Annotated in this window: 55 protein-coding genes and 2 pseudogenes (1 of these 57 running past the window's edge); 35 read left to right on the top strand and 22 right to left on the bottom strand. The window is 69.1% G+C overall.

Features of this window, described 5'->3' with window-relative positions; genetic code table 11:
• From E4V01_RS21765 to purB, 4 genes are all read right to left on the bottom strand, one after another.
• Positions 1-1,038 carry the 5' portion of an adenylosuccinate synthase gene (locus E4V01_RS21765; protein ID WP_060768716.1) on the bottom strand. The gene continues 255 nt to the left of window position 1, outside the view, so only the first 1,038 of its 1,293 coding nucleotides appear in the window; the start codon lies at positions 1,036-1,038; the stop codon falls past the left edge of the window.
• A 187-nt stretch (positions 1,039-1,225) separates the two neighbouring features.
• Positions 1,226-1,543 carry a hypothetical protein gene (locus E4V01_RS21760; RefSeq protein ID WP_135299790.1) on the bottom strand — a complete coding sequence of 106 codons (318 nt, stop codon included), beginning with the start codon at positions 1,541-1,543 and terminating at the stop codon, positions 1,226-1,228.
• Positions 1,544-1,614: 71 nt separating this feature from the next.
• Positions 1,615-2,472 (bottom strand): D-amino-acid transaminase, encoded by an 858-nt coding sequence (locus E4V01_RS21755; RefSeq protein ID WP_135299789.1) that lies wholly within the window; start codon positions 2,470-2,472, stop codon positions 1,615-1,617.
• 57 nt (positions 2,473-2,529) lie between these two features.
• Positions 2,530-3,837, bottom strand: a complete 1,308-nt coding sequence (gene purB / locus E4V01_RS21750; RefSeq protein WP_135299788.1) for an adenylosuccinate lyase — start codon at positions 3,835-3,837, stop codon at positions 2,530-2,532.
• Between the two features lie 162 nt (positions 3,838-3,999).
• Between purB and moaB the strand changes: the two genes are divergently transcribed.
• The 10 genes from moaB to E4V01_RS21700 all read left to right on the top strand — a co-directional run bounded on the left by moaB (position 4,000) and on the right by E4V01_RS21700 (position 14,722).
• Complete coding sequence (gene moaB / locus E4V01_RS21745; RefSeq protein ID WP_135299787.1) at positions 4,000-4,557, top strand: molybdenum cofactor biosynthesis protein B; 558 nt, start codon at positions 4,000-4,002, stop codon at positions 4,555-4,557.
• A 256-nt stretch (positions 4,558-4,813) separates the two neighbouring features.
• On the top strand, positions 4,814-5,176 hold the full coding sequence (locus E4V01_RS21740; protein ID WP_135299786.1) for a TonB family protein: 363 nt from the start codon (positions 4,814-4,816) through the stop codon (positions 5,174-5,176).
• An 84-nt stretch (positions 5,177-5,260) separates the two neighbouring features.
• Positions 5,261-7,606, top strand: a complete 2,346-nt coding sequence (locus E4V01_RS21735; RefSeq protein WP_135299785.1) for an Orn/Lys/Arg decarboxylase N-terminal domain-containing protein — start codon at positions 5,261-5,263, stop codon at positions 7,604-7,606.
• On the top strand, positions 7,606-8,220 hold the full coding sequence (locus tag E4V01_RS21730; RefSeq protein ID WP_060768710.1) for a GNAT family N-acetyltransferase: 615 nt from the start codon (positions 7,606-7,608) through the stop codon (positions 8,218-8,220). Before E4V01_RS21735 ends, E4V01_RS21730 begins: the two co-directional genes overlap by 1 nt.
• Positions 8,221-8,411: 191 nt before the next feature.
• The gene (rpe, locus tag E4V01_RS21725) at positions 8,412-9,095 is read left to right on the top strand and encodes a ribulose-phosphate 3-epimerase (protein WP_135299784.1); all 684 of its coding nucleotides are present in this window, start codon (positions 8,412-8,414) and stop codon (positions 9,093-9,095) included.
• Positions 9,089-9,850, top strand: a complete 762-nt coding sequence (locus E4V01_RS21720) for an HAD-IA family hydrolase (protein WP_135299783.1) — start codon at positions 9,089-9,091, stop codon at positions 9,848-9,850. Before rpe ends, E4V01_RS21720 begins: the two co-directional genes overlap by 7 nt.
• Positions 9,851-10,039: 189 nt before the next feature.
• Positions 10,040-11,179, top strand: coding sequence for an OpgC family protein (locus tag E4V01_RS21715; protein WP_135299782.1), 1,140 nt, complete (start codon positions 10,040-10,042; stop codon positions 11,177-11,179).
• A complete protein-coding gene (locus tag E4V01_RS21710; protein ID WP_060768706.1) occupies positions 11,098-12,084 on the top strand; it encodes a GDSL-type esterase/lipase family protein in 987 nt (328 codons plus the stop codon). The genes E4V01_RS21715 and E4V01_RS21710 overlap by 82 nt, the downstream gene beginning before the upstream one ends.
• Before the next feature lie 119 nt (positions 12,085-12,203).
• The gene (locus tag E4V01_RS21705) at positions 12,204-13,580 is read left to right on the top strand and encodes a lipopolysaccharide biosynthesis protein (protein WP_135299781.1); all 1,377 of its coding nucleotides are present in this window, start codon (positions 12,204-12,206) and stop codon (positions 13,578-13,580) included.
• Positions 13,580-14,722, top strand: coding sequence for a GNAT family N-acetyltransferase (locus E4V01_RS21700; RefSeq protein ID WP_135299780.1), 1,143 nt, complete (start codon positions 13,580-13,582; stop codon positions 14,720-14,722). Before E4V01_RS21705 ends, E4V01_RS21700 begins: the two co-directional genes overlap by 1 nt.
• Before the next feature lie 23 nt (positions 14,723-14,745).
• Here E4V01_RS21700 and E4V01_RS21695 read toward each other — a convergent pair whose 3' ends face one another.
• Entirely contained in the window at positions 14,746-15,060 is a 315-nt protein-coding gene (locus E4V01_RS21695; protein WP_060768703.1) for a hypothetical protein, read from the bottom strand.
• 114 nt (positions 15,061-15,174) lie between these two features.
• Here E4V01_RS21695 and E4V01_RS26730 point away from each other — a divergent pair.
• The 3 genes and pseudogenes from E4V01_RS26730 to E4V01_RS21680 all read left to right on the top strand — a co-directional run.
• Positions 15,175-15,542: pseudogene (locus tag E4V01_RS26730) on the top strand (MBL fold metallo-hydrolase); the annotation flags it as partial.
• Positions 15,543-15,978: 436 nt separating this feature from the next.
• Positions 15,979-16,725, top strand: a complete 747-nt coding sequence (locus tag E4V01_RS21685) for a YebC/PmpR family DNA-binding transcriptional regulator (protein WP_060768702.1) — start codon at positions 15,979-15,981, stop codon at positions 16,723-16,725.
• A 178-nt stretch (positions 16,726-16,903) separates the two neighbouring features.
• Positions 16,904-17,800 carry a hypothetical protein gene (locus E4V01_RS21680; protein ID WP_135299779.1) on the top strand — a complete coding sequence of 299 codons (897 nt, stop codon included), beginning with the start codon at positions 16,904-16,906 and terminating at the stop codon, positions 17,798-17,800.
• Between the two features lie 71 nt (positions 17,801-17,871).
• Here the strand turns inward: E4V01_RS21680 and E4V01_RS21675 are convergent, their stop codons facing one another.
• Together E4V01_RS21675 and E4V01_RS21670 are read right to left on the bottom strand one after the other, a co-directional pair.
• Positions 17,872-18,732 carry a phosphoribulokinase gene (locus E4V01_RS21675; RefSeq protein ID WP_060768701.1) on the bottom strand — a complete coding sequence of 287 codons (861 nt, stop codon included), beginning with the start codon at positions 18,730-18,732 and terminating at the stop codon, positions 17,872-17,874.
• A gap of 29 nt (positions 18,733-18,761) precedes the next feature.
• Positions 18,762-19,808 carry a class 1 fructose-bisphosphatase gene (locus tag E4V01_RS21670; RefSeq protein WP_060768700.1) on the bottom strand — a complete coding sequence of 349 codons (1,047 nt, stop codon included), beginning with the start codon at positions 19,806-19,808 and terminating at the stop codon, positions 18,762-18,764.
• 206 nt (positions 19,809-20,014) lie between these two features.
• On the opposite strand from E4V01_RS21670, the gene E4V01_RS21665 reads away from it, so the two are divergent.
• Both E4V01_RS21665 and E4V01_RS21660 read left to right on the top strand, forming a co-directional pair.
• The gene (locus E4V01_RS21665; protein ID WP_060768699.1) at positions 20,015-21,004 is read left to right on the top strand and encodes a LysR family transcriptional regulator; all 990 of its coding nucleotides are present in this window, start codon (positions 20,015-20,017) and stop codon (positions 21,002-21,004) included.
• Positions 21,001-22,242, top strand: coding sequence for an NAD(P)/FAD-dependent oxidoreductase (locus tag E4V01_RS21660; protein ID WP_135299778.1), 1,242 nt, complete (start codon positions 21,001-21,003; stop codon positions 22,240-22,242). The genes E4V01_RS21665 and E4V01_RS21660 overlap by 4 nt, the downstream gene beginning before the upstream one ends.
• 9 nt (positions 22,243-22,251) lie before the next feature.
• Here the strand turns inward: E4V01_RS21660 and E4V01_RS21655 are convergent, their stop codons facing one another.
• Positions 22,252-22,530 carry a transcriptional regulator gene (locus tag E4V01_RS21655; RefSeq protein WP_060768697.1) on the bottom strand — a complete coding sequence of 93 codons (279 nt, stop codon included), beginning with the start codon at positions 22,528-22,530 and terminating at the stop codon, positions 22,252-22,254.
• 444 nt (positions 22,531-22,974) lie between these two features.
• Here E4V01_RS21655 and E4V01_RS21650 point away from each other — a divergent pair, with 444 nt between their 5' ends.
• The 6 genes from E4V01_RS21650 (at position 22,975) to E4V01_RS25810 (ending at position 26,273) form a co-directional block, all read left to right on the top strand.
• Positions 22,975-23,478: an META domain-containing protein gene (locus E4V01_RS21650; RefSeq protein ID WP_060768696.1), complete on the top strand. Its 504-nt coding sequence runs from the start codon at positions 22,975-22,977 to the stop codon at positions 23,476-23,478.
• 178 nt (positions 23,479-23,656) lie between these two features.
• Positions 23,657-23,833, top strand: a complete 177-nt coding sequence (locus E4V01_RS25815) for a hypothetical protein (protein ID WP_012252670.1) — start codon at positions 23,657-23,659, stop codon at positions 23,831-23,833.
• Between the two features lie 356 nt (positions 23,834-24,189).
• On the top strand, positions 24,190-25,170 hold the full coding sequence (cysK, locus tag E4V01_RS21645) for a cysteine synthase A (RefSeq protein ID WP_082290288.1): 981 nt from the start codon (positions 24,190-24,192) through the stop codon (positions 25,168-25,170).
• A gap of 91 nt (positions 25,171-25,261) precedes the next feature.
• Entirely contained in the window at positions 25,262-25,654 is a 393-nt protein-coding gene (locus E4V01_RS21640) for a hypothetical protein (RefSeq protein WP_135299777.1), read from the top strand.
• Entirely contained in the window at positions 25,644-25,970 is a 327-nt protein-coding gene (locus tag E4V01_RS21635; protein WP_135299797.1) for a hypothetical protein, read from the top strand. The genes E4V01_RS21640 and E4V01_RS21635 overlap by 11 nt, the downstream gene beginning before the upstream one ends.
• 138 nt (positions 25,971-26,108) lie before the next feature.
• Positions 26,109-26,273, top strand: coding sequence for a hypothetical protein (locus E4V01_RS25810; protein ID WP_193763268.1), 165 nt, complete (start codon positions 26,109-26,111; stop codon positions 26,271-26,273).
• Positions 26,274-26,300: 27 nt separating this feature from the next.
• On the opposite strand, the pseudogene hmpA reads toward E4V01_RS25810, so the two are convergent.
• Positions 26,301-27,545, bottom strand: a pseudogene (gene hmpA, locus E4V01_RS21630) (NO-inducible flavohemoprotein).
• Between the two features lie 94 nt (positions 27,546-27,639).
• Between hmpA and E4V01_RS21625 the strand changes: the two are divergent.
• Positions 27,640-28,113: an Rrf2 family transcriptional regulator gene (locus tag E4V01_RS21625; protein ID WP_135299776.1), complete on the top strand. Its 474-nt coding sequence runs from the start codon at positions 27,640-27,642 to the stop codon at positions 28,111-28,113.
• A gap of 16 nt (positions 28,114-28,129) precedes the next feature.
• Here the strand turns inward: E4V01_RS21625 and E4V01_RS21620 are convergent, their stop codons facing one another.
• Together E4V01_RS21620 and E4V01_RS21615 are read right to left on the bottom strand one after the other, a co-directional pair.
• Positions 28,130-29,503, bottom strand: a complete 1,374-nt coding sequence (locus E4V01_RS21620; protein WP_060768691.1) for a PleD family two-component system response regulator — start codon at positions 29,501-29,503, stop codon at positions 28,130-28,132.
• Positions 29,504-29,558: 55 nt separating this feature from the next.
• The gene (locus E4V01_RS21615) at positions 29,559-29,939 is read right to left on the bottom strand and encodes a response regulator (protein WP_003599942.1); all 381 of its coding nucleotides are present in this window, start codon (positions 29,937-29,939) and stop codon (positions 29,559-29,561) included.
• 77 nt (positions 29,940-30,016) lie between these two features.
• On the opposite strand from E4V01_RS21615, the gene E4V01_RS21610 reads away from it, so the two are divergent.
• Positions 30,017-30,313, top strand: a complete 297-nt coding sequence (locus E4V01_RS21610) for a DUF3572 domain-containing protein (protein WP_135299775.1) — start codon at positions 30,017-30,019, stop codon at positions 30,311-30,313.
• A 16-nt stretch (positions 30,314-30,329) separates the two neighbouring features.
• On the opposite strand, the gene ruvA is transcribed toward E4V01_RS21610, so the two are convergent.
• On the bottom strand, positions 30,330-30,956 hold the full coding sequence (gene ruvA, locus E4V01_RS21605) for a Holliday junction branch migration protein RuvA (protein ID WP_060768689.1): 627 nt from the start codon (positions 30,954-30,956) through the stop codon (positions 30,330-30,332).
• Positions 30,957-31,042: 86 nt separating this feature from the next.
• Between ruvA and E4V01_RS21600 the strand changes: the two genes are divergently transcribed.
• Together E4V01_RS21600 and ruvC are read left to right on the top strand one after the other, a co-directional pair.
• Positions 31,043-31,684 carry a YceI family protein gene (locus E4V01_RS21600; RefSeq protein WP_060768688.1) on the top strand — a complete coding sequence of 214 codons (642 nt, stop codon included), beginning with the start codon at positions 31,043-31,045 and terminating at the stop codon, positions 31,682-31,684.
• 87 nt (positions 31,685-31,771) lie between these two features.
• Positions 31,772-32,341 carry a crossover junction endodeoxyribonuclease RuvC gene (gene ruvC / locus E4V01_RS21595; protein ID WP_060772137.1) on the top strand — a complete coding sequence of 190 codons (570 nt, stop codon included), beginning with the start codon at positions 31,772-31,774 and terminating at the stop codon, positions 32,339-32,341.
• A gap of 214 nt (positions 32,342-32,555) precedes the next feature.
• On the opposite strand, the gene E4V01_RS21590 is transcribed toward ruvC, so the two are convergent.
• From E4V01_RS21590 to ubiG, 3 genes are all read right to left on the bottom strand, one after another.
• A complete protein-coding gene (locus E4V01_RS21590; protein WP_135299774.1) occupies positions 32,556-33,536 on the bottom strand; it encodes an NADPH:quinone oxidoreductase family protein in 981 nt (326 codons plus the stop codon).
• Positions 33,537-33,651: 115 nt separating this feature from the next.
• On the bottom strand, positions 33,652-34,224 hold the full coding sequence (locus E4V01_RS21585; protein WP_135299773.1) for a YbhB/YbcL family Raf kinase inhibitor-like protein: 573 nt from the start codon (positions 34,222-34,224) through the stop codon (positions 33,652-33,654).
• Positions 34,225-34,282: 58 nt separating this feature from the next.
• Positions 34,283-35,029: a bifunctional 2-polyprenyl-6-hydroxyphenol methylase/3-demethylubiquinol 3-O-methyltransferase UbiG gene (gene ubiG, locus E4V01_RS21580; RefSeq protein WP_193763267.1), complete on the bottom strand. Its 747-nt coding sequence runs from the start codon at positions 35,027-35,029 to the stop codon at positions 34,283-34,285.
• A gap of 360 nt (positions 35,030-35,389) precedes the next feature.
• Here ubiG and E4V01_RS21575 point away from each other — a divergent pair, with 360 nt between their 5' ends.
• From E4V01_RS21575 to E4V01_RS21550, 6 genes are all read left to right on the top strand, one after another.
• Positions 35,390-36,625 carry an aspartate kinase gene (locus tag E4V01_RS21575; protein ID WP_135299771.1) on the top strand — a complete coding sequence of 412 codons (1,236 nt, stop codon included), beginning with the start codon at positions 35,390-35,392 and terminating at the stop codon, positions 36,623-36,625.
• Positions 36,626-36,696: 71 nt separating this feature from the next.
• Entirely contained in the window at positions 36,697-38,958 is a 2,262-nt protein-coding gene (gene ptsP, locus E4V01_RS21570; RefSeq protein ID WP_056463384.1) for a phosphoenolpyruvate--protein phosphotransferase, read from the top strand.
• 45 nt (positions 38,959-39,003) lie between these two features.
• Positions 39,004-39,663, top strand: coding sequence for a DUF2268 domain-containing protein (locus tag E4V01_RS21565; protein ID WP_135299770.1), 660 nt, complete (start codon positions 39,004-39,006; stop codon positions 39,661-39,663).
• 194 nt (positions 39,664-39,857) lie between these two features.
• Positions 39,858-40,943 carry a peptide chain release factor 1 gene (gene prfA / locus E4V01_RS21560; protein ID WP_060768681.1) on the top strand — a complete coding sequence of 362 codons (1,086 nt, stop codon included), beginning with the start codon at positions 39,858-39,860 and terminating at the stop codon, positions 40,941-40,943.
• A 14-nt stretch (positions 40,944-40,957) separates the two neighbouring features.
• The gene (prmC, locus tag E4V01_RS21555; RefSeq protein WP_135299769.1) at positions 40,958-41,848 is read left to right on the top strand and encodes a peptide chain release factor N(5)-glutamine methyltransferase; all 891 of its coding nucleotides are present in this window, start codon (positions 40,958-40,960) and stop codon (positions 41,846-41,848) included.
• Between the two features lie 548 nt (positions 41,849-42,396).
• The gene (locus tag E4V01_RS21550) at positions 42,397-43,623 is read left to right on the top strand and encodes a DUF4167 domain-containing protein (RefSeq protein ID WP_135299768.1); all 1,227 of its coding nucleotides are present in this window, start codon (positions 42,397-42,399) and stop codon (positions 43,621-43,623) included.
• A gap of 118 nt (positions 43,624-43,741) precedes the next feature.
• Here E4V01_RS21550 and E4V01_RS21545 read toward each other — a convergent pair whose 3' ends face one another.
• The 3 genes from E4V01_RS21545 to E4V01_RS21535 are packed head-to-tail and all read right to left on the bottom strand — an operon-like array spanning position 43,742 to position 48,857.
• Positions 43,742-45,535: a hypothetical protein gene (locus E4V01_RS21545; protein WP_135299767.1), complete on the bottom strand. Its 1,794-nt coding sequence runs from the start codon at positions 45,533-45,535 to the stop codon at positions 43,742-43,744.
• Positions 45,536-45,549: 14 nt separating this feature from the next.
• The gene (gene flgK, locus E4V01_RS21540) at positions 45,550-47,448 is read right to left on the bottom strand and encodes a flagellar hook-associated protein FlgK (RefSeq protein ID WP_135299766.1); all 1,899 of its coding nucleotides are present in this window, start codon (positions 47,446-47,448) and stop codon (positions 45,550-45,552) included.
• Positions 47,449-47,474: 26 nt separating this feature from the next.
• On the bottom strand, positions 47,475-48,857 hold the full coding sequence (locus E4V01_RS21535) for a flagellar hook protein FlgE (RefSeq protein WP_135299765.1): 1,383 nt from the start codon (positions 48,855-48,857) through the stop codon (positions 47,475-47,477).
• Between the two features lie 233 nt (positions 48,858-49,090).
• On the opposite strand from E4V01_RS21535, the gene E4V01_RS21530 reads away from it, so the two are divergent.
• From E4V01_RS21530 to E4V01_RS26720, 4 genes are all read left to right on the top strand, one after another.
• On the top strand, positions 49,091-49,558 hold the full coding sequence (locus E4V01_RS21530) for a BLUF domain-containing protein (RefSeq protein ID WP_056200705.1): 468 nt from the start codon (positions 49,091-49,093) through the stop codon (positions 49,556-49,558).
• 61 nt (positions 49,559-49,619) lie between these two features.
• Positions 49,620-50,072, top strand: a complete 453-nt coding sequence (locus E4V01_RS21525) for a response regulator (RefSeq protein ID WP_060768675.1) — start codon at positions 49,620-49,622, stop codon at positions 50,070-50,072.
• A gap of 595 nt (positions 50,073-50,667) precedes the next feature.
• Positions 50,668-50,967 carry an EAL domain-containing protein gene (locus E4V01_RS26725; RefSeq protein ID WP_371688537.1) on the top strand — a complete coding sequence of 100 codons (300 nt, stop codon included), beginning with the start codon at positions 50,668-50,670 and terminating at the stop codon, positions 50,965-50,967.
• Positions 50,964-51,128 (top strand): EAL domain-containing protein, encoded by a 165-nt coding sequence (locus E4V01_RS26720; protein WP_371688536.1) that lies wholly within the window; start codon positions 50,964-50,966, stop codon positions 51,126-51,128. Before E4V01_RS26725 ends, E4V01_RS26720 begins: the two co-directional genes overlap by 4 nt.
• A gap of 23 nt (positions 51,129-51,151) precedes the next feature.
• On the opposite strand, the gene dusA is transcribed toward E4V01_RS26720, so the two are convergent.
• The 4 genes from dusA to E4V01_RS21505 form a co-directional block, all read right to left on the bottom strand.
• Positions 51,152-52,174, bottom strand: a complete 1,023-nt coding sequence (gene dusA, locus E4V01_RS21515) for a tRNA dihydrouridine(20/20a) synthase DusA (RefSeq protein ID WP_135299764.1) — start codon at positions 52,172-52,174, stop codon at positions 51,152-51,154.
• A gap of 362 nt (positions 52,175-52,536) precedes the next feature.
• Positions 52,537-52,695 carry a hypothetical protein gene (locus tag E4V01_RS21510; RefSeq protein ID WP_245517635.1) on the bottom strand — a complete coding sequence of 53 codons (159 nt, stop codon included), beginning with the start codon at positions 52,693-52,695 and terminating at the stop codon, positions 52,537-52,539.
• A gap of 371 nt (positions 52,696-53,066) precedes the next feature.
• Positions 53,067-53,219 carry a hypothetical protein gene (locus tag E4V01_RS25805; protein WP_193763266.1) on the bottom strand — a complete coding sequence of 51 codons (153 nt, stop codon included), beginning with the start codon at positions 53,217-53,219 and terminating at the stop codon, positions 53,067-53,069.
• Positions 53,220-53,329: 110 nt separating this feature from the next.
• A complete protein-coding gene (locus tag E4V01_RS21505) occupies positions 53,330-53,962 on the bottom strand; it encodes an urease accessory protein UreE (protein ID WP_135299762.1) in 633 nt (210 codons plus the stop codon).
• Between the last annotated feature and the right edge of the window lie 382 nt (positions 53,963-54,344).

Here is a 54,344-nt window from a genome sequence, read left to right as displayed (position 1 = left end):
GGCGGTGCAGACCCGGATCTCGTCGAAGCCGTCGAGCACGTCGAGCTTGGTCAGCGCGATGCCGTCGATGCCTGAGGTCTTGACGGTCTGGCGCACGAGGCAGGCGTCGAACCAGCCGCAGCGGCGCTTGCGGCCGGTGACGGTGCCGAATTCGTGGCCGCGCTCGCCGATACGCTGGCCGATTTCGTCGTGCAGCTCGGTCGGGAACGGGCCCTCGCCGACGCGGGTGGTGTAGGCTTTGGCGATGCCGAGAACGTAGCCGATGGCGCGCGGACCGAGGCCCGAGCCGGTCGCCGCCTGTCCCGCCACCGTGTTGGAGGAGGTGACGAACGGGTAGGTGCCGTGATCGACGTCGAGGAGCGCGCCCTGCGCGCCCTCGAACAGGATGCGCTTGCCGCCCCGGCGCGCCTCGTCGAGCAGGCGCCAGACGGTGTCCTGATACGGCAGCACCCGCTCGGCGATCCCCGTCAGCTCATCGAGGATCGTCTGCTCGGAGATTTCCTCGAGGCCGAAGCCGCGGCGCAGGGCGTTGTGGTGGGCGAGCAGCCGCTCGATCTTCGGCGGCAGGGTCTCGGGCTCGGCCAGGTCCATCAAGCGGATCGCCCGGCGGCCGACCTTGTCCTCGTAGGCCGGGCCGATGCCGCGCTTGGTCGTGCCGATCTTGGTGCCGGGCGCTCCGTCCTCGCGCAGGGCGTCGAGTTCGCGGTGGAGCGAGAGGATCAGTGTGGCGTTGTCGGCCACGCGAAGGTTCTCGCGCGTCACCCTCACGCCCTGGCCGGCGAGCCGGTCGATCTCGGAAGCGAGCGCATAGGGGTCGAGCACCACGCCGTTGCCGATCACGCCGAGCGTATTCGGGCGGACCACCCCGGAGGGCAGCAGGGAGAGCTTGTAGACAGCCTCGCCGACCACGAGCGTGTGGCCGGCATTGTGACCGCCCTGGAAGCGGACGACGACGTCGGCCTGCTCCGAGAGCCAATCGACGATCTTGCCCTTGCCCTCGTCGCCCCACTGGGCGCCTACGACGACGACGTTCGCCATGCGCGTCTGACCTGTCTCGAACTCGCGGGCGCGGGCGCCAAGCGGTTGCGCCACGCGCGAAAACCCCGGCCATCAGGTCGGGGATCGGGCATACCGGGCGCGTCTTCGGCGATCTGGGCAGGCAGGTCAAGCGAAGCGGCCCGTTACCGCTGGGGACCGCTCCGCATGGCTGATGTGTCGTCGTGCGTTATTTGGCGTTGCCCGGCGGCTTGATCACGGGGGTGGAGTTCGGCGTCGGCTCGGGCGCGATCGTTTTGATCTCGGGATCGACGCCGGCGGGCGGCTTGATCACGCCGTCGGATTTCTCGAGCTTCTCGCTCAGCGTGGCGCCGGAATTGCCGCTTTCGGGTCTGACCTTTTCGGGCACCTGATCCTGGGGGGCAGGCAGCTTCGGGTCGCTGTCCTGCCCGCGCTGCGGCACCGACGGGTCCTGGGCGAAGGCCGCGCCGCTCGCGAGGGCAGCGAACAGGGCAGCAGCGCGTACCACATTCTTGGATAGGGTCATTGCGTCCTCAGTGGTCCTTTGGGAACCAACGGGTGCGCGCGCCTTCGCGTTCCTGTCAGGCTGAGCCCGGTTTAAGACTCGGATTGCTCGGCGAAGGCGAAGTACAACGCGCGCAGGCGTCGCGCCACCGGGCCGGGCCGCCCGTCGCCGAGGGGTTTGCCGTCGATTTCCACCACCGGCATCACGAAGGCCGAGGCCGAGGTGTAGAAGGCTTCCGCCGCCTCCGGCAGCTCCCGGGCGTTGATGAGTCGCTCCTCGAAGCTGAGGCCGGTCTCTTCCGCCAGCGCCAGCACCGCCTTGCGGGTGATGCCGGGCAGGACCGCATGGGAGAGCGGACGCGTCACCAGGGCGCCGCCCTTTGTGACGATGAAGACGGTGGAGGACGAGCCCTCCGTCACGACTCCGTCCTCGATCATGAAGGCCTCGGCGACGCCGGCCTCCGAGGCCTGCTGCTTGGCGAGAACCTGGGCGAGAAGCGCCACGGACTTGATGTCCCGCCGCTTCCAGCGCAGGTCCGGCACGGTGATCGCCCGCGCGCCGGTCTCGGCCATCGGGTTGTTCACGATGGATTTCTCCTGCGTGAACATCACCACGGTCGGGGCCACGTCCCCCTTCGGAAACGAGAAGTCGCGCTCGGCCGCGCCCCGCGTCACCTGGATATAGACGAGGCCCTCGCGCACGCCGTTCTTCGCGACGAGGTCCGTCTCCAGCCGCTCCCATTCCTCGGCCGTATGAGGATTGCGGATGCCGATCTCGGCGAGCGAGCGGTCGAGCCGGGCGAGATGCCCGGCATTGTCAACGAGGCGGCCGTGCAGCACGGCGGCGACCTCGTAGATCCCGTCGGCGAACAGGAAGCCGCGGTCCATCACCGGCACGCGGGCTTCGTCCAGGGGCAGGAATTCGCCGTTCAGGTAGGCGGTGCGGCTCATGGCAATACTCGATCGTTCGTCGTCGGCGAGCGCGAAGCAGGTTCCGTGCAGGATCGATCAGGCTTCCCCGAACACGCGCGAAAAAATCGTGTCGACGTGCTTGAGGTGGTAGCCGAGGTCGAAGCACTCTTCGATCTGTTCCGGCTTCAGCACGGCGGTCACCTCAGGATCGGCCTTCAGCAGGGTGAGGAAATCGCCCTCGCCGCGCCAGACCGGCATCGCGTTGCGTTGGACCAGCCGGTAGGCGTCCTCCCGCGAGACGCCGCCCTGTGTCAGCGCCAGCAGCACCCGCTGCGAGTGGACGAGGCCGCCGAGCCGGTCGAGGTTCTTCTGCATCTGCTCGGGGTAGATCAGCAGCTTGTCGATCACGCCGGTGAGCCGGGCGAGCGCGAAATCGAGGGTCACCGTCGCGTCCGGGCCGATCATGCGCTCGACCGAGGAATGCGAGATGTCCCGCTCGTGCCAGAGCGCGACGTTCTCCAGCGCCGGGGTCACGTAGCCGCGCACCATGCGGGCGAGCCCGGTGATGTTCTCGGTGAGAACCGGATTGCGCTTGTGCGGCATCGCCGAGGAGCCCTTCTGCCCCTCGGAGAAGAACTCTTCCGCCTCCAGCACTTCCGTGCGCTGCAGGTGGCGCACTTCCGTGGCCAACCGCTCCATGGAGCTGGCGATCACGCCGAGCACGGCGAAGAACATGGCGTGGCGGTCGCGCGGGATCACCTGGGTCGAGACCGGCTCCGGTGCGAGGCCCATCTGCTCGGCGACGTATTCCTCCACCCGCGGGTCGATATTGGCGAAGGTGCCGACCGCCCCCGAGATCGCGCAGGTCGCGACCTCTTTGCGTGCGGCGATAAGCCGGTCCTTCGCTCTCGCGAACTCGGCATAGGCCTGGGCGAGCTTGAGGCCGAAGGTGACGGGCTCGGCATGGATGCCGTGCGAGCGGCCGATGGTGGGGGTGAGCTTGTGCTCGAAGGCGCGCCGCTTCAGCGCGGCCAGCAGCGCGTCGAGATCCTTGATCAGGATGTCGGCCGCCTGGGTGAGCTGCACGTTGAGGCAGGTGTCGAGCACGTCGGACGAGGTCATGCCCTGGTGGACGAAGCGCGCCTCCGGCCCGACGATCTCGGCCAGATGCGTGAGGAAGGCGATGACGTCATGCTTCGTCACCGCCTCGATCGCGTCGATGCGCGCGACGTCGAAGCTTGCATCGCGGCCCTTCTCCCAGACCTTCTCGGCGGCCTCCTTCGGCACGACGCCGATCTTGGCCAGAGCCGTGGTGGCGTGGGCCTCGATCTCGAACCAGATCCGGAACCGGCGCTCCGGCGACCAGATCGCGGTCATCTCGGGACGGGAGTAGCGGGGGATCATCGTTTTCAGTGCCTCGGACGTGTCGCGATTTCGCGAAATCGCCCCGCGCGTAGCACGGAGCAGCCCAGCGCCTCAACGCGTCGCCCTGCCGAGATGTGCATGGCTCCCCCGCGACGTCAGGCGACGGTTGACCCGCCGCAGCCACGGGACAACATCGACCGTATGACCAGCGAGCCGACGCCCCGCGCCTTCATCCCCCTCGCCATCGCCGTGCTGACGGTGTCCGACACCCGTGTGCTGGCCGACGACCGGTCCGGCGACACCCTGGCCGCCCGGATCACGGGGGCGGGGCATCGGCTTGCCGAGCGGGACATCGTGCCGGACGAGATCGTGCCGATTCGCGAGAAGGTCGAGGGCTGGATTCACGATCCCAGCATCGACGTGATCCTGACGACCGGCGGCACCGGCTTCACCGGCCGCGACGTGACCCCGGAGGCGATCGAACCGCTGTTCGAGAAGCGGATGGACGGCTTCTCGGCGGTGTTCCACCGCATCTCCTACGACAAGATCGGTACCTCGACCCTTCAGTCGCGGGCGACCGCGGGCGTGGCGGGGGCGACCTACATCTTCGTGCTGCCGGGCTCGCCCGGCGCCTGCAAGGACGCCTGGGACGGCATCCTCGCGAGCCAGCTCGACTATCGTCACCGCCCCTGCAACTTCGTCGAGATCATGCCGCGTCTCGACGAGCACCTGCGCCGGGGCGCCGCCGCGACGATCTGAGCCGCCCAGCGACGCCGTCGTCGGCGTCCGCTGCCCAGGCGCGACGCGTCAGCCCCATCGGCCTTGCGGCCATGTCGAACCCATGCCGGCGTGATCCAAAATGTCGCGGCGGTACCGTCATTTGGCGGTACTTCGCGTCACGGGTGGCGTTACGGTCCGGGACGGCCGGGCTTCGCGCCACCGCATCGAGCCAGGGCGGGTATCCCCCCGAAGACGGCGCCACGCGGCGCCCTTCTTGTTCACGGAGTCGCTGTCCTTGCTCCCGCTTTCCGTTCGGCCCCTTCTCCTTGCGGCGCTGATGCTGAGCGCGCCGCTCGCGCCGGCCTCCGCCGCGCCGCGGGTCGATGCGCGGGCCAGGGCCTGGGTGGCCGGAATCGTCAACCGCATCGGGATGGCGGATCGCGCCGCGGCGCCGGGCCGGGGCGGGCAGGTCACGGTTCGGGTGCGGATCGAGGCCGATGGCGCGCTCGGCGGGATCGTGCTTGAAGACGGGCCGGCGGTGCTCGGCGAGCGCGCGGCCCGCGCCGTGGAGGCAGCCGCCCCCTTTCCGCCGCCGCCCGCCGGGCTGCTGACCCTCGAAGGTTTCACCGAACTCAGCTTTCCCCTCACGCTGCGGTGACGGCGCCCATCGCCATCATGTCATCGAATCGTCGCGGATGGGCCGGAAAGGCTGGGGTTCCGTTCGTGAGAAGAGCCGCGTTCCATGGATTTTCACCGCCGTTTCACCGTGCTGATGTGCACGCCCGCCTTCGATCCGGATGATCTGGAGGGCGCGCGCGTCGATCAGATCGTCGCGGCGGTGGAGAAGCGCGGCTTCGAGGTGGTGCGGGCGCGGCGCGTCGAGGATGCCTCGATCGCGGTGCAGACCGATTCGGCCGTCGGCTGCCTCGTGGTGGATTGGGGCAAGCGCGGACTCGAGGGCAAGGCGGCCGCGCTCATCGACATGATGCGCAAGCGCGGCCTGGAGATGCCGATCGTCATCATGGTCCGCCGCAAGCGGCTGGAGGACATCCCCGTCGAGCTGCTCGACTTCATCGACGGCTACATCTTCCTCGCCGAGGAGACGCCCGAATTCATCGCCCGCGGCCTCGTCTCCCGCGTGACGCAGTATGCCGACACGCTGAAGACGCCGTTCTTCGGCGCGCTCGTCGATTACGCCGAGGAGGGCAACCAGCTCTGGACCTGCCCCGGCCATAACGGCGGCATCTTCTACAACCGCTCGCCCATCGGCCGCATCTTCGTGGAGCATCTCGGCGAGGCGATCTTTCGCGATGACCTCGACAACTCGGTGCTCGATCTCGGTGACCTGCTGACCCACGAGGGGCCCGCGCTCAAGGCGCAGAAGGAAGCCGCGAAGATCTTCGGCGCGGAGAAGACCTATTTCGTCCTCAACGGCACCTCGGCCTCCAACAAGGTGGTGCTGGGCTCGCTGGTGGCCGAGGACGACCTCGTCCTGTTCGACCGCAACAACCACAAGGCCGCCCATCACGGCGCGCTGCTGCTGGCCGGCGGCATCCCGATCTTCCTCGAGACGGACCGCAATGCTTACGGTTTGATCGGGCCGATCTATCACGAGGCGCTCGACGAGGGGCGCATCCGCGAAAAAATCCGCGACAACCCGCTCGTGAAGGACAAGGAAGCGTGGCGCCGTGAGCGCCCGTTCCGCTGCGCCGTGATCGAGCAATGCACCTATGACGGCACGATCTACGACGCGCAGGCGATCGTCGAGCGCATCGGCCATCTGTGCGACTACATCCTGTTCGACGAGGCCTGGGCGGGCTTCATGAAGTTCCACCCGCTCTACCAGCGCCGCTTCGCCATGGGCCTGACCGGGCTCGACGAGACGTCGCCGGGCATCATCGCCACGCAATCGACCCACAAGCAGCTCGCCAGCTTCTCCCAGGCCTCCCAGATCCACACCCGCGACGGGCATATCCGCGGCCAGACCCGGCGGGTCGAGCACAAGCGCCTGAACGAGAGCTTCCTCGTCCACGCCTCGACCTCGCCGTTCTACCCGATCTTCGCCTCGCTCGATGTCGGCGCGCAGATGATGAAGGGCCGCTCCGGCGTCGTGCTGTGGGACGACACGATCCGCCTCGGCATCGAGTGGCGCAAGAAGGCCCGCGCCATCCGCAAGGAGTTCGAGGAGCGCGAGGCCGACCCGAAGCGGCGCTGGTTCTTCGACCCCTTCGTGCCCGACGTGGTGAAGGGGCCCGACGGCACGGAGATCCCGTGGGAGTCCGTGCCGACCGACGCTCTGGCCGCCGACGCTCGCTACTGGGAGCTGACGCCGGGCGCCGCGTGGCACGGCTTCACCCATGTCGCGCCGGGCTTTGCCATCACCGACCCCAACAAGCTCACCGTGCTCACCCCCGGCTTCGACCGGAAGACGGGGGCCTATACCGAGCACGGCGTGCCGGCGCCGATCGTCGCGCAATACCTGCGCGAGAACCGGATCGTGCCGGAGAAGAACGACCTCAACTCGCTGCTCTTCCTGCTGACGCCGGGCGTCGAATCGTCGAAGGCGGGCACGCTCATCTCCGGCCTCGTCGCCTTCAAGCGGCTGCACGACGACAACGTGCCGCTCGAAGAGGCGATGCCGGAATTCGTCGCACGCCGGCCCAAGCGCTACCGCGGCGTGCGCCTGCGCGACCTCTGCGCCGATTACCACGCCTTCCATCGCGAGTCGGGCACCTCGGCGCTCCAGCGCAAGCAGTTCATGCCCGAGCACCTGCCGGAGATGGTGATGGCGCCCAAGGCCGCCGCGCAGATGCTCACCCGCAACCGGGTCGATTACGTGCCGATCGCGGAGGCCGAGGGGCGCATCGCCACGACCCTGATGCTGGTCTATCCGCCCGGCATCGGCACCGTGCTGCCCGGCGAGCGCCTCGACGCGCGGGCCAAGCCGATGCTCGACTATTTCAAGATGTTCGAGGCGGCCGCCAACCTGTTCCCCGGCTTCGAGGCCGAGATCCAGGGCGTCTACCGCGAGAGCGACCCGGACGGGCGCATCCGCTTCCACACCTACGTCCTGCGCGAGGGCGCCTGATGGCGGAGGGCGCGGCGGCGATTCCAACTCACGCGGAGGTGGTGATCCGGCCCTCGTCGGATGCCGACGTGTCGGCGATGATCGCGATCTATGAGCGCCACATCCGCAAAGGCGTCGGCGATACCGGCGACTTCGAGGAGGAACGCCTGCTGCCCGACGAGCTGCGGCGGCGGCGCAAGACCATGCGCAGCAAGCGCCTGCCCCACCTCGTCGCCGAGCGGGGCGGGCAGATCGCCGGCTACGCCTACGCCGTGCCGTTCCGCAAGCGCCCGGCCTACCGCTACGCCCTCAAGCACTCGATCTACGTTCACCCGGACCACCTGCATGCGGGCATCGGGCGCCGGCTTCTGCCGGCGCTGATCGAGGCCTGCGCCGCGGGGGGCTACCGGCAGATGATCGGCTACATCGACGCGAGCAACGAGGCCTCCCTGCGCCTGCACGAGGCCTGCGGGTTCGCGCGCGTCGGCTACCTTCCGGCGATCGGCTACAAGTACGGGCGCTGGAGTGACAGCGTCATCGTGCAGTGTCCGCTGGGGACCGGGGCGGAAGACCAACCCTCCGCCTGGCACCGTCCGGAGCGGACGCGTGCCTTCCGGTTGTCGTCGACGTCCTGACGTCTTGGCCGGGCCGGCTCGGCGAAATCGGTGACGAATGCCGGCCTGCCCCCATCAGCGCCGGCATTTTTTGCGTGAAGCCAACGCGCAACTTTCCGTCCGATGCACTAGATCGGTTGCAGGCCGCTTCTCCCTCCCAGGGCCGTCCGCGGTTTTCGCGGAATGGCACCGTGTTCGCTTCGAGCCGTTCCATGACCCTTCTCGCACCCTCGATCCTCGCCGCCGACTTCTCCAGGCTCGGTGAGGAGACGCGGGCGATCGCGCAAGCCGGCGCCGACTGGATCCATCTCGACGTGATGGACGGGCATTTCGTGCCCAACATCAGCTTCGGCCCGGCGGTGGTGAAGGCGCTGCGGCCGTGGACCGACAAGCTCTTCGACGTGCACCTGATGATCGCGCCGGCCGACCCCTACCTCGCCGCCTTCGCCGAGGCCGGCGCGGACGCGATCACGGTCCATGTCGAGGCGGGTCCGCACATCCACCGCTCACTCCAGACGATCCGGTCCTTGGGCAAGCGCGCGGGCGTGGCGCTCAACCCCGGCACGCCGGCCTCCGCTATCGAGCCGCTGCTCGACATGGTCGATCTCGTGCTGGTGATGACGGTCAATCCCGGCTTCGGCGGCCAGAGCTTCCTTCATTCGTCTCTGGAGACCGTTGCGCGCGTCAAGGCGATGACGGCGGGCCGCTCCATCGACATTTCGGTCGATGGCGGCATCACCCCGGAGACCGCCGGGCCCGCCGCGCAGGCCGGTGCCAACATCCTCGTCGCCGGCTCGGCCGCCTTCAAGGGCGGACCGACCCAGTACGAAAAAAACGTCGCGGCGATTCGCGAGGCGGCCCAATCGGCCACCGGGCGGGACGGCGTGCGATGCTGAAGGCGCTGATCTTCGACGTCGACGGAACGCTCGCCGAGACCGAAGACCTCCACCGCCAAGGCTTCAACCGGGCGTTTCGCGCGCTCGGCCTGCCCTGGCACTGGTCGCCGGAATTCTACGCCGAACTGCTCAAGGTGATGGGCGGCAAGGAGCGGCTCGTCCACTACATCGAGCGATACCACCCCGAGGAGGCACACGCGCTCAAGCGCCGGATGCCGGAGATCCACGATCTCAAGACGCGCCATTACGGCGCGTTGGCCGAGAGCGGCGGACTCTCGCTTCGTCCCGGCGTGCGGCGTCTGGTGGAAGAGGCGCGCGCGGACAACGTGCGGCTGGCGGTGGCGACCACCACGAGCCGGCCGAACATCGATCTCCTGCTCCGGCTCAATTTCCCGCACGACGCGCAGCCCTTCGACGTGATCGCCGCCGGCGACGAGGCGGCGCAGAAGAAGCCCGCCCCCGACATCTTCGCCCTTGCCGTCCACCGCCTCGGCATCGATCCGTCCGAAGCGATCGCTTTCGAGGATTCGGCGGCCGGCATCCGCTCGGCGCTCGCCGCCGGCCTGCCGGTTCTCGCCACCCGCAGCCGCTACACGCAGAGCCACCGGCTCGACGGCGCCTTCTCCGCCGTCTCCGATCTCGGCGAGCCGGACGCGCCGCACCAGCATCTTCAGGGTCATGCCTGGCCGGACGGCGTCGTCACCCTCGACGCCCTGCGCCAGTGGCATGCGGGACACCTGCACGGCGCGGCCTGATCCGGCCGTTCTCGCGCCCTCGTCACCGAACCACCGCTTTCCAATCCACCACGGCGCGGTCTATCAGGACGGCCGCCTTCCGCTCCGGGTCGCGGGTCCCGGAACGGCGCCGTACCGGTCGCCTCGCGCGCCGCGCGGGAGGCCGGGACCCTGCCGCTGCGACGTCACACCGCCGGACCGTGGAGCCTGATGCGCGAGCCGAACGCGATCGATTTCTGGCGCGGCTTCGCGCTGATCACGATTTTCATCAACCACATCCCCGGCAACGTCTTCGAGCGCTACACCTTCTCGCAATACGGCATCTCGGATGCCGCCGAGCTGTTCGTGTTCCTCGCCGGCTGGTCGATCGGGCTTGCCACCCGCGGGCGCGACGGCCAGCCGGAGCCGCGCCTCACCACGGTGCTGCGGCTTCTGTCGCGCACGATCGAGGTGTACCGCGCGCAACTCACCATCATGGCGCTGGCGCTGGCGATGATCGCCGGATGCGCGCTCTATCTCGACAACCCGCTCATCCTCGAATGGCACAATGCCGGCGGCTTCTTCGCCGACCCGATCCAGACCATGGTCGGCGTCGTGCTGCTCACGCACCAACTCGGCTTCTTCAACATCCTGCCGCTCTACGTGGTGCTGATCGCCATTGCCCCGGCCGTGGTGTTGATCGGCCGGGTGAGCCGACTCCTGCTGCTGGCGCTCTCGCTGTCGCTCTACGGGGCGAGCCTCGTCTTCGAGTGGAACTTCCCCTCCTGGCCCGGCGAGGGCGATTGGTTCTTCGATCCGCTCTGCTGGCAATTGCTGCTGGTGCTCGGCTTCCTGTCGAACGAGGCGACGCGGGGATCGGAGCGGCTGCAGCGCCTCTGGCTGCGGCTGATGCCGCTCGGCGTCGTCATCGTCACCGTCGGCGTCGTGCTCGCAGTGCTCGAATTGCGGCCCGATCCGATGCTCGCGCCGGAGCCGCGCCTCGTCTTCACCTTCGACAAGACCTATCTCTCGCCCGCCCGGCTGATCCATTTCTGCGGGATGGTGCTGGCCTTCCAGGGTGTCTACGCTCTCATCGCACCGCGCGTCGGGCGCCTTGCCCGCTTTCTGTCGGGTTTGGGGCGCAACTCGCTCGCGGTCTTCTCGATGGGATCGCTGTTGAGCCTCGCCGGACAGTTCGTGCGCTTCCAAACCGGCGGCGGTATCTTCGTTGACATTTCGGTCGTAGGCTTCGGCCTGATCGCACTGGGTTTCACCGCATGGTTCGTCGAATGGCGTTCCCGCAGACCGCGGCCGACGCGCAAGGCACCCGACGCCGCCTCGCCCGCCGACTCGCCGTCCTCCTCGGCCTGAGTCTCGCCTCGCCCGCCTTCGGCGAGACCTCGGGCGCCGCACCAATGCCGGCTGCACCGTCGACCGCGACGGTCGAGGCACTCGACCTGAGCCTGTCACCCGAATGCCGGGTGCCGGGCTCGAAGCTCTACACCCTGGCGCGGCTCAAGGCGGTCAAGGCCGCGCTCAAGGAGAAGCGGCCGATCCACGTCCTCTCCATCGGCTCCTCCTCGGCGGGGCTCGGCGCCTCCGCGAGCTATCCGGTGAAGCTGGAAAACGCCCTGGAGCAGGCGCTGCCCGACGTTCAGGTCGAGGTCGAGGCCCGCGGTCTGCCCGGCGAGGTCGCGAGCGGGGCGGGCGAGCGGCTGCGCTCCATGGTCGCCGAGATGGAGCCGGACCTCGTCGTCTGGCAGGTCGGCACCAACGATGCTCTGGCCCGCGTCGATATCGAGGCCTTCGGCGAGGCGCTCGACGAATCGGTGCAATGGGTGAAATCCCACGGCATCGACATCGTGCTCATCGACCCCGTCTTCACCGAGAGTCTGGCCGACGACGCCTATTACACCCAGATGGTGCGCACCGTGCAGGACGTCGCCCGCCGCGAGGCGGTGCCGCTGGTCCACCGCTACGCCGCAATGCGCTTCCTCTCGACCCAGCGCACCACCGAGGCGCACATGCTGGGCCGCCATTTCCGGCTCAACGATCTCGGCCTGCGCTGCATGGCCGAGCATGCCACGCGGGCGATCACCCTGTCGCTGCTCCAGCCGGATGCGGCCAAGGATGCGGCCAAGGATGCGGGCAAGATCGATCCGAATAAGACGGACGCGGTGAAGGCGGACCACGCCACGTCCGAAACCACGAAGCCCGATCCGGCCCAGACCGGAACGCCGGGCTCCGGACCAAGCCCGGCACCGAAGCAGCCGTAGGGCCGGCAGCGGACGTTTTATGAGGCACTCTTAACCCGCTCGAAATGCCGCGCTTCCTAGGCTGATCGCCGAGCGTGCCGGCCACACCCGCGCCCGGCGCCCTTTCGGATGGCGCGCCCATGGCAGCGGACAAGGTGATCGCGGGCGGCCTCCCAACCTCCTTTCTCGATACCCTCCTCGTGCGGGCTCGGGCCCTGCGCGCCACGGCCGCCGTCTCGGCGCTCGGCGTGTTCGCGGTCCGCATCGGCGCGGCCGGGTTCGCCTACGGGGCGCAGGTCCTGATGGCGCGCATGATGGGCGGCGCGGAATACGGGATCTTCGCCACGATCTGGGTCTGGATCGCCATCCTCGGCCACACCGCGACCTTCGGCCTGTCCCAGGGCGCCTGCCGCTTCCTGCCCGCCGATCAGGCGACGGGCCGGCTCGACAGCGTGCGCGGCTTCCTGTTCGGCGGAGCGCTCGTGAGCCTCGGCGGGGGGCTCGCCCTGTCGCTCGGCGGCCTCGCCGTGGCCTTCCCGCAAGGCGGCCTGCTCGCCGGCACCTACGGAACGCCGATCCTCGTCGCGGCCGTCGTCGTGCCGCTCTTCGCCTTCCAGGACTATCTCGAGGGCGTGGCCCGCAGCCAGGGCTGGCCGCTGCTCGCCATCGCGCCGCCCTACCTGCTGCGCCAAGCTCTCATCATGCTCGCGATGATCGGCGCCGTGCTCGCGGGCGCGCCGGCCGAGGCCTGGGTCGCCATCGCCTGCACGCTGGCGGCGACCGGCCTCGCGGCGGCGGTTCAGGCCGGGCTCCTGCTTGCGCGTCTGCGCCGCCACCTGCCGGCCGGCCCGCGCCGCTACCGTTGGCGGCTTTGGCTGACCGCTTGCCTGCCGATCGCGGCAGGCGACCTTGCCGCGAGCGCCTTCGGCTTCGTCGATGTCGTGATCCTCGGCTTCCTCGCAGCCCCGGAGGCCGTCGGCCTCTACTTTGCCGCCACCCGCATCCAGCAATTCGTGGCCTTCGTGCATTACGCGGCCTCCGCCACGACCGCCCAGCGCCTCGCCGCCGCCCGCGCGCGCGGCGACGAGGCCGGCCTTGCGCATCTCGTGCGCATGCAGGCGCGCTGGACCTTCCTGGCGACGGCGGGCGTCGGTCTCGCCATCGTCGCGGTGTCGCCGCTGCTGCTCGGCCTGTTCGGCGAAGGGTTTCGCGCCAGCCTTCCGGTTCTGGCGATCCTCGTCGCCGGCAGCGTCGCGGCGAGCCTGTTCGGCCCGGCCGAGGACGTGCTGACCATGCTCGGCGGCGAGCGGCTCTGCGCCGGAGTCACCCTGGCGATGCTGGTCCTCGCCGCAGGACTCTGCCTTGCCCTGGTGCCCTGGCTCGGTGTCGTCGGCGCGGCCATCGCGGTGGCGCTGGCGACCACGCTGCGCGGGCTCATTCTGGCGCTCGGCGCCCGGTCCCTTCACGGTCTCTCGACGCCGGTCGTCGGATTTCCCCAGCGGAGTGCCGCCCGGTGATGCGCGCCCCTTCCCTCTCCGGATCGTCGCGGGCGGCCGCCGAGCCCGTTGCCGCGCTCGCTGCCGAGGCGTCGGCCTGGGACGCGCTGGCGGTCCGAGCCGTCCCCGCGCATCCGTTCTACGCGCGGGCGGTCGTCGCGGCCCATTGCGATCATGGCCTGTGCCATCCCCGCCTCTCGGCGGTGGTCGTCCGTGACGGGGGGGCGATCACCGCCCTGCTGCCCTTCACCCTGCGCCCCGACATCGCCGGGCTCGGCGCCGCGATCGCGCAGCCCTTCCTCTCGCCCTACGTGACGGCGAGCGCACCCCTCGTCGCCGACGGTCCCGACCTGGAGGAGCGGCTCGACGCCCTGGTGGAAGGCCTGGCACTCGCCTCCGGCGGCCGGCCCTGGCGCTGGCCGCTGCTCGCGACCGAGACCCGCCTCGGCCTCGGGCTGCTCGCCGCCATGGAGCGGGCCGGCTGGCAGACCGGCACCGTCGCGCATTTCGAGCGCCCGATCCTCGATCGGCGGACCGATTACGAGGCCTTCCTCGCCGGCCACCCGCACAAGAGCCGCCTCAAGGACCTGCGCCGCCGCCGCCGCCGCTTGGAGGAGGCCGGGACGCTCACCGTCGAGACCCCGACCGAGGGGGCGGCGCTGGAACGGGCGCTGGACGATTTCCTCACCCTCGAAGCGGCCGGCTGGAAGGGCGAGGCCGGCACGGCCCTGCGCAGCCGCCCGCGGACGGAAGCCTTCGCCCGCGCGCTGTTCCGGCCGGACGGTGGTCCCGTCACCGTCCGGGCCGACCTGCTGCGCCTCGACGGGCGCACGGTCGCGGCGAGCCTCGCCCTGGTCTCGGGTGGAACCGCCCATCTCCTCAAGACCGCCTACGACGAGACCCTGCGCGCCCAGGCCCCCGGCCTCGTGCTGGAGGACGCCATTGTGCGTGCCCTTCATGCGGAGGGCTTCGCCGCGCGGCTCGACTCGGCGACGATGCCGGGATCGGCGCTGGAAAGCCTCTACCCCGAGCGCGAGACCATCGCCGAGATCATTGCCCAGCCGCCGGGTGCCGGCCTGATCTCCCTGGAACGGCGCCTGCGCCTCGCCCGGTTCGAGCATCGTGCGAGGGCCGAAGCCAAGTGCCTGCTGCGGCGGGGCTGACGCGGCGGCGTCACCGGGCCGATTCAGCGCCCGGAGTTCTCGCCGTTGTTGCGCTGGACGCAGCGATAGCCGGCGAAGCAGTACGGATTGTCGAGGGTCGGCTCGAAGGCGGGCCGTGCCGTCACCTCGTTGCGGCAATCGCCGCTGTCGAGATGCACCGCCTCGTAGGCGTTCGGGCTTGTGGCAAGCACGACACGGCGCTGCCGCGCCACCAGGGCCTGCACCGTCCCGCAGGTGAGCGATGGGGTGAAGGGCCGCTCCTGGGCCGAGGCCGCCGTGCCGGCGAGGCCGACGACGCCGAGACAGAGGGCGTGGAGGAGAGAGAGCGTGCGCTGCATCGTCGTGGGGCCTGCCCGAGCCGGGGGGAAGAGCCTCGGGGCGATCCCGGATTCTGTACCCTGAACCGCGCTCGCGCCATACCGGTTCTCGGCGCCTGCGGCCGGCGGTGGTGATACACGACCATGCCCGATTGGGCGGCAGCCTTCGATGCGCCGGTCTACCTCCACGCCCGCGACCGCGAATGGGTGATGCGCCCCGACGACCGCGTGGTGTTCTGGGAGGAGGATGAGCGCGCGCTCGCCCCCGGTCTGACCCTGCTGCGCCTCGGCGGCCACTTCCCCGGCGGCTCCGTGCTGCACTGGCGGGACGGGGCGGAGGGGCGCGGCGCGCTGCTCGCGGGCGACATCGTGCAGGTGGGCGCGGACCTGAAGACCGTCTCCTCCTGTGGAGCGACCCGAACTGGCTGCCGCTCTCCGGCGGCACCGTCGTCAGCTGCTCGGCGGCGCGCTACCGGGATCTCTTGGCGCAGGATCAGCCCTGACGTCTTCCCCGGCGCCGCCCCTGGCGGGTCTGGGGAACAGCGTCGCGCCGGCCAGCGCACCGATGAGGGCGGCGAGGCCGAAGCGCCACCGCTTGCCCTGTGTGCCGGCCGTACCCGTTTCGGTCGTCGGCATCGGATCGCCTCATGCAAGACCGTGAGGAAGGATCGGGTCTTCGCCCACGACCTCTATCACTCCCGCGGCGAACCCGGCCACCGATGCCAGCGCGAAAGAGCGGCGTGCCGGGGGGCGGATGGCCCGCGACGGATCGGGCGCCCGGCCGCGAAGACGATCGAACCCGAGCCGTCACCGCCCCGCGTTGCCTCGGAGTGGTCGCGCAGCCTATAAGCGGAGCCCCCGACACATCCCGCGCGGCGTCGAGGATCCTTCTTGCGTGAAGGAGCCCTCCGCCCGCACGAACGAGAAGACGATCCCGCCATGGCCGGGCATTCCCAGTTCAAGAACATCATGCACCGCAAGGGCCGCGTCGATGCGGTCCGCTCGAAGGTGTTCAGCAAGCTCGCCCGCGAAATCACGGTGGCGGCCAAGCTCGGCACGCCCGATCCCTCGATGAACCCGCGCCTGCGCGCCGCTATCCTCGCGGCCCGGGCGGAAAACATGCCGAAGGACAACATCGAGCGCGCCGTCAAGAAGGCCGTGGGCGGGGACGGCGAGAACTACGAGGAGATCCGCTACGAGGGCTACGGCCCCGGCGGCGCCGCTCTGATCGTCGAGGCGCAGACCGACAACCGTAACCGCACCGCCTCCGACGTGCGCTCGGCCTTCACCAAGTCCGGCGGCAGCCTCGCCGAGACCGGCGCCGTCGCCTTCATGTTCGACCGCGTCGGCGTCATCGCCTTTGCGCCGGACGTGGCCGACGCCGACACGATGCTGGAGGCTGCCATCGAGGCCGGCGCCGACGACGTGCGCTCGGATGGCGAGGGCCACGAAGTCATCTGCGCTCAGGACGCCTACGGCGACGTGTCGAAGGCGCTGGAAGGCCGCTTTGGCGAGCCGCGCCGGACCGGCCTGATCTGGAAGGCGCAGAACACCATCGACGTCGATGACGAGACCGGTGAGAAGCTGATCCGCCTCGTCGAGGTGATCGAGGATCAGGACGACGTGCAGAACGTCTACGTCAACTTCGCCCTGTCCGACGCGCTGGTGGAGAAGATGGGCGCGTAGGCCGACGCCTGCGCGCCGTTCCGACGGCGCGTCTCTCCGGTGGCGGCGAGGCGATGCCCGGCCGCCGAACCAATCTGCCGATTTGTCGCGCGGAACGTCGAGGTCCGTGCGCTATATGCCCTGCGGGGTCGGCGTTGAGCCGGCAATCGATGATGCGCAGGGCTTCCCTTCTCGACCGATGCAGGACCGCCCGCTCATCCTCGGTATCCACGGCCTCGCCAACAAGCCGCCTAAGGAAGAGAAGCAGGCGTGGTGGGCCGAAGCGATCCGCGAGGGTCTCCGGCGCAACCTCGGCGCGGATCCCCGGAACCTCTCCTTCGATTTCGTCTACTGGGCCGACCTGCGCTACGACGTGCCGCTCTCCGAGGACAGCAACCGGGAGCCCTACTACCCTGCGCGGGGGAGGGGACCGTTTCCGAGCGCCGACGGCGTCTGCGTCCCGACCCTGACCGACCGGCTCTACCGCATCGTCGAATGGGCGCAGGAGAAGACCGGACGCCTCGTCCTCGACGATTTCATCATCGAGCACCGGCTCGACGATCTGTGGGGCTACTACGAGGACGCCGCCTTCCGCGAGGCCGCGCGCAACCGCTTGCGGGCGGCGCTGGTGGGTCATGCCGGCCGGCCGCTGCTGCTCGCCGCCCATTCCATGGGCTCGCTGATCGCCTACGACGTGCTGCGGCAGCTCGAACGCGACGGGCGCTGCCCGCGGATCGACCACTTCGTCACCCTGGGCGCGCCCCTGGGCTTGGCCGAGATCAAGCATCGCCTCGCCGCGGAGCACGGGGCCTTGCGCGTGCCCTACGCCGTGGCCCGCTGGAGCAATCTCGGCGACCGCGAGGACGTGGCGACCGTCGGCACGACGCTGGCCGAGGCCTATGCCCCGAACCTGGCGGGCGTGGGCGTGATCGATCGTCCCGTCCTCAACACCTATCGGCGCCCGCGCGGCAGCGTGAACCACCACAAATCCTACGGCTACCTGCGCACCCCGGAATTCTCTGAAGTTGTCGCGGCGTTTCTCGACAGAGAGGAGGCGGCGGCCTCCGTCGAGATGTCGGATGCCGGAAGCGCCTGAGGGGCGTGCGACGCGGCACGATCCTCGCCGTCATCGCGAGCGGTCGGCGCTCCGAGGGTGACGGACGAGGCTTACGCCAGCCGCCGCCGCCGCTCCACGAGTTGCATGATGATCGGCGTCAGGATGAGCTGCATCGCCAGATCGAGCTTGCCCCCGGGGATGACGATGGAGTTGGCCCGGCTCATGAAACTGTCGTGGATCATCGAGACGAGATACGAGAAATCGATCCCCTTCGGATCCTTGAAGCGGATGACCACCATCGATTCGTCGGCGGTTGGAATCCAGCGGGCGATGAAGGGGTTCGAGGTGTCCACCGTCGGCACCCGCTGGAAGTTGATGTCGGTCCACGAAAATTGCGGGCAGATGGTCTGCACGTAGTCCGGCATCCGGCGCAGGATCACGTCGGTGACGGCCTCGGTCGAGTAGCCGCGGGTCGAGCGGTCCCGGTGCAGCTTCTGAATCCATTCGAGGTTGATGACCGGCACCACCCCGATCTTGAGGTCGGGATAGCGGGCGAGATCGACGTTCTGATCGACCACGCAGCCGTGCAGGCCCTCATAGAACAGCAGGTCCGAGCCGGGCTGGAACGGCTCCCAGGGCGTGAAGGCGCCGATGGGCACGCCGTAGCGCGCGGAATCCGCCTCGTCGTGGGCGTAGTGCCGGGTGCGGCCGGTGCCGGATTCGCTGTAGCTCCGGAACACCTCCTCCAGCTCGGGCAGGAGGTTGGCGCGGGGCGCGAAATGGCTCAGCGTCGGCTCGCGCGCCATCATCGCCCGCATGGTGTCGCGGTCGTGCGCGTGGAAGCCGTCGCCCTCGATGTAGACGGCGCTGACATCCTCCCGACGGAAGATCTGCTCGAAGGTGTTGCGGACCGAGGTGGTCCCGGCGCCCGAGGAGCCGGTGACCGAGATGATGGGATGACGCGCCGACATGGGCTTGCTGATGTGAGGACGCTGACGCTCTAGCTGCGCATCAGGCCGCGCTGGCCGAACAGGGGGGAGCGGCCGGCACTGGGCTGGCGGCCGTCATAGTACTTGGCCACGCACTCGACCTCCTCGGTGGAGCCGAACACCAGGGGCGAGCGCTCGTGGATCTTGGTGGCCACCCGGTCGAGGATGCGGCCCTGGCCGTCGGTGGCGGCGCCGCCCGCCTGTTCGATCAGGAAGGCGATGGGGGCGGTCTCGTACAAGAGGCGCAGGCGGCCCTGCGCGTAGCCCTTCCGGTTGTCACCCGGATACAGGAACACGCCGCCACGGATCAGGACGCGCTGCGCATCCGCCACCAGGGCGGCGGTCCAGCGCATGTTGAAGTCGCGGTCGCGCGGGCCTTCCGTGCCGCGCAGGCAATCCTCGATGAACGACTTCACCGGCCCGTCCCAGTGGCGGACGTTCGAGGCGTTGATCGCGTACTCGTTGGCGGAGGGCACGATCTTCATCGCGTCGTGGGTGAGGCGGAAGACCTTGTCCGTCCGGTCGAGGGTGAAGATGCGGGTGCCGTTTCCGAGCGTGACCACGAAGGTCGTAGCCGGGCCGTAGACGACGAAGCCGGCGGCGGTCTGTGTGGTGCCGGGGGTCAGGAACGAGGCATTGGGATCCTCGCCCTGCGTCACCGGGCGGATGCCGAAGATGGTGCCGACCACCATGCCGACGCCGATATTGGACGAGCCGTCGAGCGGGTCGATCGCGACGGCCAGCGGCGCATCGGCCTTCAGCGTCACCACATCCTCGGCTTCCTCCGAGGCGACCTGCGCCACGGGAGCCTCTTCGAGGGCCTGCATGAACCGCTTGTGGGCGATCACGTCGAGCGCCTTCTGCACGTCGCCGTCGCTGTTGTGTTCGCCCTGGGCGGCGAGATCGCCGGCCAGCGACCCACGTCCCACGGTCTCGCTCACGTCGATCGCGGCGGCGGCCAGCGCCCGGATCGTGGCGGCGGTGTCGGCCAGCGAGGGATCCCGCGCGACTTCGGCGTCGAGATGATCGTCGAGGGATGACCCGTAGGGCTTCGTCATCGTTCTGAGGCTCGCTCCCGTCGAAGCCGCGCTTAACATAAGGTCCTGCGCGGCGTTCTTATCGGCCATGCGCGCGCGAAGGCGTGCAGGTCCATCTCACGCCATGATACGCTGTGGCGAGGCGGCAGCGCCAGACGGCACGAGACGGCTGTCGAAAGATTTCTAAAAAAACTTGTGGTGCCCCGCAAAAAAACTAAAACCGGGGCATGCGCAATCTCTCGCTCAAGCAGCTTCAGGCGGTCGCCGCGGTCGCACGGCTCGGCACCATGACGCGGGCCGCGCAAGAGCTCAACGTCACCTCCGCCGCGCTCTACGCACGCATCCGCCAGCTCGAGGAGGAGGCGGGCCTTCTCCTGTTCGACCGCACGCCGACCGGCCTCAAACCGACCGATGCGGGCCGCGAGATGCTGTGGGCGATCAACAGCATCAACACCGTGCTGGAAACCTGCACCGACCGCCTGCGCACCCTGAAGGGCGGCGGCGGCGGCCGGGTCGGCCTCGGGGTCGTTTCCACGGCGAAGTATTTCGCGCCGCTCGTCATCGCCGGCTTCATGGAGAGCCATCCGAAGGTCGAGATTTCGCTCACCGTCGGCAACCGCCAGGACACGATCGAGGCGCTGCGCAACTACGACATCGATTTCGCGATCATGGGCCGCCCGCCGCGGGACTTCGCCATCGAGGCGGAGACGTTCGGCCCCCATCCCCTGGTGCTGATCGCCGCGCCCGACCACCCGATGGCGGGGCGGCGCGGCCTGACGCGGGCGGATCTGGCCGAGGAATCCTTCCTCGTCCGCGAGGAGGGCTCGGGCACCCGCTCGGTCTTCGAGGAATTCATGAACGGCGTGATGATCCGCCGGGCCAAGCTCGGGATCGATTCCGGCTCGAACGAGACGCTGAAGCAGGCGGTGATGGCGGGCCTCGGCATCGCGCTCCTGTCCGGTCACTCGGTGGCGGCGGAGGTGGCGAGCGGGCGCCTCGTCCTCCTCGACGTAGAGGGCCTGCCGATCCGGCGCGACTGGTACGTCGTGCGCCGCGCCGACAAGGTGCTCGGTCCGGCCTCCGATGCGTTCTGGGACTATCTCGCGCAGGAGGGGCGCCGCTTCCTGCCGAGCATTCCCGGCGATTTCTTCCCGGAGGAGCCGGCTGCCGCGCCGCCGCTCAAGGCGGTCCGCAGCCCGGCCGAGGCGGGCGAGTGAGTGTGCCGATGGAGACGATCGTCATCGCCGGGGCGGGGCAGGCCGGCTTCCAGGCCGCCGCCTCGCTGCGGGAGGCGGGGTTTTCCGGCAGCCTGAGCCTGATCGGCGAGGAGGCCGCGCTCCCCTATCAGCGCCCGCCGCTGTCGAAGGCTTATCTCGCCGGCAAGACCGATGACCGCGGCCTGCTGCTGCGGCAGGAGAGCTTTTTCGCCGAGCACCGTATCGAGCACCGGCCCGGGATACGGGTGACGGCGATCGACCGCGCCGGGCGCAGCGTCCGGCTCTCGGACGGCGAGGATCTGTCTTACGACCATCTCATCCTGGCGACGGGCACCCGCAACCGGGCGCTGCCGGTGCCGGGGGCCGATCTCGCAGGCGTGCACCAGCTTCGCTCCCTCGACGAAGCCGATGCGCTTCGTGCGGCGATCGGGGGCATCCACCGGATCGTCGTGGTGGGTGCAGGCTTCATCGGCCTCGAATTCGCGGCGGTCTGCGCCGCCCGCGGTCTCTCCGTCACGGTGATCGAGGCGGCCGAGCGCGTCATGGCGCGGGCGGTCTCGCCCGAGACCTCAGCGGCGTTCCGCAGCTTCCACGAGGAGGCCGGCGTCACGTTCCTGTTCGGGGCGGGTGTCACTGCCATCGAGGGGGAGGGGGGACGGGTTGCGGCCGTCCGCACCGACGACGGGAAAAGCCTGCCCGCCGACCTCGTGCTTGTCGGCATCGGCGTGGTGCCGAACCAGGAACTCGCGGCGGAGGCCGGGCTCGCCGTGCGCGACGGCATCGAGATCGATGCCTTCCTGGCAACGAGCGATCCGGCGATCTCGGCGATCGGCGATTGCGTGCGCTTCCCCAGCCGTTTCGCGTCCGGAATGCCCGGTGGCGACCGGGTGCGGATCGAATCGGTGCAGAACGCGGTCGATCAGGCCCGCTGTCTCGCCGCGCGGCTCACCGGCCGGCCCGCGGCCTACGACGCGGTGCCGTGGTTCTGGAGCGATCAGGGGCCACGCAAGCTCCAGATCGCCGGTCTCGCCGCACCGACTGACGCGAGCGTCCTGCGCCGTGCCGGCGCCGGCTTCTCGGTGTTCCGCTTCCGCGATGATGCGCTCAGCGCCGTCGAATCGGTGGATCGGCCCGCCGACCATATGGCGGCCCGCCGCCTGCTGGCCGCGGGCAAGGCGCTGACGCCGGGGCAGGCTGCCGATCCGGGCTTCGACCTCAAGGCCCTGGCGACGGGTTGAGGCTCTGCCTCAGCGATCGTTCTCGGTGGTGAGCTGATCGAGCCGCGTGCCCTCGTCGCCGCCCCGCTGCTGCTCGGACAGCCGCACGCCCGGTGTCGCACCATTGGTAAAGACGACACCGCCCTGCATCAGGGCGCTGCGCAAAGCCTCGACCTGGCCCGAAGCGGGATCGCCCGTGCCGGCCTCGAACCCCTTGATGAAGCCTTCGTCCAGCCCCGAACGGCGGGCGAGATCCGCCTCGGACCAACCGAGCAGGCCGCGGGCACCCCGGCACTGGGCCGCATTCATCGTATTGGGCAAGGCTCCGCTCGACACACCTTCATCCGATCCCGTCAAACCGCTCTCCTCGATCCTTGGCAGATACCACCCCGCGCCACGGGGCACGGGATGGTTCAACGGTCCGACGGGCCGGTTCGTTTCGGCGAAGCTTGTGAGAAACGGCGTTTCGCCCACTCCGACGACTCGCCGGGCGAGGATTCCTGCCGCACAAGGTTCGCGGCGCGTCGAAACGGACGGGATCGGCGCTGAACCGGGTCTCGGGCCGGTCTTGACCATAATTGTGCTTGAATCTGTGCCGATTCCCCCTAGCGCCCAGGACCGGCTGCCGACAGGGAGCGCGGCCCGAAGGATACGGAGCAAGCGCCGGCTCGGCCCAATCATCGGGCGAAGAGCCGAGCCGCTGGCCAAGTGGGGCTCCGGGGTGAAGCAGTCGAGCAGACAGGGGGCTGAACGATGAACAGGATGCTGACCGCCGCGCTGGCCTGCGCGGTTGCCGCGGGCGCGCTCGCGGCCGTGCCGGCTGCGGCGCAAATGGGCATGGGCGGCAATCCGTCCGGTTTCGGCGCGGGCAAGCAGCCCGATAAGAAGCCGCAATACGTCCCCGGCGCGAAGCCGACGGAGAAGATGTTCCCTCTCGGCTCGATGTGGACCGCCGTCAGCATGAACGGCAAGCCGTTCACCGGTGCCGACCGCCCGAGCTTCATCATCGACGCGCAGTACCGCGCTCGCGGCTATGGCGGCTGCAACACCTTCACCGCCACCGCCTTCCCCCTGCGCGAACAGCACCTCGCCGTCGGTCCCTTGGCGCTCACCAAGAAGACCTGCGACAAGGCGCTGGCGGCCACCGAGCAGGCCTTCCTCGTCGCCCTGCGCACGGCGGGCAAGTGGGACCTCGACGGTTCGCAACTCGTGATCCGCAGCCAGAACGGCGAGCTGCGGTTTGATCGGGCCCTGTAGGCGCCCCATTCTCGAACAGCGCGCCGGTTCCTCGGACGCGCCGGCGCGCGATCGTTTTAAGTCCCCGTTGACGACGATTCGCGGACGGGCGCCCGGATTCACCCTCCGTCAGTCTCCCACGCCGCTTCCTCGCTCTCCCCGGTCGCGCTCCGCGCGGCCGCTCAGGCGGAGAGACGGAATGCGGATCGGCCGGGTTCACCAGCGCGTCGTCCCGAAGGTGCGGCCGGCGGCTTCCCACGCGGCGCGTTACGACTTCGTCCGCGCTCATCACGAGGGTGCGGCGACCCTGGCCGCCCTCGCCACCAGTTCGGGAATCGGCATCCTGATCCTCGCCACCCGCTTCCTCGTCGCCTGACCCGCGATCTCGGACCGTAACCGGTGCATCGATTCGGAGTGATCAGGATGACAATACTGTCGTCCGGCGGCGAAAAAGGAAAATAAAATTCTCCGCTAAAGCTCAGCCTTGCGCAGTCCGTGTAAAGACTGGTATCCGCCCGGCGTGAAGCTCGACGGAGCTTGCGAAATCGGCTACGCGTCGCCGCAGCGGACCACGCTTCGGCGGGAGCGCTAAGTTTCTGGTTTCGCATCGGCTTTGTCCCCCTGGCGGTCGTCTTCCTTCGGGCCGATGTGAAAGCCTTTCGTGTTGGCGCGCGCTCCTGCACCGGGCCGGTGGCCGTTGCGGCGCGGGAGCGCTCAGGGAGCGGACAGACGATGACAGACACCTCGACTCCGGACACCGTGCGCAAGCCCGGACACGGCCGCGTCTACGGCTCGATCACCGAGACCATCGGCAACACCCCGCTCGTGCGCCTCAACCGGCTCACCAAGGAGCGGGGCGTCGATGCCGAAATCCTGCTCAAGCTCGAATTCTTCAACCCGATCTCGAGCGTGAAGGACCGCATCGGCGTCAACATGATCGACGCGCTGGAAGCCTCCGGCCGGCTCAAGCCCGGCGGCACGCTGGTCGAGCCGACCTCGGGCAATACCGGCATCGCGCTGGCCTTCGTCGCCGCCGCCCGCGGCTACCGCCTGATCCTGGTCATGCCGGAGACGATGTCGGTGGAGCGGCGCAAGATGCTCGCCTTCCTCGGCGCGCAGCTCGAACTGACGCCGGGCGCGCAGGGCATGAAGGGCGCGATCGGTCGCGCCGAGGAGCTGCTGCGCGAGATCGATGGCGCGGTGATGCCGCAGCAATTCTCGAACCCGGCCAACCCGGAGATCCACCGCAAGACGACGGCGGAAGAGATCTGGAACGACACGCAGGGCCAGCTCGACGCCTTCGTGGCGGGTGTCGGCACCGGCGGCACGGTGACCGGCGTCGGCGAGGTGCTCAAGCCGCGCCTGCCCGGCCTCAAGGTGTTCGCGGTGGAGCCGGTGGACAGCCCCGTGATCTCCGGCGGCCAGCCCGGCCCGCACAAGATCCAGGGTATCGGCGCAGGCTTCATCCCCGACAACCTGCACACCGACATCCTCGACGGCGTGCTCAAGGTGTCGAACCAGCAGGCGATCGACACCGCCCGCGACCTCGCCAAGTTCGAGGGCATCCCCGGCGGCATCTCGACCGGCGGCAACGTCGCGGCGGCGTTGGAACTGGCGGGCCGCCCCGAGTTCCAGGGCAAGCGCATCGTCACCATCGCCTGCTCGTTCGCCGAGCGCTACATCTCCTCAGTGCTCTTCGAAGGCATCGGCTAACACGCGTCGCGCGGTGCGGGTCTGCGACGGACCCGCACCGCAACTCCTCCGGTCCCGGATTGTTGTCCCGGTCAGATCAGGAGGACGAAGAATGACGGAGACTTCCCCCGACCGGCCGTCGCTGAGGGCGTTCGACGCCTATGCGGATCGCAACGGCCAGGATTTCGGCACCGATTCGCCCCTCGATATGGGCGTCCCCTCGCGGACCCAGGCGGACCTGAAGAGCAATCCCGACGGGACGGCCGAGACCGCGCGCATCGCCTCCGGCACGGAGCGCCAGGGCCAGGACGCGGTGGACCAGACCGAGGCCGAGACGCCCGCGGAGAATCTGCGCCGGATCTCCGATCCGTCTTCCCGTTCCGAGCCCGACGCGACGGCGCAGGAGGCGATCGAGCGCGCCACCGCCGCCGTTGGCCAGGAAGAGCCGCCGCGTCATGGCAAGCATCTTGGCGAGCATGATGGGGGCGGCCGTGATGGGAAATGAGAACCGGCCCGACGAAGACCTGAGCAACACCGGCACCCGCAAGCCCGACGAGGCGGTCGGCTCGCCCGGCCCCCATCCGGCGGGCGGCGGCCACCAGACCTCCGAGCAGGCGGCGATCACCGGGCAGGGGGGCGGCGGGCGCTCCGATGCCGAGCGGCACGGTGAATGGGGCGAAAGCGCGGAAGGGGCCGCGGCCGGACGCACGCCGCCCGCGATCGGCGGTTCGTCCGGCGGCCATTCCGACCGCAAGGCCTCGGCCGGCCCGCGTGAGGGGGAGCCCGTCGCGGGCGAGCCCGACCGGGCCAAGAACGCCTGAGCCGCCCCGGCCCCGATTCCCAGAGCATTGTCCTGGATCTCAGATCCAGGACAATGCTCTGGGTTCCTGTCTTTGCATCATCTTTTTCCGAAAGCCGGCAACCGCCTTGCGGGACGATGCTCCAAAGGGAACGCGACGATGGACAAGCAGAACGGCGACGACCGCGAGACGGATCGGGAGCACCGGGACGGGCACAAGCCCGCCAACAGCGCCCCCGACGCGGTCAAGGATCCCAACGAGAAGACCGACGGCAAGCCCGGTGTGCCGGCACAGGGCGACGAGACCGATCCGGGGGCGGGTTGACCGCGCCTCCGGCGTGGCCTTGCCGGCTCAGGCAGCCTGCCGGGGCGCCTCGTCCAACAACTCGTCGGCGGGGCCGAAGAACTCGAACCGGACCCGCTCCGCCGGGACGCCGGCGCGGGTCAGCCCGTTGGCCAGGGCGGCCAGGAAGGGCTTGGGTCCGCACAGGTAGTAGGTCGCACGCTCCGAGGGCGTGTTCGAAACGAGCTACTCGGCGGTGATCAGCCCCTCGCGGTCGAAATCTTCGCCGGGCCGGTCCTGCGGCTCCGGCTCCGCGTAGACGATGTGGGCCGACAGGGTCGCTCGGTTCGCAACAAGGCCGCGCACATGCTCGCGCATCGCGTGGACCCGCCCGTTCAGGGCACCGTGGACGAACCAAGCCGGGCGTTCGGGCGTCTCCGCGGCGATGCTCTCCAGCATGCTGACCATCGGCGTCAGGCCGACGCCGCCGCTGACCAGAACCACCGGTTCGGCGCTCTCCCGGTCGAGGAAGAAGTCGCCGGCGGGTGCTGCGACCTTCAGCACGGTTCCGGCCTTCGCGTCCGCGTGCAGCCAGTTCGAGACGAGTCCGGCCGGATGCGCCGTTGCAGCCTCGCGCTTGACGGTGATGCGGTAGGCGCGATCGTTCGGTGCGCAGGAGATCGAGTAGTTCCGCTTCAGCACGCCTCGGCCCGGCAGGTCGACGCGGAAGCCGAGATACTGCCCCGGCTCGTGGCGCAGCACGGCGCCGCCGTCAGTCGGGACCAGCACGAACGAGCGGATCGTCTCGCTTTCCGGGGTGACGCTCTCGACCACGAAGTCGCGCCAGCCATTCCATCCACCGGCCTTGGTCGCCTGATCCCGGTAGATCGTCGCCTCCCGGCCGATGAGCAGCTCCGCCAGGAACCAGTACGCCTCGCCCCAGGCGGTGAGAATCTCAGGGGTGGCCGCCTCGCCGAGCACATCACGGATCGCCGCGAGCAGGGCGTCGGCGACGTGCGGATAATGCTCCGGCAGGATGTTGAGCGCGACATGCTTCTGGGCGATGCGCTCTACCGCGCTCGTCAACACGCCGAGGTTGTCGATGTTGCGGGCATAGGCCAGAACGGCGAGGGCGAGGGCCTTGGGTTGCGAGCCGGTTTCGCCGTGGTGCGACTGGTTGAAGAGGTCGCGGATCTCCGCGTTCTCGAACAGGCGCGCGTACATGCGCCGGGTGATGGCGAGCCCGTGCGTTTCGAGAGCCGGAACCGTGGCTTTGACGGTGGCGACGGTTTGGGGCGAGAGCGGTGCGGGCATTGTCGGATCCAAAGATTCATTCGACATGAATCTTTTGTCGCAGCTCTCTAAAAGATGCAACTGAAATGTACCTTATAGGTCGTTCGGACCCGCCATGCGCCTGACCCGCTACACCGACTACGCCCTGCGGACCCTGATCTATGTCGGCCTGCGCGAGCCGAAGCAGAGTTCGATCGCGGAGATCGCGCGCGCCTATGGGATCTCGGAAAGCCACCTCACCAAGGTGGTGCATCAACTCGGCCGGCTCGGGCTGATTCAGACGATTCGGGGGCGGGGCGGGGGCCTGCGCCTCGCCAAGCCACCGAAGGAAATCGTCATCGGTGCCGTCGTCCGCCAGACGGAGGACGATCTCGCCCTGGTCGAGTGCTTTTCCTCAGGGTCTTGCGCCATCACCGCGCCCTGCCGCCTGCGGCGGGCACTCGGTGAGGCGCTGGCAGCCTTCCTGGCGGTTCTCGACCGCTACACCCTCGCCGACCTCTTGGGCGGCGCGGAGGGCGACGAGATCGCGCGGCTGCTCGGCCTGTCCCCACCCGCCACCGTCCCGGCGGAGGTGCCGGCTCCCGAGTGAGGCTGGCCGGGATCCCCTACGCGGCCGCCGCCTCGACCCGGTTCCGGCCGAAGGACTTGGCGCGGTAAAGCGCGGTGTCGGCGCGCTTGAGCAGGTCGGCCGGCCCCGTATCGCTCGCACGTCGCACGGAGACGCCGACCGAGACGGTCACGCCGATGTCGCGCGTCCCGCCCTCGATGGCGAAGGGGGTCGCCTCGATCCGTTCGCGGATGCGCTCGGCGATGGCGCGGGCATCGGGCAGTTCGGCGCCGGGCACCACCATCACGATCTCCTCGCCGCCGTAGCGGGCGAGGATATCCATCGGCCGCACATACTGGCGGATGCGCTCGGCGAAGGCGCGCAGCACCTCGTCGCCGGCCTCGTGGCCGTAGGTGTCGTTGATCAGCTTGAAGCGGTCGATGTCGAGGAGCAGGCAGGCGAGGCCCTTCTGATGCAAGGCCGCCTCACCGAAGACCGGCCCGAGATGGCGGTCGAGGTAGCGCCGGTTGTGCAGGCCGGTCAGGTCGTCGGTGATCGCGAGTTCCATCGAGGCCTGGAGCGCCCCGCGCAGCGTCTCGGAGAAGCGCCGCCGCCGCACCTGCGTGCGCACCCGCGCGATCAGCTCGTTGCGGTCGACCGGGCGCAGCAGGTAGTCGTTGACGCCGAATTCGAGGCCGCGGGTGATGCGCGTTTTCTCGTGCATCTCGCCGACCATGATCAGCGCCATGCTGCGGGTCCGCTCCAGCGAGCGGAGCTGGCCGCACAGGCGCAGCCCGTCGAAGCCTTCGAGATCGAGGCTCACCAGGGCGAGATCGAAGCCTCCCTCGGGCGCCCGCACCAGGGCGCGGTGCGGGTCGGTCTCCACGGTGACCTGATGGTGTTCGGAGAGCGCCGTGCCGATGCGGTCGATGGCGCTCGCCCGGTCCTCCACGAGGAGAATGCGCGCACCCTCGCCGGTATCGGCCGCGGCGAGAACCAGGGGGTCGGGGCCGCCGATCTCGCGCGTCTCCAGGGCGCGCGAGCGCAGTTCGTCCGTCACCGCCTTCAGCCGTACGAGGCTGCGCACCCGCGTCATCAGCGCGGTGTCGTCGATGGGCTTGGTCAAGAAGTCGTCGGCGCCCGCATCCAGGCCCCGCAGCCGGTCGGCGGGCTGATCGAGGGCGGTGACGATCACCACCGGCAGGTGGGCGGTGGCGGGATTGGCCTTGAGCCGGCGGCAGACCTCGAAGCCGTCCATGCCCGGCATCATCACGTCGAGGAGAACGACGTCGCATTCGCCCTTCTCGCAAATGGCCAGGGCGTCTGGCCCATTCATCGCCACGACCACGTCGAAATACTCGAGAGACAGTTTCGTCTCGAGCAGCCGGACGTTGGGGTAGAGATCATCCACGATCAGGACGCGAGCGGACATCGTTCCTCCGAGGCGCGGCCTTCAGGACCGCGACGGCATTCAGTCCGAAGAGGTCTCAGGGAGCGCCGTCATCGCCAATGTACCGACGGACCGTTGCCAAAAACTTCGCAACCGAGATCGGTTTGGACAAATATGCCTCGCATCCGCCTTCACGAATGCGTTCCTCGTCGCCCTTCATTGCAAAAGCGGTGATGGCGATCACGGGAATGTTACGTAGGTCGTCATCGTCCTTGAGCCATTTTGTCACCTCCAGGCCCGAGACTTCGGGAAGCTGGATATCCATGAGGATCAAGTCTGGGTGGTGCGCGCGCGCGAGTTCAATCGCCTCGATACCGTTGGCGGTTTTGAGGGTCGCGTAGCCATGCGCCTCCAGAAGATCGTTGAAGAGCTTCATGTTCAGCTCGTTGTCTTCAACGATGAGAACGGTTTTCTTCATGACCTGCTCCGGCGCGGTCGCGATGGCGTTCCAACCCGTGGCCCGGCCCTCTTACTCTCTTAAACTGCTACTCGTTGATGAAACGCAAACTTGATCATAGTGATGGCCCGAGCGAGCGTCTCGCGGTCGAGGTGCTCGGATGGCTCGCCGCCGACGAGGACCGGCTGTTCCGGTTCATCGCCGCGAGCGGCCTGGAGCCCGGAACGCTGCGCGAGAGCCTGCACGATCCGGGCTTTCTCGGCGCCGTGCTCGACCACGTCATGAGCGACGAACCGTCGCTCCTCGCCTGCGCCGCGGCGCTGGAGGTGAAGCCGGAGCGGATCGCCTCCGCCTGGCAGCGCCTGCAGCCGCCGCCTTTCGACGAGGGCGGTTGAGGCGGTTCGGTCTATCCTATCGGGCCAGTTCCCGCAGCCCGAGCCGGATCAGGGTCTTGGCCTCCACCGTCCCGGCCTCCTCGCCGAGGCCCTTCAGGGCGGCGGCGATGGCGGCCGAGGCCTGAATCTGGGCATAGCCGAGGTTGACCAGGGCCGAGATCGCGTCCGCGACCGGTTGCGGCGCGGTCCTGTCCTCGACGGCGCCGGTCAGGGCGATGAGCGCCGGATCGATGGGACTGAAGGCGGGCGCCTTGTCCTTCAGCTCGGCGACGAGACGGGCTGCGAGCCGCGGGCCGACACCGGGGGCGCGGGCGACGGCACCCTTGTCGCCGGTGGCGATGGCGGTGGCGAGCTGTGCCGGCTCCAGCACCGAGAGCACGCCGAGCGCCACGCGGGTGCCGACCCCCTGCACGGTCTGGAGCAGGCGGAACCACTCCCGCTCGGCATCGACGCGGAAACCGTAGAGGCGGATCATGTCCTCACGCACATGCGTCTCGATGGCCAGATCCGTCGCCTCGCCGGGCTTCGGCAGACGCTGCAGAGTGCGAGCAGAGCAGTGGACGACGTAGCCGACGCCGTTCACGTCGAGGATGACGAAATCCTCTCCGTAGGAATCGACGATTCCCTTGAGCTTGCCGATCATGTGAACCGTCGATCCTCGAAGGGTCCGTTGCCGCGCTTGGCCTAAGGCCATATCCGTCGTGGCGGCACAACCGACAAGGTGACCGCATGAAGCGCACGCTCGCCCTCGCCGCCCTCCTGCTGGCGGGTTTCGCATTCGCCGCGCCCGGCGGTTCCCAGGCGCAGGAGGCCGCCAAGGGAACGGCACCCGCCCTGACCAAGGATCCGGGGCAGGTGAAGGCCGGGCGCTACCGGCTCGATCCGGCGCATGGGAAGATCACGTGGTCGATCAACCATCTCGGCTTCTCGACCTATTACGGCCAGTTCACGGAGGTGTCGGGCGACCTCGTTCTCGATCCCGCCGCGCCGGCCAAGAGCAGTCTCTCCGTCAAGATCGGCACCGGCAGCGCCAACGGGCTCAACGACAAGCTCAACGCGCACCTCAAGCAGCCGGATTTCCTCGACGTCGGGACGTTTCCCGAGGCGACTTTCGTCAGCACGTCGGTCGAGCCGACGAGCCCGACGACGGCGCGCGTCAACGGCACCCTGACCCTGCGCGGCGTCTCGAAGCCGGTCTCGTTCGACGCCACCTTCAACCAGGCGGGCGTCAACCCGGTCGATAAGATCTATTCGGTCGGCTTCGACGGCTGGACGGTGATCAAGCGCTCCGAGTTCGGCGTGAACGCCTTCCTGCCGCTGCTGGGCGACGAGGTGTCCCTCCGGTTGGAGGGTGAGTTCAAGCTTCAGTAAGCCGCGAAAGCGGGCCGCGGGTTTGCGGCAACGCTTCGTTCACGATATGTGCCGTACCGGATCGATGCTCTGAAGGAGGCCGAGGCCATGACCACGGACGTCCGCATCCTCGGCATCGATCCCGGCCTGCGCCGCACCGGCTGGGGCCTGATCATGGCGCGCGGCAGCAAGCTGTCCTACCTCGCCTGCGGCGTCGTCACCTCGGACGGCGACCTGCCGCTGGCGTTGCGCCTGCGCGAACTGCACGAAGGTCTGACCCGCATCGTGACGACCTACACGCCCGACGAGGTCTCGGTGGAGGAGACCTTCGTCAACAAGGACGCGCAGGCGACGCTCAAGCTCGGCCATGCCCGCGCCGTGGCGCTGCTGGTGCCGGCGCTGGCCGGGCTGCCGGTGGCGGAATACGCCGCCAACCTCGTGAAGAAGACCGTGGCCGGGAACGGCCATGCGGAGAAGGTGCAGATCCAGGCGATGGTGAAGTTCCTACTGCCGAAGGCGGAGTTCAAGCTCGCCGACGCAGCGGACGCGCTGGCGATCGCCATCACCCATGCCAGCCACCGCGGCGCGATCGCCCTCGACCGCCGCCACCCCGTGGCCGCGGGCGGCGGACCGGGCGCGGCGCGGATCGCCGCGGCGCTGGCACGGCTCGACCGGTAGGATCGATCGGCCGCGATACTGCGGTTCATCGCCGACGGGTCTGCGTGACGGGGGGCGGCCCTCCCGAACGCGGAAAAAGACGGCCATTGGCCGGCTTCCGGACAGTTTGGGAATTGCACCGCCGGACCGCCGGTGTGGTGGTCCACCGTACCACCCCACCGAGGGATCAAACACCGAGCGGGCCTGCCCCGAATGCTCCTGGCCGAGCTTGCCTCTAGCCTTTGAGGTCGAGCAACACCTTGCCGACTGCCTCGCGGCGGACGAGCACCCCGAGCGCCTCCGCGTAGGCGTCGAGCGGATAGACGCCGTGCACCTTCACGGTGAGTTTGCCCTCCGCTGCCCAGGCGAGCAGCCTGGCTTGGTTGGCCGCATGCGCCTCCGGCTCGCGCTCGACGAAGGCACCCCAATGCACGCCCTGGACGTCGATGCCCTTGAGCATGATGACGTTGAGGGGGAACTTCGGGATCTCGCCTGCGGCGAAACCGATCACGAGGAAGCGCCCCTTCCAGCCCAGCGCGCGCATGGCCGGCTCGGCCAGATCACCGCCGACCGCGTCGTAGACCACGTCGATTCCGCGCTCGCCCGCGAGGCGCCGCAATTCCTCGCGCAGGTTGTTCGCCTTGTAGTCGACGAGGTCGTCGGCGCCGTGGGCGCGGGCGGTCTCGAGCTTTTCAGGCGAGGAGGCGCAGGCGATGACGCGCGCCCCGAGCAGCTTTCCGAGTTCGACCGCCGCGAGCCCGACGCCGCCCGAGGCGCCGAGGACGACGAGCGTTTCGCCCGGCCGGATGCCGGCGCGATCCCGGAGCGCGTGGAGCGTGGTGCCGTAGGTGATCGAGAGCCCGGCGGCGGCGGCGTCGGACACGGCATCCGGCACCCGCGCGAGGCGCTTGACCGGAACCGCGATCCGCTCGCGGGCGGTGCCGTGGCTGAGATGGACCATCACCCGGTCGCCGACGGAGAAGCCCTCTGCGCCAGGGCCCAAAGCCTCGATCACGCCGCAGGCCTCGCCGCCGGGGGAGAACGGCAGTTCGGGCTTCACCTGATAGCGGCCGGCGATGATGAGCGTATCGAAGAAGTTCAGCGCCGCGACCCGCACCCGCACCAGCGCCTCGCCGGGGCCCGCCACCGGATCGGGCAGGTTCTCGATGGCGAGATCCTCCGGCCCACCGAGCCGGCTGCACACCAGGGCCTTCATTCCGTGCCGTCTCCCTCACATCGCCGGTCGTCCCGCATCATCGCCCCCGACGAGCGGGAGCGGTGCCGCGTTCGACGACGGTCATGCCCGCTCGTTCGCGGTGAGCGCAAGATGCTCACGCCCGCTCGTAGGTTCCTGTCAGCAGACCCTTGGCGATCACGTTGTCTCGAAGCGCGTCGAGCAGGGCGCCGCGGCCCGGCGAGCCGGGCAGGGTCGCGGGGCGGGCCAGCGCGAAGACCTGGAACAGGTAGTGGTGCGGCCCGTGACCGGTCGGCGGGTCCGGCGGCAGCCACCGATCCTTCTGGAAGGAGTTGCGGCCCAGATCATGCCGGGCGCCGTCACCGGCCGGGCTCGCGAAGTCGCCTTCGACGAAGCTCCGGTCCTCGGGGCCCAGGTTCCAGGCGATGAGGTGGACGAAGGGGTGGGGGGAGGGCGCGTCCGGATCCTCCACGAACAGGACGAGCGCCGCGGTCCCGTCCGGCACGCCGGCGACGGCGAGCGGCGGCGAGAGCCCTTCGCCGTCCGCAGTGTAGCGGGCGGGGATCGGGGTGGTGTCGGCGAAGGCCGCGCTCGTCACGCGGAGCGTGGCGGGGGCCTCGGCCGCCACCGTGTGGAAGGCGGCCTTCTCCGCGCCGGCCCTGAGGCCGGAGAGAGCCTGACCGACGGCATGCGGCAGCTTTTCGAGCATGGTTCGAGGATCTCCGTTCTGCCCGGGAGATCCCTCAACGAACACCCGCCCGCTTCGTTCAGGCGGGGCGGTGCGCCGCGATCATGTAGTTCACCCCCGTGTCGTGGCTCGCGCGCCAGGAATCGTTGAGCGGATTGTAGACCACGCCGGTCGTGTCGGTGACGGTGAGGCCGCCCGCCGTGATGTCGGCGGACAGCTCCCTCGGCGTCACGAACTTTTCCCAATCGTGGGTGCCCCGCGGCAGCCAGCGCAGCACATACTCGGCACCGACGATGGCGAGCGCGAAGGAGCGCATCGTCCGGTTGATGGTGGCGGCAAACAGCAGGCCGCCGGGCTTCACGGCCGTGCAGCACGCGCGCAGAAAGCCCGCGCGGTCGGAGACGTGCTCGACCACTTCCATGGCGAGCACGATGTCGAAGCGTTCGCCGCGGGCGGCCACCGCCTCGATGGTCTCGTCGCGGTAGTCGATGGTGAGGCCTTCCGCTTCCGCATGGGCGCGGGCCGCCGCGACGTTGCCGGTCGCCGGGTCGAGCCCGGTCACGCTCGCACCGAGCCGGGCCAGCGGCTCGCACAGCACGCCGCCGCCACAGCCGATATCGATGACGCTGAGCCCTTCGAGGGGAAAGGGCGCCGCCGGGTCGCGGTCGAAGATGCGGCAGGCCTCGTCGCGGATGTAGCCGACGCGGACGGGATTGAACTTGTGCAGGACGGCCATCGGCCCGCGCTCGTCCCACCAGCGCGCCGCCAGGGCGTCGAAACGCGCCACTTCGTCCCGGTCGATCGAGGTACCCGTCATCCGGCTCACTTTCGCATCGTTTGAACCTATGGCAGCGCAATCGCTTGAACGCGGTTGCGCTGTTTTCCGGTTGGCCTCAAGCGCCCGCGGCCGCCTCCGCGGCCTCGGCTCTCGCTCCGCTTCTGTGTTCGAGCGACCGTTCCGGTCCTCGAACCCGCTCCGCGGGGCGCTCTTCGCGCCCGGAATGAAGGGCCGGCACTCTTCGAGCGATGGCCCTGGTCCTGCCGTCCGATTGACACGGCCGGGGGGCCCTTGTACCCGCCGGTCGCATCCCCGGTACAGCCGCGCCGTGTTGTTTTCCTGAGCCGGCGCGCCGTGCCGGCCTCGCGGCCGGCACCGTAGGGACAAGATGAGCAGACCGGACGCGACATGCCCCGTTTGGTGATGAAATTCGGCGGCACCTCCGTCGCCAGCGTCGACCGCATCCGCAACGTGGCGCGCCACGTCGCCCGCGAGGTCGCGGCCGGCTACGAGGTCGCGGTCGTGGTCTCGGCGATGTCGGGCAAGACCAACGAACTGGTCGGCTGGGTCAAGGACGCCGACCCGCTCTACGGCGCGGCGGAGTACGATACGGTCGTGGCCTCGGGCGAGCAGGTCACCTCGGGATTGCTCGCCATCGCGCTCAACAAGGATGGGATCAAGGCCCGCTCCTGGCAGGGTTGGCAGATCCCGATCCACACCTCCGACGCGCACGGCTCGGCCCGGATCGAGGGCATCGACCCGACGAATCTCGATGAGAGCTTCAAGCGCGGCGAGGTCGCCGTCATCGCCGGCTTCCAGGGCGTGAATCCGCAGACCGGCCGGATCGCGACGCTGGGGCGCGGCGGCTCGGACACCTCCGCGGTGGCCATCGCCGCCGCCATCGGCGCGGAGCGCTGCGACATCTACACCGACGTGGACGGGGTCTACACCACCGATCCCCGCGTGGTGCCCAAGGCCCAGCGCATGGAGCGCGTGACCTTCGAGGAGATGCTGGAGATGGCGTCGTTGGGCGCCAAGGTGCTCCAGGTGCGGTCCGTCGAGCTCGCCATGGTGCACCGGGTGCCGACCACGGTGCGCTCCTCCTTCGATCCCCCCGATGCCGCGCGGCCGGGCACCCTCATCTGCGACGAGGACCAAATCGTGGAACAGCAGATCATCACCGGCATCGCCTTCTCGAAGGACGAGGCGCAGATCACCCTGCGCGCCGTGAAGGACAGCCCCGGCATCGCCGCAGCGATCTTCGGCCCGCTGGCGGATGCCAACATCAACGTCGACATGATCATCCAGACCGTGTCCGGCGATCAATCGACCACCGACATGACCTTCACCGTGCCGGCGGCCGATTACGAGCGCTCCCGCGCCATCCTCGACGCTCAGCGCGACACGATCCAGTTCGGCCAGATCGAGGGCGCCACCGATGTCGTGAAGGTTTCGGCGATCGGCGTCGGCATGCGCTCGCATGCGGGCGTCGCAGCCAAGGCCTTCCGGGCGCTGGCGCAGAAGGGTATCAACATTCGCGCGATCACCACATCCGAGATCAAGTTCTCGGTTCTGATCGACGCTGCCTACACGGAGCTTGCCGTCCGTACGCTCCACTCGCTATACGGCCTCGATCAGGCCTGACCGTTCCCGTCGGCGTCGGCCCCACGGCTCACAAGCCAGGGTTGCGCCGGCCGACCCGGATTGACGACACGATGCCCGCTGCGCCCGGAGGCCCGCGCCTGCTGCTGCGCCGGCTCCGCGAAGCCATGGCGGAGCCGGTCAGTCCGCAGCAGCGTCTCGATCGGATCGTCGTCCTCATCGCGGCGAACGTGATCGCCGAGGTGTGCTCGGTCTATGTGGTGCGCGATGACAACACCCTCGAACTGTTTGCAACCGAAGGTCTGAACCGCGACGCGGTCCACATCACCCGCATGCGCGCCGACGAGGGCCTCGTCGGCCTGATCGCCAAGACCGCCGAGCCGCTGGCGCTGTCCGACGCGCAGTCGCACCCTTCGTTCTCGTATCGGCCGGAAACGGGCGAGGAAATCTACCACGCCTTCCTCGGCGTTCCGCTGCTGCGGGCCGGGAATACGCTCGGCGTGCTGGTGGTCCAGAACAAGACCTACCGCGTTTATTCCGAGGAGGAGATCGAAGCGCTCCAGACCACCGCCATGGTACTGGCCGAGCTGATCGCTTCCGGTGAACTCCAGGCGCTGTCGCCCGGCGCCGGCACCGCCGCGCGCCGTCCGGTGAGCCAGCGCGGCGTCGCGCTCGCCGACGGGATCGGCCTCGGACACGTCGTGCTGCACGAGCCGCGCATCGTCGTGAAGACGCTGATCGCCGAGAACGTCGAGCGCGAGATGGAGCGGCTGGAGGCGGCGATCGAGGACGTGCGCTCGGCCATCGACGAACTGGTCGAGCGCGGCGACGGCATCGGCTCGGGCGAATCCCGCGAGATCCTCGAGACCGTGCGGATGTTCGCCCATGACAAGGGCTGGCTGCGGCGGATGCGCGAGGCGGTGCAGTCCGGGCTCACGGCGGAAGCCGCGGTCGAGCGGGTGCAGTCGGACAACCGCGCCCGGATGCTGCGCCAGAGCGACCCTTACCTGCGCGACCGCCTCCACGATCTCGACGACCTCGCCAACCGCCTGCTGCGCCGCCTCGTCGGCCAGGAGAGCCAGAACGGCGACGGCCTGCCGGAAAACGCGATCCTGGTCGCCCGCTCCATGGGCCCGGCGGCACTCCTCGACTACGACCGGGCGCGGCTGCGCGGCGTGGTGCTGGAGGAGGGCGGGCCGACGAGCCACATCGCCATCGTCGCCCGGGCGCTCGGCATCCCGGCGGTCGGCGAGATCGCCAACGCCACGAGCCTGTGCGATTCCGGCGACGCGATCATCGTCGATGGCCTCTCGGGCGAGGTGCAGATCCGGCCGACCCCCGAGGTCGAGGCGTCCTATGCCGAGATGGTGCGCCTGCGCGCCCGGCGGCAGGAGCAGTACCGGGCGCTGCGCGACGTGCCCGCCGTCACCCGCGACGGCGTGAAGATCGGCCTGCACCTCAACGCCGGCCTGCTCGTCGATCTGACGCATCTCCACGAGACCGGGGCGGAGGGCGTCGGCCTGTTCCGCACCGAGCTGCAATTCATGATCGCCGAGCGGATGCCCTCGGCCGCCGAACAGCAGACGCTCTACGAGGCGGTCTATTCGGCCACCGGCGACCTGCCGGTCACGATCCGCACCCTCGATATCGGCGGCGACAAGATCCTCCCCTACATGCCGGCGCTGGAGGAGGAGAACCCGGCGCTCGGCTGGCGGGCGATCCGCATCGGCCTCGACCGGCCGGCTTTGCTGCGGGTGCAGTTGCGTGCGCTGCTGAAGGCGGCGGCGGGGCGCCCGATCAAGATCATGTTCCCCATGGTCGCCACCGTCGAGGAGTTCATCCGCGCCCGCGACATCGTCGAGCGGGAGAAGGCGCACTTACGCCGCCACGGCTACGCCCTGCCGAGCGATTGCCGCCTCGGCGCGATGGTCGAGGTGCCCTCGCTGCTGTTCCAGATCGACGAGATCGCCCGCGAGGCGGATTTTCTGTCGGTCGGCTCGAACGACCTGATGCAGTTCCTGTTCGCCGTCGATCGCGAGAACCGGCGCGTGGCCAACCGCTTCGATCCCCTGTGCGGGGCGGCGATGCGCGCCTTCCGCCTCATCGCCGAGCGCTCCGCGGCGCAGGGCTGTCCGGCGACCGTCTGCGGCGAGATCGGCGGCCGGCCGTTGGAGGCGCTGGCGCTGATCGGCTTGGGCTTTCGCGATTTCTCGATGTCGCCGGCCTCGATCGGCCCGGTCAAGGCGATGGTGCTCTCCGCCGATGCCGCCGAGGTCGCGGCGTTGATCCAGTCCGAGCTGACCCGGGTCACCGACGGCGCCTCGGTCCGGCCCGCCTTGGCCGCCTATGCCAAGGCGAACGGCGTGCCGATTTAGGTTCACGACGACCGACATCGGCTCCAGCCTGCGAGAGGAAAACGGGTGGATTGGCAGGTGCACTGGCTGGAGGCCGAGGGCGACCTCGCGCCCTGGCGCAACCGGATCGCTGCCGAAATCGAGGCCGCCCGGACCGCCGTGGCGGGCGTCCTGCCACCGTTCCGGCTGGACATCCTCGTGGAGCGCCTGACCGGCGCGGTCATCCCGGAGGTCGGCACGAATGGCCGCGCCTGCCGGCCGGGTCTGTGCTCGCTCACGGTCGACCCGCTCAACCCGAACTTCGCGGCGAGCCTCGACAACGGCGACATCCGACGGACGATCGCCCACGAGGTGCATCACTGCCGTCGCTGGGCCGGCCCCGGATATGGCCGAACGCTGGGTGAGGCGATCGTCAGCGAGGGATTGGCCGGACAGTTCGCCGGGACGCTCTTCAAGGCGCCTCCCGAGCCCTGGGAACGTGCCCTGGACGACGCGGCCTTGCAGGCCCATCTCCCGAGCGCGGCGGAGCTACGGGCGCCCAATCACGATCACGCCGGCTGGTTCTTCGGAGCCGGCGGCCGTCATCCGCGCTGGCTCGGATACACCCTCGGCTACCGGATCGTCGGCGACTGGCTCGCCGCCAACCCCGAGCCCGATGGCGAGACCTGGGTCAACGTGCCGGCGGAGGTCGTTCTCGCGTCGTCTCCATGGTCCGCCGCGGCGTGAGCGGCCCTCGAACGACCCGGATGCGCGGCGGACCGGCCCCGGTGCATCTTCCCTCCCGGTCGCCGCACGGGTAACGGGTGCCGGTCGGACCGCCATGAACGTTGCCGTTCCGGCGAGCCCGCCGAAGCGGCCGTGCGATCCGCCCCGTCCCCTTCCGATTTGACGCGCACCATCGACGAGTATCCTTACAGGCGATGACCCCCATTCCTTCCGATCGCCTCGACGCCATCCTGGCGCGGCACGACATCGTCACGGCGCAACTCGCCGACGGTTCGGCCGATGCCGGGAGCATCGTGCAACTCTCCCGCGAATTGTCCGAACTCGACGGCGTCGTGGCCGCGATCCATCATTACCGGCTGGCGGAGGCCAACCTGGCCGGCATCCGGGCGATGATCGACGAGCCGGGCGGCGATCCGGAGATGCGCGCGCTCGCCGCCGAGGAGAAGCCGGAGGCGGAAGGTGCGCTCGAACAGGCCCACCGCGCGCTGCAGCTGATCCTGCTGCCCAAGGATGCCGCCGACGAGAAGAGCGCGATCCTCGAAATCCGCGCCGGCACCGGCGGTGACGAGGCGGCCCTGTTCGCGGGCGACCTGTTCCGCATGTACGCGCGATACGCCGAGTCGAAGGGCTGGCGCGTCGAGGTGATTTCGGAGAGCGAGGGGACGGCCGGCGGCTATCGCGAGGTCGTGGCCGAGGTGAAGGGCCGCTCCGTGTTCTCGCGCCTCAAGTTCGAGAGCGGGGCCCACCGCGTCCAGCGCGTGCCCGACACCGAGACGCAGGGGCGCATCCACACCTCCGCCGCCACGGTCGCGGTGCTGCCCGAGGCGGAAGAGGTCGACATCGTCGTCAACGAGGCGGACCTGAAGATCGACACCATGCGGGCGCAGGGCGCCGGCGGCCAGCACGTCAACAAGACGGAATCGGCGATCCGCATCACGCATATTCCGACCGGCGTGGTGGTGTTCGTCCAGGAGGAGCGCTCGCAGCACAAGAACCGCGCCCGGGCGATGTCCCTCCTGCGCTCGAAGCTGTTCGACGCCGAACGCACCGCCAAGGACTCGGCGCGGGCCGCCGACCGCAAGGCGCAGGTCGGCTCCGGCGACCGCTCGGAGCGCATCCGCACCTACAATTTCCCGCAAGGCCGCGTCACCGACCACCGCATCAACCTGACCCTCTACAAGCTGGAGGAGGTCATGGCCGGCCAAGCACTCGACGAGGTGATCGACGCCCTGGTGACCGAGCATCAGGCGGAGTTGCTGGCCGCCGAGGGAATGGCATAAGGGTCGGGGCCGGCATGAGCCCCCGCTTTGCGCCGACGCTTTCCCGCGAAGCCGCCCTGCGGCATCTCGTCCGGACCTTCGAAGGGGCCGGCTTGCCGAACGCGCGCTCGGACGCGCGCTTCCTCCTGCTGCACATCCTTTCGCTCACGCCTCTCGACCTGACGCTGCGCGGGCGCGAACCGCTCGGTACGGCCGCTGCGGAGGCACTCCGGCAGGCGGCCGAGCGGCGGCTCGCGGGCGAGCCGGTGGCGCGGATCCTCGGCGCCTGGGAGTTCTGGGGGCTGCCCTTCGCCCTCGGCCCGGAGACGCTGGTGCCGCGGCCCGACACCGAGAGCGTCGTGGAGGCGGCGCTCCGCCTGCTGCCCGAGGGCGAGCGGCCGCTGCGCCTGATCGATCTCGGCACCGGCTCGGGCTGCATCCTCGTGGCTCTGTTGCACGAGCGGCTGGGCGCGCTCGGCCTCGGCCTCGACCGGTCGGCGGCGGCACTGGCGGTCGCCCGCCGGAACGCGGCGGCCAACGGTGTCGCCGATCGGGCCGCCTTCCTGTGCGGCTCCTGGCTCGATGCGCTGAAGGGGCCGTTCGACCTCATCGTCTCGAACCCGCCCTACATTGCCGCCCCCGTCATCGCGACGCTCGAACCGGAGGTTCGCCTGCACGATCCACAGGCGGCCCTCGACGGCGGAGCCGACGGCCTCGACGCCTACCGGGCGATTCTCTCGGATGTCGCGCAGCGGCCGGGTCTGCTCTCGGCGCAGGGCGCGCTCGTGCTGGAGATCGGCTACGATCAGGCAAACGCCCTGATCCGTCTCGCGCAGGAGACCGGATTCGAGGTCATCGGCGTCGGCCGGGATCTCGCGGGCCACGACCGGGTCGTCACGCTTCGGCCATCCTTGGCGGGCAGGTGACGGATCGAGGGAGTGGATTTCGCGCCGGGATGTGGCGCGAATGGCTGCTCAACCTGCACAATTCCGGCATAAGCTGCCTTGGCCACGAAAAAATGCTTGTTGTCGAGGGCGTCAGTCACTAGCTTAGGGATGCAGGCCGCCAATGGTCCGTTGAGCGTCTCTCACAAAACTCCCGCTGCGCCCTACAGGCCAAAGGGAGCTCCCGAGACCCGGGAGTTTTGTGAGGCACTCTTTTAAACGGTATCGGCAGGATCGGTTTTGACCGTGTCCTCCGGCTTCGGACGGTCTTCCCACCATCGAGCGGACGCGCTCCGGCAGTCGCGCCTAGGCTCGGTGATATCGAACCTGACAGTCGAGGGATGTCTCGCGGCGCGCCAAAACCGAGCGCAGCCACCAGACGAGCGGCAAACATCGTGGAATGAAGCGCGGTCGGGCGCCTTGCGCCCGGCTCGCCCTGTCCGCGAGCCAAGCTCCGGCACTGTCAGTCACGCTGAGCGACAGGTAACGAGGGTCAATCGAGGCCGATGAGACCAAACCAGAATCGACGGATGCGGGGTCGCAATCGGCCCAAGGGTCCGAATCCGCTGACGCGCTCTTACGAGTCGAACGGTCCCGACGTCAAAATCCGCGGCACCGCACAGCATATCGCCGACAAGTACGCACAGTTGGCGCGCGACGCCCTTGCGAGCGGCGATCCGGTCGCCGCCGAGAACTACTTCCAGCACGGCGAGCACTATTTCCGGATCATCACCGGCGCTCAGGAGCCCGGTCGTCCGCAGGTCACGCAGGGCTATGCCCGCAACGGCTTCGACGAGGACGAGGAAGGCGACGACGAGACCGTTCAGGGCCAGGGCGCCGAGGGCGGTCGCCAGGGGCTCGGCTACGGCACCGACGAGTACGGCGACCCGACGCAGCAGCCGCAGCCGTTCGAGCGCCACGACTTCGACGGCCGGCCTCAGCGCAATGATCGCAACGACCGGAACCCGCGCTTCCAGCCCCGCGAACAGGGCCGGGACCGCAACGACCGCAACGACCGGGGCCAGCGCTTCGAGGGCAACCGGCCGGATTACAACCGCGGCGAGCCGCGGCAGGACTTCCGTCAGGATCGCCAGGATCGGCCCGAGCGTCAGGATCGTCAGGACTATCCCCGTCAGGACGCCGCGCGCCAGGACCGGCGTCAGGACTATCGGCAGGATTTCGGGCAGCAGCCCCAAGACGGCCGTGAGAATCAGGGCCGGGACAATCAAGGTCGTGAATTTCAAGGTCGCGACAACCAGGGCCGCGAGCCGCAGGGTCGCGAGAACCGTCGCGACGCCGGCCGCTTCGAGAACGGTCGCAACGAGTCGCCCGAGGCGCCTCGCCAGGAATCGCGCCAAGAGCCTCGGCAGGAACCCCGTCAAGAGCCGCGTCAGGACACCCGCGCCGAGCCTGCGGCTCGGCCCGAGACGCCCCAGCGCTCCGACAGCCCGGCGCCGCGGCGTGGACGCGGACGTGCGAGCGAAGCCAGCCGCGCCGCCGCGGCCGACGCCGCCGATCCGTCGGCGCTGCCCGCCTTCCTGATGACGGCGACCCGCAACCCCACACCCCCGCCGTCCCCCGAGGCACCGGTTGCACGCGCCGCGCCGGAGCCGAGGGAGGCGGCCCCCGCCGCTGACGTGCCGTCATCGGCCGAGGAAGCGCCCGCGCCCAAGCCGCGCCGCCGCCGGACCCGCTACAAGGGCCCCGAGGACGAGGCGGCTCCCGAGAAGACCGATACGCCGGACGCGGCCGAGTAAGCGAACGAAACGAAAGCGGCCCGAGGAATTCCTCGGGCCGCTTTCGTTTGGCGCCTCCGCGAGGGCGGCGCGCGGGCTCAGCGATACGCGTCCCGCTTGGATCAAGCGGAAGGCCGTCTCAGCGGAGATAGTTGACGAGGCTCATCTCGGAGAGGATCGAGGTGACCTTATAGCTCGCCTGCAACTGCGTCTGCAGGCTCAGGAGCTTGGCCGCGACCTCTTCCGTCGAGACCGTATCGACCCCGTCGAGGGAGTCCTGCAGGGTCGCCTTGGTGGTGTTGGCCACCGACTTCGCATTGGCCATGCTGCTGGCGGCCAGGCCGAAATCGGTGCCGATCTGCTCCAGGCTCTGCTGGCTGGTGCCCGCGGTGAGCAGGTTCGCCGCCCGGCCGGAGACCGCCTCGAACCGTGCCGTGTCGACCGTTCCGGTCCCGGTGGTGAAGTTTTCCGCCGCCATCGCGGCGATCCCGGCAAGCGTCCGGCGGATCGCCTCCTCGTTGGCCTGCGCGCCGATCTCGACCGTCCGGCTGGTGCCGGCCTGCACCGTCGCCGTCGCCCGCGGGTCGGAAGCGGTGTCGCCCTTGTACCAGATCACGGTCTTGGCGCTCGCGGTCTCGGCGTAGCCGTTGCCGTCCGCCGCGACGCGCCGGGGGCTCAGGCCTGCGGCGGGCGAGCCCTCGAAGAAGTTCAGCGAGGCGCGGCTGGCCGAACTCGCCGAGAGTTCGGTGTTGGCCGCCGTCGTCAGAGCATTCTGGAGCGTGCGGGAGAGGTTCGCGGTCGTCTCCTCCGGCGTCGCACCGATGGCGAAGGCCGTCGCGGAGTCGGCCCCGGCCGTGGCGGCGGCGGTCAGGGTGATCGACTTCGTCGTGCCGTCATGCATCCCGAGCTTGAGCGTGATCGTGTCGCCGGGCGCGGGATTGCTGCCAACGGTCAGGGTCGCCGTGGCCGCCTGGCCGTTGCTGAAGGCCGCCGCCACGCCGGGCGGGCTCGCGCTCTGCACGCTGGCGATGTCGGCTCCGCCGAGCGCCCGCTTCAGGTTGGCGGCGGTCTCTTCCTTGGTGGCTCCGATGGAGAAGGCTCCGGCCGCATTGCCGGCCTCGCCCGCGCGGGCGGTGAGGTCGAGGGTCGTCTGGCTGCCGTCGGCGAGCTGCACCACCACCCGCACCTGGGCGCCTTCGGCAGGCTGCTCGGCAAAGCTCAAGGCGACGTCCGGCTTTGATCCGGCAACGACATTCGCACCGAGCGTGGCACTGTTCGAACTCGACGCGGCCATGAGGCTGAAGCCGAAATTCGCCCGTGCTTCGGCGCTGGAATCCTCTGACAGAGCGATCGTCCGGGTGCCGACGCTCTGGGTCAGGCGGCCATTGCCCGAGGGGCCGAGATCGGCCTTCTTCTGCTCGGCGATCAGGGTTCTGAGACCGTCGAGGCCCTCGGCCGGGATACCATTCAGGATGGCTTGGTCGGAGACGACCGGCGCCGTCTCGGTCGCCCGTCCCGAGAAGACGTAGACCCCGGCCGCCTGCTGGTTCAGGGCATCGACGGCCGCCGAGAGGTTGTTGGCGGCAAGCTGCACGGTGGCCGATGGCAGCTTCTCGTTGCGGGTGGCGACGATGCCGGTGAGGTTCGAGCGGGTGCTGTCGGAGAGTGCCTTGAGCTGGGTGAGGCTGGCGCTCGTGAGTTTCACCCGGGTCTCGGCCGAGCCGATCGCCGCGAGGTAGCCGTCCTGGGCGCTGATCGCCGCGTGCGCGCTCAGACTGGTCGTGCGCGCCACGCCCAGGCCGCCATAGGTTTCGGCGGTGCGCCCGGTCGAGAGCTGCTGAGCCAGCCCGTCGAGCTGGTTCTTCATGCTGACGAGGCTCGCCGATTGGCGGTCGAAGCGGTAGGTGCCGGCGGCGAAAGCGGTGATGGTCATCGGCGGCTCCGCACCTAAATCCTGAGCAGGGTGTCGATCATGTCGCGGGCAGCGGTCAGCACGCGGGCGTTGGCCGCGTAGGCCTGCTGGAGCGCGATCAGGTTCGACATCTCCTCGTCGATATTGACGCCCGAGGCGGAGGCGAAGCGCCCCTGCGCCGTCGAGAGGGCGATGCTCTGTCCCTCGTCGAGATCCTGCGCCGCCGCCGCCGCCGCGCCCTGCGCCGAGATGACGCCCTGGACGAAGTCGGCGACGCTCGACCGGGTCGGGGCGTCGATGCCGCTGATGCCGCTCGACGAGGAGAAGAGACGCTGGGCCCCCGTCAACGCGGTGAACAGCGCCTGCGGCCGGGTTCCGTCGCCGATGCCGCTCGCCGCGCCCGTTCCGGTGATGCCGACGAGGCTCCCGGCACTGCCGACCACCGCAGGGTTCACGGCGATGCGCTGGGCAAAGCCCGTGAGCTGCGAGCCGCCGTCGAAGGATCCGGTGTAGAGCGTGGCGGAAGCGCCATCGACGAAGAGCGGAAGCTGCGTGGTGGAGCCCTTGATGTCGCCGGCCGAGGTGACCTGCGTGACGCTGGCGCTCGCCGCGACCAGGCTGGCCCCCCCGCTGGCGAGGATGCGCATCGCACCGGCCTCTCCGCCCGGCACGCTCGATACCGTGAATCCCCCGCCCAGAGCCGCGGTGATCGCGCTCCGGATCTCGTCCGGAGCGCGGGCGGGGGTCGCATCCGGCCGCCGGATCGTGAACGGGATCACCGTGGCGTTCGCGTCGTCGGTGGCGCCGGCCGGAATCGCGGGGGGCGGATTCTGGTAGGACGGCATCAGGATGAGGTTGCGCTGCGTCCCGCTCCCGTCCTGGACCGTCAGGGTGATCGCGTTGCCGGCCGAGAGGCCGGTCAGGTCGATGTCGAAGCCCCCCTTGGTCCCGTCGGTGGGGACGGTGCCGGTGACCTGACGGTCGGACATCGCGCACGACAGGCCCGCCGCGAGGTCGTCGAGCTGGCGCTGAGCCTGCGGCAGCACCGTATCGCGCAGTTCGATCGCGGCGGCGATCGAGCCCGAGCGGATCGCCCCGGCGGCGAGCAGGTCGATCTTGCCGCCACCGGGTGTCGACGCGACGATGGTGCCGACGCCGCTCTGCGATGGGTCGGTGGCGTAGAGCGCGTTGGCCGAGAGCGTGCCGCGGGCATCGAAGCTGAGCGAGGCGGCGTTGGAGCGGTCGAGCAGGGTGACGCCGGAACTGGTCAGCACGCTCACGCTGCCGTCGCTCTGGGTGACGGCGTTGATGTCGATGAGGCCCGATAGACTGTTGAGCGCTTGGTCGCGCTGATCCTCGAGTTCGGGACGGCTCGCATCGCCGGCCGCGGTCGCGACGATGCGGGTGTTGAGCTTGGCCAATTGCGTGAGCAGGCCGCTGGCCTTCTCGGTATCGGCGGCGAGCTGCGATTCGAGCCCCGAGCGCAGGGCCTGAACCCCGTTGGCGGCGCTGCCGATGCGCGTGGCGAGGTCGTTGGCGGAGCTGAGCACCGTCGCCCGGGCGGCCGTCGAAGTCGGGTTGGCGGCGAGCGTCTGCAGCGAGAGCGTGAAGTTGTTGAACACCCCGTCGAGCGCCGAGGCGTCTCCGGGCCGCCCGTAGAGCGTGTCGAGCTGCGTGCGGGTCTTGGACATCAGCGAGGTGTAGGCCGCCCCCGAGCTTTCCGCGCGGAGCTGCTTGAGCGCGGCCGCGTCGAGCGCCCGCGCGACCGTGCCGGTCGCCACGCCGGCATTCCCCGAGCCCGAGGTGACGGGCGAGAGCGTGCGCCGGACATAGCCGGCCGTGCCGACATTGGCGATGTTCTGCGAGACGACCCCGATCTGAGCCTGCGTGACCCGCAGGCCGGCGGTGGCCGTGCTGAACGCGTCGAGGGCCAAGGCGCTTCTCCTCCCTCAGGGCTTCGTCAGCGGATGACGTTGAGCAGATCGGAGATCATCGTCTGCGCCGTCGACATCACCCGGGTGTTGGCAGAGTAGGCCTGTTGGGTAACGATCATCTTCGAGAATTCCGCGGCAATGTCCGTATTCGACTGCTCGACGTTCGCCCCGACCACGGTCGAATCCTTGAGCCCGCTGATCGCCTCGCCCGAGGCGACGGTCTGCTGGTAATTGCCCATCGAATCCGGCTTCAGCCCGTCGGGATTGACGAACTGCGCCACCTCGACCCGGGCCAGTCCGATCACCGAGCCGTTGGAGTACTTGCCGCTGATGATGCCGTTCTCGCCGACTTCGACGGAGTTCAGCGTGCCGGAGGCGTAGCCGTTCTGCTTGAGGTCGTTCGTCGTCACGGTGCCCGAGGCGGCGGCGTACTGCGTCAGGCCTCCGCTGAGATCGAGGGTGACCTGGCCGACATTGACGCCGTCGACGGTCAGATTGCTGATCGGAACCGTTTTCCCGGTCGGGGCGGTCATCTGCCCGCTGGGGCTGAAGGTGAAGGCCTGCCCGATATTGGTCCAGCTCGCCTGGTTGCCGGTGACGCTGGTCTTGTCGGCGGTGAAGAGGTTCCAGGTGTCGCTCGTGCCGGTCGCGGTGTCGGCGGCGGCCACCTTCGCCCACCGGCTCTGAACGCTCACGGGGGCACCGGAGGCGGTGTAGACGGTCAGGGCCGGGCCGGCGATGCTGTTGTCGATGAAGCTCTGCGCATTGGTCTGGGAGACGCTGCCGGCGGTGGCACCGTTGGTCGGCGTCACCCGCGCGTCGGTCCCGTCGCTGAAGGCGGAGAGCAGGCCCTGCGTCGAGGCGGCGTTGGTCGTGGCGGGGGATTTGGGGAGGTTGGCCGAGTAGGTGATCGTCGTCGTCGGCTTGGCCGGGATGATCGCGTTCGAGATCTTGATCGGCCCCGTGCCGTTGGTCTGGCCGGTGACCGGGTCGAGGCTCGCGCCGACGAGGTAGGCGCCCGCGCCGTTGGCGAGGTAACCGTCCTTGTCCGGGGCGAAATCGCCGCGGCGGGTATAGAGGTTGCCGGCGGAGAAGCCCTCGCCGCCGCCGGCATCGGTGGTCTTCTTGCGCACGGCGAAGAAGCCCTGGCCGTCGAGCGCCATGTTGGTGGAGACGCCGGTCGAGACCTTGTTGCCCTGGATCGAGTTGGTGAGTTCCGAGAAGGCGCCGACCGAGCCTGCGGTCTGGCTTTTCGCGTCGCCGTCGACGAGCATGTCGACAAAGCCCGTGTCGATGCGCTTGTAGCCGGTCGTCTGCGAATTCGCGATGTTGCCCGAAATGTTGCTCAACGAGAAGGACTGGGCCTTCAAGCCCGAAACCGCGGTCTGAAGCGCGGAAAAGACGTCCATGGCGTTCGCTCGCTCCAAAAGACCGCATGAAACGGCGGATCTGACAATCGAGAGCGCAACGCGCATGCCAAAGCTAAGTCATTGGTACCGTTGGGATCGGTTTGCCGCGCTCGGCAGTTTCGGACGGGCGGGTATGGGCCGTGCGGCAGATTCTGCCGGGTCCGGCCGTGTTTACGGCCCGTTATTGCCATGCCCGCTAAGGTCGCTGCGAGTTGTCGCGGCGGACGGGATTCATGAAGAACAAGAGGACGAGCCTCGTCCACCTGATCTACTTCTCACGCCTGACCATCTCGAACGAGCCGGCTCTGCGCGCGAAGCAGATCGGTGACATCACCCGTCAGGCTCAGAAGAAGAACGAATTCGCCGTGATCACGAGCTTTCTGATCATCGACCAGAATTTCGCGATCCAGGTCGTCGAGGGCGAACGCCAGTCGGTCAACGAGACCTTCCAGCGGATTGCCGCCGATTCGCGCCACCGCGACGTGCAGATCGTCGAGTGGCGCGAAATCGCCAAGAGGGAATTCGTCAGCTCCTTCACCACGGTGAGCCGCACGACGGCCAACGAGCCGCATTTCGCCAAATCCGGCCTTCTGCCGATGCTGCAACGGGGCACGCCCAAGAGCAGCGCGATCCACGGTCTGGCCGTCACGCTCCAAGCCGAATCGATGGCCAAGCAGGGCATCGACCATCTGTTCGTTTGAGCGGGTGGGCTGCCGCCAGCCCGCCCTTCAGAGATCCCGTTGAGACGCGACCCCGGACGCCATGAGCGACACGCTTCCCATCCTCATCGTCGATGACCAGCCCAAGCTCCTGCGGCTGATCATCGAGCTGATGACCCGCCTCGGTTTCCCGGACGTCGAGGGCGTGTCGGACGCAGCCGAGGCGCTCAGCCGGATGCGGGAGCGCCGCTACGCCCTCGTCATCTCCGACCTCGCCATGGAGCCGATGGACGGGCTTCAGCTCCTGCGCGAGATCCGGGCCGACGACAGCCTGATGAACACGCCCTTCATCCTCACCGAGACCTCGTTCGACTTCGAGGACATCAACCACGCCCACGTCGCGGGCGCCGACGCCTTCATCCTCAAGCCGTTCGACATCAACCTCCTGAAGACGAAGCTGAAACAGGTGCTCAACCGCAAGCCGCGCCGCCGCGAGGCGCCGCTGCCTTCCGAATCGACGCTGAGCCAGGAATTCCCCCTGCTCGGCAAGTTCTGACCGGCGCCGTCTTCGCTGCGCCCTTGCCTCGAGGCGGAAGCCGTCGCCGGCCGGGCATCGTTGAGCCCGCCACGCCCGTCGATTCTCTCGGAGGCGATGCACCGGGTTGCACGCCGAATCCTTCGCGGAGCACTCGGTCTGATCGCCGCTTGCGAAGAATACCGACCTCTGGTTGGCGTTCGGTAAGTCCCTCTTGACTGGATCCGGGCATTTTGCCGGGAACGAAGAAGGGGTGGACGGCCGATGCAGGCGCAGGCCGATGGTGCGGGAGCCGCAGGTCTGGGAAGCGGGCAGGGCGGTCGAGAGACGGTTGGCGGGCAGCTGCTGCGCACAGGCTCAGGACTGTGCCTGACCGTCGCCGGATTTGCCGCCACCGCGCTGATGGCCTCGCTCTCCGCCGGGCCGACCCTGACCCGACCATCCGCACCGACATGACGGCTCTGAAGCCCCGCGAGGACGCGTTGAGCGATCGCATCGCCCGTTTGAACGCGGCGCTCGATACCCTCTCCCTCGGCTTCCTTCTCTACGATCCCGATCACCGGTTGGTGGTCACGTCTCGGCGGCGCTGTTCACCTCGCTGGCGCTGATCGGGACGGTGCAGGCGGCGCTCGCCGAGAGCGGCTTCTGCGCCCGCCGCCTCGCGCTGGAGATCACCGAGAGCGTGCTGCTGGTGAACGGCAGCGCCACGGTGGCGATCCTGCACGGGCTGCGTGACCTCGGAGCCCGGATCGCCATGGACGATTTCGGCACCGGCTATTCCAGCCTGAGCGACCTGCGCAGCGTCCCCTTCGGCAAGATGAAGGGAGACCAGTGCTTCACCCGCGACCTGACGGTGGAGCAGGGCTCCGGCTTCATGTGCGGGCGGTGGTCAGCCTCGCCTCCAGTCTCGGGATGACGACGACCGCGGAAGGTGTCGAGACACCGGAGCAACGCGCTTGGCTGCGCGAGGAGGGCTGCGACGCGGTGCAAGGCTACCTGTTCAGCCCGCCGGTTCCGGCGAGCGAACGCCCGGCCCGGCTCGAGATCTGGAACGGCCGGAAACGCCGCGGTGCGTGAAGCCGTGATCCGATCGCGCGGGATCAGGCTGCTTCGGAAGCCGGAGGGCGTTCCCGAGACACCTTGGTCACCGCCTCGCGCAAAGTGGCGAGGCCCGCCTCCGGGCCCATCCCGGCGGTGGCCAGATGCCGGCGATAGGCCCGTGCTCCGGGCCGCCCGTTGAACAGGCCGAGCATGTGCCGGGTATAGGCATGAAGCCGCAGACCCCGTTCGAGCCCTGCCGCGACGATGGGCTCGAAGGCCTCGATGGCGGCGAAGGCATCGGCGACGGGGGCCGGTTCGCCGAACAGCTCGGCATCGACGTTGAGCAGCAGCGCCGGCTCGGTATAGGCCGCCCGGCCGATCATCACGCCATCGACCTCGCCGAGCCTCGCCTTGGCGGCGGCGATGTCGGCGATCCCGCCATTGACCGCGATCGGCAGATCCGGATGCGCCCGCTTCAGCCGGGCGACGCGGCCGTAATCGAGCGGCGGCACGTCCCGGTTCTCGCGCGGCGAGAGACCTTTGAGCCAAGCCTTGCGGGCATGCACGACGAGTCCGTCGACCCCCGCCGCGACCACGGCGTCGGCCACGGCGTCGAGGGCTTCCTCGATATCCTGATCATCGACGCCCAGGCGGCACTTCACGGTCACCGGCACCGGGACGGCCGCCTTCATGGCCGCCACGCAGGCGCCCACGAGGCCCGGCTCGCGCATCAGGCAGGCGCCGAAGCGTCCGTCCTGCACCCGGTCGGAGGGGCAGCCGACGTTGAGGTTGATCTCGGCGTAACCGAAATCGGCGGCGATCCGCGCCGCCGCCGCGAGGTCGTCCGGGTTCGAGCCGCCCAGTTGCACCGCCACCGGCTGCTCGCCGGCGTCGAAACCGAGCAGCCGCTCGCGGTCGCCGTGCAGCACGGCCCCGGTCGTCACCATCTCGGTATAGAGCCGCGCCCGGCGCGACAGGGTTCGGTGGAACGCGCGGCACTGCCGGTCGGTCCAATCCATCATGGGTGCGACGCTGAAGCGCCACCCGCTGAGTTCGTTCAGTTTTTCAGCCGGGGTCGACACGTGCGCCCTGTTCCGTTTCGATGCGGGTCCGCCTCGAGCCATCCGCGAGGATCGTCGCATGGACGGCTCGATCGAAGGCGTACGAGCCTCGGCCTGAACGATCGGCTGCGGAAAAGCCGATGCGGCAAGCGTTCGATCGGCTTGATTCCGCAGGCCGCAAGCCATCGTTCAGGACGATGTACGCAATGCGCGTCCGGATACCACGCATCGGCCAGCCTCAAAAGGGAAGAGCCCCGCCGGCACAAGACCGGAGCTTGCGCCAGGAGGCGGGCGCAATGGTCGAGGCTGCGTCGGCATCAAGCGCGTCAAAACAACACCAAGAGACGCCGACCTGATATCAGGTCGGATATGGCTCTCGGCTGTCACGCACCTTTCGAGGATTGCTGACGCATGGTGCTGTCGGCTGCCATCACGGCATCCACCGCACGTTCGGCGAGTGCGCGGGCGAGATCATGGGGCAGTCGGCCGCTGCTGGGCAATTGTCTGCTGGTGACATCATGCTGGGCGATGACGGCGGCCACGGCCCTGATCCGATCTTCGCGGCTTGCTTGAGCCTGTTGCACGTCATCCCCCCTGGTGCGGCATCGATCCGAACTGGATTCCGCCTGTGCAACGCCGATGAGAGTGCCTCACAAAACGCTCGATCATTGATCCTTTCCTCTCACCGCGACGGCGAAAGGGCGTTTCAGGAGAGACACCAAGTTGAAGCGCTTTGCGCGTTTGCCGGCTCTTCGATACCGGAACGGATGTCCCGTGTCCTCGTCGCGGGCGGAGATCTGCACAAGTTGCAGGCTGGTTGGGAAGGTTTGAGGCACCCCTTTCGCGGGCCATGCGCACACGCCGTGCACGGTCGAACCGGGGTTTGGTGACAGATCGGATCGCAGCCCGTCGGCTACGATTTCTGCGCGGGTTGCTGATCGCCCAGTCTGAGAAAGCTTGCTGCGAAGGCTTCCGCGCTCTCCTTGGTCAAATCGGTGACGACGAGGCCCTGTGCGGTCACCGCCCAGAGTCCGTCGTCGTTCTGGAAGACGCTGATTTCCGCCACGGCTTTCTCCCGGAATTCAACTTTCCGGTTAACCCTCGCGTGCCGCAACGCGTTCCGGGCGGTCGCGGCGGGGCACGCCCCCGCCGCTCACGCGATCTTTCTGGAACCGCTCAGTGTTCGTGGCGGTGGCTATGGCTGTGCTCATGCCCGTGTTCATGGCTGTGGTCATGCCCGCAGCCTCCGTGTGCGTGGCTGTGGCCGTGATCATGGTCATGATGGGCATGGTCATGGTCAGCCTGGGCTTCATGAGCATGAGCATGAGCGTCACGAGGATGGGCTTCGTGGCCGTGGTGATGATGGTCGTGGCCGCACTGGCTGTGATCGTGCGCCGCCTTTTCCGGCTTGAAGGGGCGGTTGACGGGCTCGGCTGAGCAGCCGGCCCCGCGGATCAGTTCGGCGGCGCTGGCCGGCACATAGAGAACCTCCGCACCGACCTCCGCGGGGACATGCTCGCCGCCGAGCTGCCAGGCGAGCCGCAACAGGCGGGCCGGATTGCCGGCGCGGACTTCCAGAAGCGCTTCCTCGGCGGCACGCACGGCCACGAGGCGCCCGTCCTCGAGCTTCAACGCGTCGCCATCCTCAAGGCCCACCGCACGATCCAGGTCGAGATCGACGGACAAGCCGCCCGCCGTCGTCAGGTGCGCATGCGCCTGTCCCCGGGCGGCGTGGTCGAGGGTCACCGTATCGACGACGAGATCGGGCCGAACGGCGGCCTTGCGGACGATCAGGCTGGCTTTGGGCATGGTGATCCTCGGATAGGGGCCCGTCGGCAGCGGGCCGAAACCGGGCGATTTTGCAACAGGCGCGCCTTCAGATGGCAGGCGCAGGGCGAAAAGTCATGCGCCGATGCAACCTGCCCCAATCTTGGCCGTTTCATGTGCCGTCGATGGCAGCCGGTGACAAACCAAGGCCAAAACGGTGCCCCGCGCCGGCAAATGGCCCGATCGCCGATGCACAAGGGAGTTCGGACCACCATGAAGAGACTTATTGCCGCCGCCCTTGCGGGCAGCCTCGCGCTCTCGCTCGGTGCCTGCAACACGCCTCAGGATCGGGCACTGGGCGGCGCCGCCCTCGGTGCGGGCCTCGGCGCGGCGGTCGGCGGCCTCGCCACCGGTCGCGCGGGCG

It is taken from the genome of Methylorubrum sp. Q1 (genome assembly GCF_004683995.1).
Lineage (GTDB): Bacteria > Pseudomonadota > Alphaproteobacteria > Rhizobiales > Beijerinckiaceae > Methylobacterium.
Note: the sequence above shows the minus strand (reverse complement) of the source record. Positions and strands in the feature narration are given on the sequence as shown.

What these genes read in the sequence shown, in the direction of transcription:
- E4V01_RS21760 (WP_135299790.1), bottom strand. Translation starts at nt 1,543, where the DNA reads ATGACCCTATCCAAGAATGTGGTACGCGCTGCTGCCCTGTTCGCTGCC.
- E4V01_RS21755 (WP_135299789.1), bottom strand. Translation starts at nt 2,472, where the DNA reads ATGAGCCGCACCGCCTACCTGAACGGCGAATTCCTGCCCCTGGACGAA.
- purB (WP_135299788.1), bottom strand. Translation starts at nt 3,837, where the DNA reads ATGATCCCCCGCTACTCCCGTCCCGAGATGACCGCGATCTGGTCGCCG.
- moaB (WP_135299787.1), top strand. Translation starts at nt 4,000, where the DNA reads ATGACCAGCGAGCCGACGCCCCGCGCCTTCATCCCCCTCGCCATCGCC.
- E4V01_RS21735 (WP_135299785.1), top strand. Translation starts at nt 5,261, where the DNA reads ATGGATTTTCACCGCCGTTTCACCGTGCTGATGTGCACGCCCGCCTTC.
- E4V01_RS21730 (WP_060768710.1), top strand. Translation starts at nt 7,606, where the DNA reads ATGGCGGAGGGCGCGGCGGCGATTCCAACTCACGCGGAGGTGGTGATC.
- rpe (WP_135299784.1), top strand. Translation starts at nt 8,412, where the DNA reads ATGACCCTTCTCGCACCCTCGATCCTCGCCGCCGACTTCTCCAGGCTC.
- E4V01_RS21720 (WP_135299783.1), top strand. Translation starts at nt 9,089, where the DNA reads ATGCTGAAGGCGCTGATCTTCGACGTCGACGGAACGCTCGCCGAGACC.
- E4V01_RS21715 (WP_135299782.1), top strand. Translation starts at nt 10,040, where the DNA reads ATGCGCGAGCCGAACGCGATCGATTTCTGGCGCGGCTTCGCGCTGATC.
- E4V01_RS21710 (WP_060768706.1), top strand. Translation starts at nt 11,098, where the DNA reads ATGGCGTTCCCGCAGACCGCGGCCGACGCGCAAGGCACCCGACGCCGC.
- E4V01_RS21705 (WP_135299781.1), top strand. Translation starts at nt 12,204, where the DNA reads ATGGCAGCGGACAAGGTGATCGCGGGCGGCCTCCCAACCTCCTTTCTC.
- E4V01_RS21700 (WP_135299780.1), top strand. Translation starts at nt 13,580, where the DNA reads ATGCGCGCCCCTTCCCTCTCCGGATCGTCGCGGGCGGCCGCCGAGCCC.
- E4V01_RS21695 (WP_060768703.1), bottom strand. Translation starts at nt 15,060, where the DNA reads ATGCAGCGCACGCTCTCTCTCCTCCACGCCCTCTGTCTCGGCGTCGTC.
- E4V01_RS21685 (WP_060768702.1), top strand. Translation starts at nt 15,979, where the DNA reads ATGGCCGGGCATTCCCAGTTCAAGAACATCATGCACCGCAAGGGCCGC.
- E4V01_RS21680 (WP_135299779.1), top strand. Translation starts at nt 16,904, where the DNA reads ATGCAGGACCGCCCGCTCATCCTCGGTATCCACGGCCTCGCCAACAAG.
- E4V01_RS21675 (WP_060768701.1), bottom strand. Translation starts at nt 18,732, where the DNA reads ATGTCGGCGCGTCATCCCATCATCTCGGTCACCGGCTCCTCGGGCGCC.
- E4V01_RS21670 (WP_060768700.1), bottom strand. Translation starts at nt 19,808, where the DNA reads ATGACGAAGCCCTACGGGTCATCCCTCGACGATCATCTCGACGCCGAA.
- E4V01_RS21665 (WP_060768699.1), top strand. Translation starts at nt 20,015, where the DNA reads ATGCGCAATCTCTCGCTCAAGCAGCTTCAGGCGGTCGCCGCGGTCGCA.
- E4V01_RS21655 (WP_060768697.1), bottom strand. Translation starts at nt 22,530, where the DNA reads ATGAATGCGGCCCAGTGCCGGGGTGCCCGCGGCCTGCTCGGTTGGTCC.
- E4V01_RS21650 (WP_060768696.1), top strand. Translation starts at nt 22,975, where the DNA reads ATGAACAGGATGCTGACCGCCGCGCTGGCCTGCGCGGTTGCCGCGGGC.
- E4V01_RS25815 (WP_012252670.1), top strand. Translation starts at nt 23,657, where the DNA reads ATGCGGATCGGCCGGGTTCACCAGCGCGTCGTCCCGAAGGTGCGGCCG.
- cysK (WP_082290288.1), top strand. Translation starts at nt 24,190, where the DNA reads ATGACAGACACCTCGACTCCGGACACCGTGCGCAAGCCCGGACACGGC.
- E4V01_RS21640 (WP_135299777.1), top strand. Translation starts at nt 25,262, where the DNA reads ATGACGGAGACTTCCCCCGACCGGCCGTCGCTGAGGGCGTTCGACGCC.
- E4V01_RS21635 (WP_135299797.1), top strand. Translation starts at nt 25,644, where the DNA reads ATGGGAAATGAGAACCGGCCCGACGAAGACCTGAGCAACACCGGCACC.
- E4V01_RS25810 (WP_193763268.1), top strand. Translation starts at nt 26,109, where the DNA reads ATGGACAAGCAGAACGGCGACGACCGCGAGACGGATCGGGAGCACCGG.
- E4V01_RS21625 (WP_135299776.1), top strand. Translation starts at nt 27,640, where the DNA reads ATGCGCCTGACCCGCTACACCGACTACGCCCTGCGGACCCTGATCTAT.
- E4V01_RS21620 (WP_060768691.1), bottom strand. Translation starts at nt 29,503, where the DNA reads ATGTCCGCTCGCGTCCTGATCGTGGATGATCTCTACCCCAACGTCCGG.
- E4V01_RS21615 (WP_003599942.1), bottom strand. Translation starts at nt 29,939, where the DNA reads ATGAAGAAAACCGTTCTCATCGTTGAAGACAACGAGCTGAACATGAAG.
- E4V01_RS21610 (WP_135299775.1), top strand. Translation starts at nt 30,017, where the DNA reads ATGAAACGCAAACTTGATCATAGTGATGGCCCGAGCGAGCGTCTCGCG.
- ruvA (WP_060768689.1), bottom strand. Translation starts at nt 30,956, where the DNA reads ATGATCGGCAAGCTCAAGGGAATCGTCGATTCCTACGGAGAGGATTTC.
- E4V01_RS21600 (WP_060768688.1), top strand. Translation starts at nt 31,043, where the DNA reads ATGAAGCGCACGCTCGCCCTCGCCGCCCTCCTGCTGGCGGGTTTCGCA.
- ruvC (WP_060772137.1), top strand. Translation starts at nt 31,772, where the DNA reads ATGACCACGGACGTCCGCATCCTCGGCATCGATCCCGGCCTGCGCCGC.
- E4V01_RS21590 (WP_135299774.1), bottom strand. Translation starts at nt 33,536, where the DNA reads ATGAAGGCCCTGGTGTGCAGCCGGCTCGGTGGGCCGGAGGATCTCGCC.
- E4V01_RS21585 (WP_135299773.1), bottom strand. Translation starts at nt 34,224, where the DNA reads ATGCTCGAAAAGCTGCCGCATGCCGTCGGTCAGGCTCTCTCCGGCCTC.
- E4V01_RS21575 (WP_135299771.1), top strand. Translation starts at nt 35,390, where the DNA reads ATGCCCCGTTTGGTGATGAAATTCGGCGGCACCTCCGTCGCCAGCGTC.
- ptsP (WP_056463384.1), top strand. Translation starts at nt 36,697, where the DNA reads ATGCCCGCTGCGCCCGGAGGCCCGCGCCTGCTGCTGCGCCGGCTCCGC.
- prfA (WP_060768681.1), top strand. Translation starts at nt 39,858, where the DNA reads ATGACCCCCATTCCTTCCGATCGCCTCGACGCCATCCTGGCGCGGCAC.
- prmC (WP_135299769.1), top strand. Translation starts at nt 40,958, where the DNA reads ATGAGCCCCCGCTTTGCGCCGACGCTTTCCCGCGAAGCCGCCCTGCGG.
- E4V01_RS21550 (WP_135299768.1), top strand. Translation starts at nt 42,397, where the DNA reads ATGCGGGGTCGCAATCGGCCCAAGGGTCCGAATCCGCTGACGCGCTCT.
- E4V01_RS21545 (WP_135299767.1), bottom strand. Translation starts at nt 45,535, where the DNA reads ATGACCATCACCGCTTTCGCCGCCGGCACCTACCGCTTCGACCGCCAA.
- E4V01_RS21535 (WP_135299765.1), bottom strand. Translation starts at nt 48,857, where the DNA reads ATGGACGTCTTTTCCGCGCTTCAGACCGCGGTTTCGGGCTTGAAGGCC.
- E4V01_RS21530 (WP_056200705.1), top strand. Translation starts at nt 49,091, where the DNA reads ATGAAGAACAAGAGGACGAGCCTCGTCCACCTGATCTACTTCTCACGC.
- E4V01_RS21525 (WP_060768675.1), top strand. Translation starts at nt 49,620, where the DNA reads ATGAGCGACACGCTTCCCATCCTCATCGTCGATGACCAGCCCAAGCTC.
- E4V01_RS26720 (WP_371688536.1), top strand. Translation starts at nt 50,964, where the DNA reads ATGACGACGACCGCGGAAGGTGTCGAGACACCGGAGCAACGCGCTTGG.
- E4V01_RS21505 (WP_135299762.1), bottom strand. Translation starts at nt 53,962, where the DNA reads ATGCCCAAAGCCAGCCTGATCGTCCGCAAGGCCGCCGTTCGGCCCGAT.